Genomic DNA, 57,671 nt, shown 5'->3' with positions numbered 1-57,671 from the left:
CTGGGGAAGCGAATTACGCTGCTCCCCCGAAGGGCGCCGACGGCGGGGGCGACTGATGCCGGCGACACCCTTCATTTCGTAGGTCCTGAGGCTTACCCCTTGGCGATGGGGACCGCGACGAAGCGCGACTGGCCGCCGCTCTTCACGCGCATCAGGACGCTGTTCTTGTTGTCGGTCCGCGCCGCGTTGATGGCGTCACGGACTTCGCCGGCGGTGGCCACGCTCTTGCCGCCGACCTCGAGAATCACGTCGCCTTCCTTGAAGCCGCGTTCGGCCGCGGCGCTCTTCGGATCGACTTCGGTGACCACGACGCCTTCCTTGCCGGCGCCGGCCACGGAGTTCGCGGGGGCAACGGTCATGCCGAGCTTGGGCACGTCGGTGCCCTTGCTGGCACCCTTGCCGCTGTCATTGTCGGTGTCGGCCTTGGCCTCGACCGTGTTCGGCAGCTGGCCGAGGGTGAGGTTCACGACCTTGTCCTGGCCCTTGTGCAGCACGTTGAGCTTCACGGTCGCGCCGGGCGCCATGCCGCCGATGGTGCGGGCGAGCTCGCGGGCGTCCTTGACGGATTCACCGTTGACCGCGGTGATCACGTCGCCGGATTCGATGCCGGCCTTCGCCGCTGGGCCGTTCGCCTGCGGTTCCGCCACCAGCGCGCCTTCGGCCTTCTTCATGCCGAGGCTGTCGGCGATATCGGACGTGACGGGCTGGATCTGCACGCCGATCCAGCCGCGGCTGACCGAGCCCTTGTCCTTGAGCTGGGCCACCACGCTCTTGACGGTGTTGGCCGGAATCGAGAACGCGATACCGACGCTGCCGCCCGAGGGCGAGTAGATCGCGGTGTTGACGCCCATCACCTCGCCATTGGTGTCGAAGGCCGGGCCGCCGGAATTGCCCTTGTTCACGGGCGCGTCGATCTGGATGAAGTCGTCATAGGGACCGTTGCCGATGTCGCGGCCGCTGGCCGAGACAATGCCGGCGGTCACGGTGCCGCCGAGGCCGAAGGGATTGCCGACCGCGAGCACCCAGTCGCCGATCCGCGGCTTGGCGTCGGCGAGCTTCGCGAACGGGAAGTTCGAGCCGCCCTCGACCTTGATCAAAGCGAGGTCGGTGCGCTGGTCGGTGCCGATCACCTTGGCGGTGTAGGTCTTGCCGTCGTCGGTGGTGACCTCGACCTTGTCGGCGCCGTCGACCACGTGGTTGTTGGTTACGGCAAAACCGTCAGCCGAGATGAAGAAGCCGGAGCCCTGCCCCTGCACGACGCGGCCACGGCCGCCACCCTTCAGGCCGGGGATGCCATCCGGACCGCCGAAGCGACGGAAGAAGCGCTCCATCGGCGAGCCCGGCTGGAACGGCGAGGAGGAATCATCGCCGTCATCGTTGCTCGCGGTCTTCTCCTTGATGTTGACCTTCACCGAGATCACCGACGGCTTCACGCGCTCGACGATGTCGGCGAAACCGACCGGCCTTTCGACCTTGCGGACCTCGTTGTTGACCTGCGCATGCGCCGGGCTGGAGAACAGGTCGGCCGGCGACATCGACGGGCTGAAGCCGTAGACGGCAGCGCCAAGGCCGGCGACGACCGAGGCCATCAGCGCGAGCTTGCGCGCGGAGAACACCGACCGGCGCGGCTGCCGGTAGGACGGGAGGTTCGAGAGGTCGATACGGTCGTTCATGCAGGGATCTCCAGGGCCTTGAATTCCTTTTGGTGCCGGGTGACGGCACCTTGTGGACCTGAAGATGGGGGCTGCCGCCTTACCGTGCGCTGGCGGCGGGGTTAAACTTTTGTAATGATGGCGCGACGCGGCTGCGGCAGTTTAGCGCACGTAAAAAATCGTGGTCCTACAGTAACTTAGCCGAGTTCCCGCGACCGGCAGCGGAACGACGTTTTGGCCTGCCCTCAGCTAGCCCGGACGCTGGCGATGAACTCGTCGACTTCCCGCTTCAACGACTCTGCCTGCTGCGACAGGTCAACGGCGGAATCCCGCGCCTCGGCCGCCATGCGCCCCGTCTCTGCCGACGTCGAGGTGATCTGGGCGATGTGATTGGAGACGTCCAGCGTTCCCTGCGCGGCGTCCTGCGCACTGCGGGTGATGTCCTGCGTGGCGGTGCGCTGCTGGGCGGTGTCGACCTCGATGCCGGACATGATCGAGGAGATCTCCGACAACGTCTTCGAGATGCCGTCGATCGCGCCGCGGGTCTCCGCGGTGATGCCCTGGATGCTGGCGACATGGGAGGTGATCTCCTCCGTCGCCTTGCTGGTCTGGTGCGCCAGATTCTTCACTTCGGAGGCCACCACGGCAAAGCCCTTGCCAGCTTCGCCAGCCCGCGCCGCCTCGATGGTGGCGTTGAGCGCGAGCAGATTGGTCTGCGAGGCGATGGCCTGCACGAGCTGCACGACCTCGCCGATCTTGTCGGCGGCATCCGACAGCGTGTGGATGGTGTCGCGGCTCTTCTCGGCCTGGCTTGCGGCGCCCTCGGCGCGCTGGGTCGCATCGGTGACACGGCGGCTGATCGTGCCGATCGAATTCGTCATCTCCTCGGCGGAGCCCGCCACCGTCTGCACGCCGGCGCTGGCCTGGCTCGCGCCGCTCGCGACCGCATTGGCCTTGGTGCTGGTGTCGTTGGCGGTCCGCGACAACGTCTCGGCGTTGCGCTTCAGATGCACGGCCGACGAGGCCACGCTGTCGACCACGCTGGCGACGAGATCGTTGAAGCGCCTGATCCGTTCGTCCAGGAATTTCGACCGCTCGGCCTGGTGCTGAGCCTCGCGCAACTGCTGCTCGGTGAGGCGCCGCCGCTCCAGCCCGTTGGTCTTGAACACCTCGAGCGCGCCGGCGAGCAGCCCGATCTCGTTGGTGCCGCCGAGCCCCGGGACAGGTGTCTCGAACTTCTGGTCGGCGACCTCGCGCATGGCATGCACGATCGCCGCCAGGGGATTGAGGATGCCGTTGCGCACGGCGAACCAGGTGGTGAGGCAAATCGCGACAGCGACGACTGCGATCACGCCGCAGGCGATCAGGAAATACGAGAACGCGGTCTGCGCCTGCTGGTAGATCTGCATGGCATGGTCACGCGCCGGGCCGCTCAATGCGGCGAAACTCGCCGACAGGCTGGTGATCTCGTTGTTGAGATAGAGCACCGCGACGAAGCCGGTGCCGCCGCCGATGCCCAGCAGGAACAATAATGCAGCGACCACGGCACCGACCAGGAAGCGGATCGTCAGATTGCTGTTCGCGAACATCTCGGGGACTCAGAGGCTGGAATCGAATCTCGCGACAAGCTTCCAGACAAAGGTCAATAGAGGATGAAGCGCGTGGCTGCGGGTACGCTAAGTATCATTACGTAGGTCAGGACGACTTCGCATCGTCCGACATCAAGGTCGCGAGCCGCGCTTCTTCCTCAGGCGTCAGCGGCGGGGCCGGTACGTCTGCACCGCTTCGCGCGCGCCGGCGGATTTGCAGCCACAGCGCCAGGCCGCCGCCGATCAGCAGCAGCGGCGCGAGCAGCCACAACAGGATGGTTTGCCGCTCGAAACGTGGCTTCAGCAGCACGAACTCGCCGTAGCGCGCGACGAGGAAATCGAGCACCTGCGCGTTGCTGTCGCCCGCCGCAATGCGCTCGCGCACCAGGAGACGCAGGTCACGCGCCAATGGCGCATCGGAATCGTCGATCGACTGGTTCTGGCAGACCATGCAGCGCAGCTCGCGCGACAAGTCGCGCGCACGTGCTTCCTTCGCGGGATCCGACATGATCTCGTCGGGCTGCACGGCGTACGCCGCAGGCGATGCCAGCAGCATCAGCGCGACGAACGCAGCCATCATCCGGCGCATCAAAGTCACTCCGCCGGCTGCAGGCGCTGCTTGGCGCGCGCCGGCTTCGGCGCGCCGACCCGCAGGCGTCGGTCGGACAGCGACAGCACGCCGCCGAGCGCCATCAGCACCGGCCCCCACCAGATCAGGAGCACCAGCGGCTTGTGATAGATGCGCACGGCAATGGCGCCCTCGGCGGTCGCATCGCCGAGCGAGATATAGAGCTGGCTCGCACCGCGCGTCAGCAGCGCAGCCTCGGTGGTCGAGGAGCCGCGCGTCGTAAAACTGCGCTTGGATGGCGTCATGACGCTCAGCGCCTCGCCATCGCGGCTGACGTTGAACTCGGCGATCATCTCGCGGTAGTTCGGGCCCTGACGCTGGAACAGGCCGTCGAGCTTCACGTCGTAGCCGGCGATATGGGCAACCTCGTTCTGCTTCATGGTCGCGATATATTCGCTGTTCCAGGTGGTCTCGCAGACGATGCCGATCAGCGCGACGCCGAGGCCGGCATGCGCGAACGCGGTGCCCCAGGCCGAACGCGGCAGGCCGCGCGCCCGGTGCAGCACCGTTGCGAATGGCAGCCGAACGAAACCGGTCCGTTCGACGAGGTCGGTGACGGCGCCGGCGATGACGAAGACGCCAAGCCCGATCGCGAGCGGCGCCAGCGTAGCTCCGCCGCTCGCCCAGCCCCAGGCAATGGCGACGGCGACGAGGCCAGCGATACCGGCTGCGAGCAGACGCTGGGTGACGCCGAGCAGGTCGCCGCGCTTCCAAGCCAGCATCGGGCCGAACGGCACGGCGAGCAGCAACAGGGCAAACAGCGGCGCGAAGGTGAGGTTGTAGAAGGGCGCACCGACCGACATCTTGAAGTCGGCGAGCATCTCCATCGCCAGCGGATAGAGCGTGCCGAACAGCACCACCGCGCAGGCCACCGTGAGCAGCAAATTGTTCAGCACCAGCGCACCCTCGCGCGAGATCGGCGCGAACAGGCCGCCCTGCTTCAGCGACGTTGCGCGGCCCGCGAAAAGCGACAGGCTGCCGCCGATGAACAGGCAGAGGATCAGCAGGATGAACACGCCGCGGGTCGGATCGGTGGCGAAGGCGTGCACGGAGGTGATGACGCCCGAGCGAACCAGGAAGGTGCCGAGCAGCGACAGCGAGAAGCTCAGGATCGAGAGCAGGATGGTCCATACCTTGAGGGCGTTGCGCTTCTCCATCACCAGCGCCGAGTGTAGCAGCGCGGTGCCGGCGAGCCACGGCATCAGCGAGGCGTTCTCGACCGGATCCCAGAACCACCAGCCGCCCCAGCCGAGCTCGTAATAGGCCCAGTAGGAGCCCATGGCGATGCCGAGCGTCAGGAAGATCCAGGCGACCAGCGTCCAGGGCCGCACCCAGCGCGCCCAGGCCGCGTCGATCCGCCCCTCCATCAGCGCCGCGATGGCGAAGGAGAACGAGATCGAGAAGCCGACATAGCCGAGATAGAGCATCGGCGGATGCACGGCGAGGCCGATGTCCTGAAGCACCGGATTGAGATCGCGCCCCTCGATCGGCGGATTGGCGATGCGCAGGAACGGATTCGAGGTCACCAGGATGAAGAGGTAGAAGGCGCTCGCGATCCAGGCCTGCACGGCGAGCACATGCGCGCGCAGCGACAGCGGCAGGTTATTGCCGAACGCTGCGACCAATCCGCCGAACAGCGCCAGGATCGACACCCACAGCAGCATCGAGCCTTCGTGGTTTCCCCACACGCCGGTGATCTTGTAGAGCAGCGGCTTCATGGAGTGGGAATTCTCGTAAACATTGGCGACGGAGAAGTCCGAATTGACGTGCAGCATCACCAGCGCGACGAACGAGGCGCCGACGAACAGCAGCTGCGCCAGCGCCGTGGACCGCGCCACGTTCATCAGCGCATCGTCGCGCAAGCGCGCGCCGATCAGCGGAACGATGGACTGGATCAGCGCCAGCCCAAGCGCCAGTACCAGCGCGTAGTGTCCTGCTTCTGCGATCACCGCACAGCTCCCTGCGGGTTGCCCTGCGCGGTCGTCGCCGCGGGCTTTGCATCGGAAGGCTTGGCACCACCAGAAGGCTTGTCGTTTTCAGAAGGCTTGGTGCCGTAATCGTCCTTCCAATGTCCCTGCTTCTTCAGGGCATCGGCGACGTCCTTGGGCATGTAGGTCTCGTCGTGCTTGGCGAGCACGGTGTCGGCCTTGAACACGCCATTGGCGTCGAGCGCGCCTTCGGCGACGACGCCCTGCCCTTCGCGGAACAGGTCGGGCAGGATGCCCTTGTAGGCGACGGGAAGCTTGGCGTTGCCGTCGGCGACCTCGAAAGTCACGGCGAGATTGTCGCCGCGCTGGAGCGAGCCGGGCTGCACCAGACCGCCGAGTCGAAACCGCTTGCCGGGCGCGACGTGCTTCTCGGCAACCATGGTCGGGGTCGAGAAGAACACGATGGAATCGCGCAATGCATTGAGCACCAGCGCGGCCGCGAGCGCGAGCACGGCGAGCGAGCCGCCGATGATGGTCATACGTCGCTGCTTGCGCGTCATGGCGTATCCGTTCTCCGCTCGTCTCGCGCTGAAATCATCATCCGTCGAGCCCGAGAGTCTTGAGGCCTTCGTTCAGTAGGCGCAGCCGCTCGGCATCCTTGGCGACCGCCTGACGGGCGTCGGTCGACGCGCCCATCGCCTTGTCGCGGTCGCCCATCACGAGATAGGCGCGCACCAGGCGCAGCCAGCCCTCGACGTCGTCGCCATTCTGCTTCAAGCGCGTCGCAAGACGCTCGACCATACCGCGCACCATGGCGTTGCGATCGCCTTCGGCCATGTCCTTGGACGCCGCGACGGTCTCGTCCGACAGCGCCGGCATCGTGCCGCCGCCGCCGACCCGCGCCAGCGAGGATTGCACCAGGGGCCGCCACGGTGCGTCGGCCGGGGCCTTGGCCAGCAATGCGCGCCAGATATTGGCGGCATCGTCCTTGCGGCCATCCTGCTCGGCCGCGAGCCCGAGGAAGTAGTTCGCCTTGGGATCGTCGGCGTCGAGCGCATGCGCACGCTCGAACTCGATCTTGGCTTCTGCGGTCACCACACCGCCGGCGGCCGCCGAGATCGCCTCGCCGAGATCGGACCGGCGCTCTGCGTTCTCGCCGTTATAGGTGAGCGAATTGCGATAGGCCCGCACCGCATCGTCGAAGCGGCCGAGCCGCTGCAGCACCGGCGCGAGCACGTTCCAACCGCGTCCGTCGGTCGGGTTCTTTTCCAGATGCTGCTCGACCTGCACGACGAGATTCTCGAGCGACCGCGCCATGCCGGACCCGGCGCCGCGCTCGCGCTGCGCCAGCGGAAAGTCCTGGAGCTGGGGCGAGCCGAGCGGCATGTAGACGCCGATCGCGACGATCGGCAGGCCGACGAGCGCCAGCACCGCGGCCGCGCGGCGCCATTTGAGGTTCGGCCTGAGATCCGACTCGAGCTCCGACGAAGATTCGCTCGCGGCGAGCAGCCTGCGGCTGATCTCGACACGGGCCGCCTCGGCTTCGGGGGCCGCGATCAGCCCCGTGGCAAGATCGCGCTCGATCTCCGCCAGCTGGTCCTTGTAGACCGCGACCTCACTGCCCTGGTCGCGCGTGCGTCCGCTGCGGCCGAGCGGCAAGAGCACGGCGAAGATCGCCGCGACCGTCATCAGCGCGAACACGAACCATAACGTCATCTGGCAAGCTTCCGGCAGCGCGCCACCCGCGCCCATAGGTGGCTTTACACCACGGCCGGACGGTGCGGCAATTGACAATTGTCAATTCGGCGCGACCGCGCGCTGTCCTGAAACGATCAAGATCCCAACGGCTTAGCCGATCTCGAAGTCGGCGCTCCGAGCGGCGTCCTCGCCGTGACCGTTGAAGGCCTTCAGGAAGTACGTTCCCGGCGGAATCGCATCCGGCAGCCTGATGCGCACCGCTCCGACCGGAACCGGAGAAGCAACCCGGGTCGCCGTCTCAGGCAGTTGCCGGCCGCTCGCCTTCTCGACGAGCACGACCTTCGCCCCGACCATCAGCCTTTGATATTTGGCGACAATGACGCGGTTCTCGATCTCGATGGAGCTGATAACGGATTTCATGCGCCACAAATAGAAATTCCCCGGACCTGCATTGAGACCGTACGGGCCGCCATCGCCAGCGTCAACTATAAATTGTGATTGCGAAGATATGCGCTTGGATCAGCTTGCGCGCGACGATTTGCGCTCGCCGGTCGCCGCGTTCTCCGCGGCGCGACTCATCAGCGACGCATAATCATCGCCGAACAGCACTTGGCAGAAGCGGATCGCGGCCTGCACCTGCTGCTGGCGATAGGTGCGGACTTTGTGATCGGCAGCGCGCAGCGATTGCACCAGCTGCTCGGTCGAGCGTTCGACATATTGCTGCAGGTCGGAATAGGTGCGCAGCGTCACCTCGTTGATCGCGAGCTCGCTGGCGTAGTTGCGGCAGGTCGCGACGAAATCGATCAGCGCCGCGGTTTCCTCCACCTCGGTGCTGTCGATGCGCGCCCCCGGCGGAATGTCCTTCTCGGGCCGCTGGCGCAGGATGCGGCGCACGCGGCCGGGAACGCTGTCGATCTCCGATTGCAGCGCATTGGAGATGTCGGCGCGGATCGAGGTCAGCTGCTTGCCCCACGCCGAATCGTTGCGCAGATCGAGTTCCGTGCGCAAGCCGCGCACGCCATCATGCAGCGCTTTGAGATTGTCGGCGACGTTGTCGAAATGGCCACGCTTGATATCCGTGCGCAGGATCGCAGCCACGCAGGACAAATCGTGCAGAGCGATGGTGACCGCGACGCCATAGGGCGTTGCCGCAACACGGATCTCATCGTCGGAGGCTGCGATCTTGATGGCGAGGCGGATGATCTGCCACGGCGCGGTCATGCGCTGCACGACGACCGACAGCGCGAAGGGCAGCATCTGCGGCGTCTGCAGAGCCGGAATGTTGAGCGCCGAGGTCACCGAGGCGATCTGGGACTCGCCGAAGGCGCGCAAGGTGCGCGGCAGCTTCTCGTTCAGCGTGGCGATGGCTTCCCGGACCTGGAGCACAGCCCCGACCGAATAGAGATCCTCGATCACGCTCGGCGGGCCGACCCGGGCGAGCGCGCGCGACTTGTCGCCGCCACCCGGACCGGTCAGGGCGAAGATCGCCTCCGCGGCGACCGCCTGCAACTTCTGGGCGAGAGCTTCGACCTGCCCCGCACCGTCAGCCGGCATGCGCGCCAGCGCCGCCTCGAATTCGTTCATCTTGTCCGGGGCACCGTCCCGGCCGAGCCATTGCCAGATCGGTTGAAGCGAGGAACGCCGGATCTGGCCCACCCGAATCGGGGCGCCTGCCTCGACCAGGAATGGTTCCAGCACCTGGAACAGAAGCCGCGACAGGTCGTCGGTCCGCGGCGGCGGGGCTTCATCGGCCTCGGTCTTGCGCACGATCATGCGCAGCTGCTCGAGCACGAGGGTTGCCACGGCCGTGTCCTGGCCGCGCTCAAGCGCGCGCTCGAACTCCCGCATCAGCAGCGCCTGCGACTGCGGCGGGAGCTGCGCGAGATATTCCCTCAGCCGCTCGATCGATGTCTGGCTCATACGCCCGGGTAATGCACGGTAAAATGGCGGACATGGGATGCGTCCGGGCGCGATCATAGGTGGTTGCGCCTTAAGAAGCCGTTGAGGACGTTGCCTCGAATGCCCCCGTTTGCGTTCGGATCGGCCGTCCCCGAGCCGAAAAGCCTTTCTGGAACAAAGGATTATATTCCGGGGAGGACCAGCTCGGCTCGCAAGCCCCCGATTGGCGCCCCGCTGAGCGAGAGGCTGCCGCCATAGAGGGCGGCAAGATCGGTCACGATCGACAGCCCCAGCCCCGAGCCGGGCTTGGATTCGTCGAGCCGCTGGCCACGCCGGGACACCTGGGCACGTTCCGCCTCCGACAGGCCGCGGCCGTCGTCGTCGACGATGATCCGCAGCCGCGGCCCCGCGCCCGCCTGGTGCGGGGCCTCGACCAGGACCTCGATGAAGACGCGGGAGGCAGCCCATTTGCAGGCATTGTCGACGAGATTGCCGACCATCTCTTCCAGATCCTGCCGCTCGCCGCGGAATTTGGCCGACGGATCGGCCTTGGCCTCGACCAGGATGCCGCGGTCACGGTGGATCTTCTCCATGGTCCGCCGCAACGCCTCGATGGCAGGGGCAACCTCCGTCACGGTCGCGACGACCGAGACGCGCGCCGCGATGCGCGCACGCTCCAGATGATGGGCGACCTGGTCGCGCATCACGTCCGCCTGCTCCATCACCTTCTCCGCGAACGGATCGGCCGCATGCGCGCTGGCCTCGTTCACGATCACCGAGAGCGGCGTCTTGATCGCGTGGGCGAGATTGCCGACATGGGTGCGGGCGCGCTCGACGATCTCGCGATTGGCGTCGATCAGCGCGTTGGTCTCGCGCGCCAAGGGCGCGATCTCGACCGGGAATTCGCCCTCGAGCCGTTCCGCTCGCCCCGAGCGGATGTCGGCGATCGATTCCGAGATGCGCTTGAGCGGCGCAAGGCCAAAGCGTACCTGGAATACGGTGGTCAGCAGCAGCACGATGCCGAGCGCGGTGAAAGTGCCGCCGAGATAGTAGTCGAAGCTCCGCGTCTCGTCGAAGATCTCGGTGTCGTCGCCTGCGACGCTGACGAGGTATTTGCCGTCGGCGCCGAGATCGACCGGCCGCTCCACCATCCTCAAATTCTGCCCTTCGGGCCCGTCGACATAGCCGAGCCGGATGCCTGCGGCGGTGAGCTCGGCGCCCTGCTCCTCCAGCTTCGGCAGCTTCTTGTCCCAGAGCGAGCGCGAGGAGCGCACCTCCGGCTTCTCGGTGTCGGTGCGCGTGATCTGCCAGTACCAGCCGGACAGCGGCAGCTCGAACAGCGGTTCGCCGAGCGACTGGAACTGGCGGTCCGGTGGCTCGTCCGGGGTTGCGACTTCGGCGATCAGGGTGCGCAGATAAAGATTGAGCCGGCGGTCGAAGGCGCGCTCGGTGGCGTTCTTGTAGACCGACGACAGCACCACGCCGGTGATGGCCAGGATCACCACCAGCCAGGCGGTCGCCGACAGGAACAGGCGATTGGCAAGTGAGCTAGCAGCCATCGGAAGGGTCCCGGCGGGCGCAGGAGATCAGGGCGTCGGAGGTCATGACCGGACCAAGGGCCCTGTTCAGCCTCCCGTCAAGCCGCTTCAGGCGCCGGGCGCGGGCGGCGGGGTCAGGAGATAGCCGAGGCCGCGGACGGTCTGGATGATGTCGACGTCGAGCTTCTTGCGGATGCGGCCGACGAACACCTCGATCGTATTCGAGTCGCGGTCGAAATCCTGGTCGTAGAGATGCTCGACCAGCTCGGTACGCGAGACGACGCGCCCGGAATGGTGCATCAGGTAGGCCAGAAGCCGATATTCGTGCGACGTCATCTTGACGGGATTGCCCGACACGCTGACCCGGCCGGTCCTGGTATCGAGGGTAACAGGGCCGCAGCTCAGCTCACTCTGGGCATGGCCGGTGGAGCGACGCAGCAGCGCGCGAATGCGGGCCAGCACCTCCTCCAGATGGAACGGCTTTGCGACATAGTCGTCGGCACCGGCGTCGAAGCCCTGGACCTTGTCGCTCCAGCGGTCGCGCGCGGTCAGGATCAGGACCGGCATGGTGCGGCCGTTGCGGCGCCAGGCCTCCAGCACCGAGATGCCGTCCTTCTTGGGCAGGCCGATGTCGAGCACGACGGCGTCGTAAGGCTCGTTGTCGCCGAGATAGTGTCCCTCCTCCCCGTCGAAGGCGCGGTCGACGACATAGCCGGCGTCCGTCAGCGCTTTGGTGAGCTGGCGATTGAGATCGGGGTCGTCCTCAACAACGAGCAGGCGCACGCTTCTCTCCAGACATAGGCAGCAAGAACATGCCCCGAGATGAGCAATTCCGGCGTGAACTGAATATGAACGCGGGGAACCGCCGACGTTACTTTTTGGTCATATACGACCTGTCATCCACCAACGCGACTGCGCCCGCCGGGCAGCCGGACGAACCGGCGGCCTGGTGGGCGCAATGTGCCGCGTTACGCGGCGATTAGGAAGGCTCGAACGTTCCGATCGGGCCGTCAGGTCCGGAAGAACACGAACCAGATGACGGCGAGGATCAGTATCGCCAGCCCGGTCGAGATGGCGAGCAGCGCCGCCACCGAGGGTCCTGGTTCGCCCTGGCGTGCCTCGGTCGGGGTTTCGACGATCTGATGCTGCTCTCGCGTGGTTGCCATGATAACCTCGATCTCTGGATGTCGCCGCCGATGACCGCGACCTCCTCGCAGCCTTGCCTCTCCCAGCCAACGCCCGATCTGATACGATGTTCCGGCTTTTGCCCTCTCATCGGGTAGCAACCACGCGCCCGGCGACCGGTTAACGCAGTTGCAAGATTCCGCGCCGAGCCGTGTATGATTCGGTGTTCCCCGATGGTATTCTCATAAGTCTGTCCGCTGTTGCGTTTGGAGTAGCCCATGGCCCCCCGCGCCAATTGGAAGGGTTTTCTGCGTCTCTCGCTCGTGACCTGCCCGGTCGCGCTCTATCCGGCCACTTCGGATACCGAGAAGGTCTCCTTCAACCAGATCAACCGCAAGACCGGTCACCGGATCAAGTACCTCAAGGTCGACGCCGAGACCGGCGACGAGGTCACGTCCGAGGACATCGTCAAGGGCTACAAGGTCGACACCGACACCTATATCGAGGTCACCAAGGACGAGCTCGACGATATCGCGCTCGATTCCACGCACACGATCGAGATCGACGAGTTCGTGCCCAAGGCCGACATCGACAACCGCTATCTAATCCGCCCCTACTACCTCGTCCCGGACGGCAAGGTCGGCCACGACGCCTATGCCGTGATCCGCGAGACCATCCGCAGCATGGACAAGGTCGCGATCGGTCGCGTGGTGCTGACCAACCGCGAGCACATCATCGCGCTGGAGCCGCTCGAGAGCGGCCTGATGGGCACCCTGCTGCGCTACCCCTACGAGGTGCGCAGCGAGAGGGAATATTTCGACGACATCCAGGACGTGAAGCTGACCAAGGACATGCTCGACCTCGCCAAGCACATCGTGGAGAAGAAGTCCGGCGCGTTCGAGCCCGAGCTGTTCGAGGATCACTACGAGACCGCGCTGATCGATCTCATAAACAAGAAGCGCAGCGGCATGCCCATTACCGCGAAGGCCGCGCCGAAGACCGGCGGCAACGTCATCAACCTGATGGACGCGCTGAAGAAGAGCATCGCGAACGAGAAGGATGCGCCCTCGGCGAAGGTCGCCAAGGAGGCCGCCAAGGGCAAGAAGCCGAAGAAGCGCGTCGAAGGCCAGCGCGAGATGCTGCTGCCGATCGCCGGCAAGGGCGGCAAGGACGCTGCGGCCAAGGCGGCGCCCAAGGAAGCCCCGAAGAAGGCCGACAAGCCGGTGCGCGCGCCGGCACGGGCGAAGAAGGCCAGCTAGCGGCACCCAACTTTCGATCCCGCCGTGATGTCACTCCCCTCCGGCCGGCCGGCCTGACATGCCCTGGTCGGCGGCGTTCGAGGATCCGATTCCGCTCTCCAATGGGCGCAGGCTGCGGACGCTGCAGGAAGCCGCCGATCACATCATGCAGTTGCCCGAGGATGCGCAGCACGCCAGCCACTGGCAGAGCGCGATCGAGACGCTGATTAACGCCGCCGAAACCGGCGGCGGCTGGATGATGTTCGCCCGCATCGCGATGTTGCGGGCGCTGAACGCAGACGCACCCCGTAAATAGCGTCAACAATCCGTCAACGGCGCCGTCGTTTTCGGCCCGGTTGCGGGCCGCCCTTTAGTCGTACGGAAGACAAAATTAACCGTCGATTCCCGTTGCGCAGGACAAGGTCGCGCCGTCGATTGAAGCAGGATGTGCACGCGGCGCAGCGGCAGAGCGCCAGCAAGAACTATATCGGCCTCGACCCGCATTGGGTGACGAAACCTTAAATCAAGGAAGGCAGTATATGGGCCCCGAGGTCGGGACCATCCGACCTTGCGCTTTGGCGTGCGCGCCGCGAAAAACTTAGTGAATCAATTTACCATTCCGAAAACGGCACCTGCCTACGTTAGACGGATGAACAGGAGTTGACGATGGCTTTGCTCAGGTCCTTTCTCGCCGATGAAAGTGCAGCCACCGCTATCGAGTACTGCCTGATCGCCGCCGGCATCGCGCTCGCGATCGTCGCTGTCGTGAACAACACGGGCAGCGCGCTGCTGAACAACAAGTTCAACTCGATCGACGCAGCCACCAAATAGGCGGCATAGCCCGGCCCGGTGCGGCCCTGCCGACGCCGCAGACCATGATCTGGGTCAACAACCAATAGGCGGCGACGGCTAAGCATGGCAGCCGAACGTCCTGCCGCCGGCCCTCCATGTCCCCAGACTTTCCGCGCTCCCAACTGAAGATCCGCCGCGTCCGTCTCGACACCGGCCGCGAAAACGTCGTCGTCATCTCCCGGCGATCACAGGCGCTGCGCGCGGAGATCTTTCGCGGCTTCAGCCGCGTCGAGCTCCGTCTCAATGGCAAGGTGCTGCTGGCGACACTGCTGATCACCGACGACGACACGCTTGCTGCCGAGGACGAGATCGGCCTCTCCGAGCCCGCGTTCCGCCGTTTCGCCGAACCGGTCGGCACGCCGGTCACGGTGACGCCGGCTTCGCCTCCTGAAAGCCTGGAAGCGGTGCGCGCCAAGATCCACGGGCGGACGTTGAGCCAGGCCGAGATCGGCGCGATCATCAACGACCTCGCGCATTATCGCTATTCCGACATGGAGATCGCGGCCTTCCTGATCGGCTCGGCGAGCTTCATCACCAGCGACGAGCTTCTGGCCCTCACCGGGGCGATGGCGAAGGCCGGCACGCAACTGGTCTGGCCCGCCCCTACCGTCGTCGACAAGCACTGCATCGGCGGCATTCCCGGCAACCGCACCTCAATGGTCGTGGTGCCGATCGTCGCCGCGCACGGCCTGCCGATCCCCAAGACCTCCTCGCGCGCCATCACCTCGCCCGCCGGCACCGCCGACACGATGGAGGTGCTGGCGCAGGTGAATGTAGGCGTCGAGGAGATGAAGGCGATCGTCTCGGCCTGCAATGGCTGCCTGATCTGGGGCGGGCACGTGAACCTGTCACCGGCCGACGACGTTCTGATCTCGGTCGAGCGGCCGCTAAGCCTCGACACCCGCGAGCAGATGGTCGCCTCCATCATGTCCAAGAAGATCGCGGCAGGCTCGACACATCTGTTGATCGACATTCCGGTCGGGCCCACCGCGAAGGTGACGAGCGCGGCCGAGGCGATGCGGCTGCGCAAGCTGTTCGAATTCGTCGGCGACCGCTTCGGGCGCACGGTCGAAGTGATCACGACTGACGGACGCCAGCCGATCGGCAACGGCATCGGGCCGGTGCTCGAGGCCAATGACGTCATGGCGGTGCTCGGCAACGAGAAGGATGCTCCGCGCGATCTGCGCGAGAAATCGCTGCGGCTCGCCGCCCATCTCCTGGAATACGATCCGAATCTGCGCGGCGGCGCCGGCTATGCGCGGGCGCGCGAATTGCTCGACAGCGGCGCGGCGCTGAAGCAGATGCAGAAGATCATCGACGCCCAGGGTCCCTCGACATGCAGCACCGAGCTCGGATCGCTCAGCTTCGACGTCAAGGCGGCGCGTGATGGTGTGGTGTCCGCGATCGACTGCCTGCGCCTCAACCGCCTCGCCCGCACCGCCGGCGCGCCGCTCGACAAGGGCGCGGGCATCCGCCTGTTCAAGAAGATCGGAGACCGTGTCGAGCAGGGCGAGCCGCTCTATCGCGTCTACGTCTTCGACCGGCCCGAGCACGATCTTGCCGCCTCCGCCGCCGCTGGGGACAACGGCTACGCGATCGACGGCAGCTCCGCGGGAGAGTGAAGAATGAGCGTAACCGTTCGATTTTGCGGAGCCGCGCGCACCGTAACGGGCTCTAGCTATCTGTTCCAGACCGCCACCGGACGTTTCCTGGTCGATTGCGGGCTGTTCCAGGGACAGAAGACGCTGAAGGCGCTCAACTACGGTGCCTTTCCCTTCCGCCCAGCCGACATCCAGGCGGTGCTGCTCACGCACGCCCATATTGATCACAGCGGCTTGCTGCCGAAACTCGTGCGCGAGGGCTTTGACGGCCCAATCCTGGCGACACGCGGCACGATCGACCTCTGCTCCTGGATGCTGCCGGACGCCGGCAGCATCCAGGAATCCGAGGTCGCGCAGCTCAACCGGCGCAACGCGGCGCGCCGATGGAAGGAGGTCGCGCCGATCTACACGCAGGCGGACGCGACGGCATCGCTGCAGTCCTTCCGTGCGGTCGACTATGAGCGTTGGACCGACGTGATCCCCGGCGTGCGCGCCCGCTACTGGAATGCCGGCCATTTGCTCGGCTCCGCCTCGATCGAGCTGGAATTCGACCAGGCCGGCCGCGAGCGGCCTTTGCGCGTCCTGCTCTCCGGCGACGTCGGGCCGGAAGCCAAGCTTCTGCAGCCCGATCCCGCGGCCCCGGTAGACCTCGACTACGTGATCTGCGAATCCACCTATGGCGACCGCGTGCGCACGGTCACCACGCCCGAGCAGCGGCGGCAACACCTCGCAGGCGAGATCCGCGAGGCCGCGGCCGCCAAGGGCGCGCTGCTGATCCCGGCCTTCGCGGTGGAGCGCACGCAGGAGCTGATCGTCGACATCGTCCACCTGATGGAGCGCGGCGAAGTTCCGGCGGCGCCGATCTTCCTGGATTCCCCGCTCGCGATCCATGCCACCGAAGTGTTCCGCCAGCACGCCGCGAGCCTCGATCCCGGCGTCGACGTCGATCGCCTGCTCAACTCGCCGCATCTCAAGTTCACCGAGACGGTTGCCGAGAGCAAGGCGATCATGCGCCTGACCGGCTTCCACATCATCATCTCCGCCAGCGGCATGTGCGACGCGGGCCGCATCCGCCATCACCTCAAGCGCTGGCTGTGGAACGAGCGCGCGTCCGTGCTGCTGACCGGATTCCAGGCGCACGGCACGCTCGGCCGCTTCCTCCAGGACGGCGCCAAGGCAGTGCGGATCCAGGGCGAGGAAATCAGGGTCGCCGCGCGCATCCGGATGATCGACGAATATTCCGGACATGCCGACGCCGCGGGGATCGCCGGCTGGATCGCGGCGCGCCGCCCGATCGCGCGCGGCCTGTTCCTCACCCATGGCGAGCAGGACGCGATCGCCGGCCTTGCCGAACGGCTGGGCGAACGCATTCTTCCCGCCGCCAAGATCTATCAGCCCGTGCTGGATGACATCTATGAACTCGCGGCCGCCGAGCCGCGCGTGCTCGACGTCGACCATCGCCGCCGCCTCACGCCCGAGGCCGTCACACACCTCGACTGGCACAACGAGATGTCGGAACTGATGCTCGACATCAGCGACAAGGTCGCAGCCGCCGCCGACGACCGCGCTCGCGGCGTCATCATCCGCAGGCTGCGGCGGGCGTTGACGGAGAACGCGTAGAGCGGCGTCGAAATAGCGTTGGACGACACGGCGCCTTCACAGACTCGTTATTGAAGACGCTGATGCGTGGGCCCTCGGCTCAGCAGCTGCACGGTCCCGTTTCGCTGGCGATCCCGCCGCGCTCGCGAAAATCAAGCTGCTCTCAAGGAAAACAGGAGCCGGCCGGAAGACTTCCGCCAAGCCGGAACCCGCATCTCGGCCTACAGACGAGCTCATTTGCCGCTCACCCCGGCCATCGCGGAAAACGCCGCGATAGCGCCGTGGTCCGTTTCGATGATCACGCAAGCGAGAAGCGCACATGGCTGTCACAGCAAATTTTTCCGCCGGAATTCTCTCCGTCTTTGGTAATGGCCTGAGCAATACGATCGCGCTCGGCCGCAATGCGGCCGGAACGATCGTCGTCAATGGCGGCGCGGTCGCGGTCAAAGGCGGCCCCGCAACGGTCGCCAACACCAAATTGATCCAGGCCTTCGGCCAGGACGGCAACGACATCATCACGATCGACGAGAGCAACGGCGCGATGCCCGCGGCGAACCTGTTCGGTGGCGCCGGCAACGATACGCTGACGGGCGGATCCGGCGGCGACATGCTGTTCGGCCAGTCCGGCAACGACAGACTGTTCGGCAAGGGCGGCAACGACCTGCTGTTCGGCGGCTCCGGCAATGACGTGCTCGTCGGCGGCGACGGCAACGACCAGATGTTCGGTGAAGCCGGCAACGACCGCATGATCTGGAACCCCGGTGACGACAGCGACCTAATGGAAGGCGGCGAAGGCGTCGACACCGCCGAGGTGAACGGCGGCAACGGCAGCGAGACCTTCGCCATCACGGCCAACGGCACACGCGTCCGCTTCGACCGCTTCGATCCGGCGCCGTTCTCGCTGGACATCGGCACCACCGAGAACCTCGTGGTCCATGCAGGTGGCGGCGACGACGTCATCACCGCCTCCGGCAATCTCGCCGCGCTCATCACGCTGACGCTCGACGGCGGCGCCGGCAATGACACAATCCTCGGCGGCAACGGCGCGGACCTCCTGCTGGGCGGCGACGGCAACGATTTCATCGACGGCAACCAGGGCAACGACACCGCCTTGCTGGGCGCGGGCAACGATACCTTCCAGTGGGACCCCGGCGACGGCAGCGACAAGGTGGACGGTCAGGCTGGAGCCGACACCCTGCTGTTCAACGGCTCGAATATCGGCGAGCACATCACCGCGTCCGCCGCCGATGGCGGACGCGTGCTGCTGAGCCGCGATGTCGGCAACGTCACGATGGACCTCGACGGCATCGAGACCATCACCATCAATGCGCGCGGCGGCAGCGACAATATCGTCGTCAACAATCTCGCCGGGACCGACGTCAAGCAGGTCAATGTCGACCTCGGGTCGGCCGGGGCCGGCGACGGTGCGGCCGATACAGTGACGCTCGAAGGTACACGCAGCCCCGACACGATCGAGGTGTCCGGCTCGGGCACGTCGGTTTCGGTCACGGGACTGCCCGCCGCGCTCGCCATCACCAACGCGGAAGGCGCGAGCGATGCGCTCGTCATCGAGGGCCTCGGCGGCAATGACACGATCTCGGCGGCGATGCTGGCCGCAGGGGTCGTGCACCTGACGATCGACGGCGGCGCAGGCAACGATACGATCGTCGGCAGCGCCGGCAACGACACGCTGATCGGCGGCGACGGCAATGATTCCGTCGTCGGCGGCCGCGGCGACGACCTCGTGCAACTCGGCGCCGGCCGCGACGTCTTCCAGTGGAACCCGGGCGATGGCAGCGACACCATCGATGGCGGAGCCGGCAGCGACACGCTGCAGTTCTTCGCTGCCAACATTGCCGAGAATATCGTCCTGGCGGCGAACGGCGATCACGCCCGGCTCACGCGCGACGTCGGCAATGTCATCATGGATCTACACGGGGTCGAGCACGTCGATATCCACGCGCTCGGCGGCGCCGACCATATCGCTGTGGGGGATCTCGCCGGCACCGACGTGACGCGGGTGAATATCGACCTCGGCGGTTCGGCCGGTTCGCCCGACGGCGCCGTCGATTCAGTTACAGTCGATGGGACCCAGGGCGCCGACACGTTCGGCGTCAGCGGCAATGCCGACGGCGTGACGGTGTTCGGCCTGCACGCGGCCACAAACCTCGCCTTTATGGACGCAACCGACCAGCTGACGCTCAACGGTCTCGGCGGCGATGATGTGATCGACGCGAGCGGGCTCGCTGCCGGCGTGCTGCAGCTGACGATCAATGGCGGCCTCGGCAACGACACCATCCGCGGCAGCCAGGGCGATGACGTGATCAACGGCGGCGACGGCAACGACGTCGCGCTGATGGGTGCGGGCAACGATACGTTCGTCTGGAATCCGGGCGACGACAACGACACGGTTGAGGGCCAGGCCGGCACGGACACACTGCTGTTCAATGGCGCCAACATCGCCGAGACCATCAACATCTTCGCAAACGGCGATCGTGCCGAGCTGACGCGGGACGTTGCCTCGATCACGATGGATACGCACGGCGTCGAGACGATTACGTTCAACGCCCGCGGCGGCGCCGACACGATCAATGTCGGCGACATGAGCGGGACGGACGTGACGGAGATCAAGATCGACCTCGGCGGCGCTCCCGGCACCCCCGGCGGCGACGGCGCGGCCGACAAGATCGTGATCAACGGCACCGCCGGCGACGACGTCATCACGCTTTCGCTCAACAGCAACGGCGCGCTGGTGATCGACGGCCTGGCAAGCCAGGCCGTGATCGAGAACTTCGACTTCAACGACACCATCACCATCAACGGCCTCGGTGGCGACGACGTGATCGAGGCATCAGGCGTCGGTCCCGGCGGGCCGCACCTCGTTTTCGACGGCGGCGCCGGCGATGACGTGCTCATCGGCAGCGCAGGCAACGATACGCTGCTCGGCGGGCTCGGCGACGATGTCCTGATCGGCGGCGGTGGAACCGACGTGCTGGACGGCGGTCCCGGCGACAACGTCGTGATCCAGTCGCTGCTGGCCCATGCGAGCTTCCACGCGGGCACGCTGATCTGAGCCGACGAAGCGCGCTTCGCCCGGCCATGCAGCCGATTAGGGCCCGGATGGCGCAGAGCGCTATCCGGGCCTGACGCTTTGACGGCCATGCGAGTCCTGATACTCTGCTCCACGTCGTGGTTCGGCGGGCCATGCCATCGATCGTTGAACCGAAGCTGCCGAGAGGATGCGGATGAGAAGCGTGATGCTCCTGGCTCTCGGCCTCATGCTTGTCGTTGCGTGGCCGCATGACAGCGCGAGAAGCCAGACCTCTGTCGCCCCGCCGGTTTCGCTCGCTCCGCCCGATGCATCGCCGCCGCGCCCGAGTGCCACCAAGCCCGCGCGGGTGACGACAAGCAGAACTCCGCCGGTGGCGCCCGGCAGAGAGCCTTCCGCGATTGGCTTGCCTCAATCGATGCCGAATCCGGCCGCCGACTATGACGGCTTCAGCGCCGTCGACGCCAATGACGCCTCGGGTCAGGTGACGCCGCCTGTGAGGTCACGCGCCGCAAAGGACAACGGGTCCAATCCGGATGCAGGTGTGCTTGAACAGGAAGACAGCGCGCTAAAGCGGAAGCTGATGATCTGCCAGAACTGCAAGTAGGACATTTGCCCACTGGCGGCGGGTGTGGCCGTTCGCAAGTTCGTGGCCCGGCTGGAGCGCAGCGAAATCCGGGACGCAGGTCCCGTGGATGCAGCGACTTCGAAGGTTTGCTGGCGCCCTTCACCTGGCCCCAACCTCAACCGCTTCCAGGACCACTGCCGTCCGATCCGCCAGTTCGGGAATCTTGGACAGGTAGGACTGGTAATGCGGCGTGGCACGGTGAGCTTCGACGGCCGCAACGTCCCGGTACAGCTCGTCGAGAACGTAGCGATCTTCGTTCGACATGTCGCGCCAGACGTCCCAGTGCAGGTTGCCAGGTTCGGCCCTGGAATGCGGTGCCATGCCGACAAGCAGTGCTCTGAGTTCAGCGGACTTGCCCGGCCGAGCAACCAGGATGGCGGTGATCTTGGATGGCGATTGCGTCATTCGATAGCTCCCGATGCGAGGGCAAGCGCGACTTGGCAGATGCCAAGCCCGTCCCTCGCGAATTGCGTGCACGCCGAGATTTCAAATTTTCGCGTCACCGGTCCTTTAGGGCGGACAGCAACTCTTTTCCCAGCGGTCCGGCCGAATTGGGATTCTGCCCCGTGATAAGCCGGCCATCGACGACGACATGAGGTTGCCAGTTGGCTACCGACGAGTACTCGGCACCCTCTGCCCTTAACGCGTCCTCAAGCTCGTAAGGCACATCATCGCGGGCGTAGTCGTATTCTTCCTTCTTCGAGAAGGACGTGAGCTTCTTCCCGCGCACGAAAGGGGTGCCATCACCGAGATTGACGCCAAGCAGCGCGCACGGCCCGTGACAAACAGCGGCAACGAGCTTGCCGGTGGTCCAGGCGCGCGCGATCGCATTCTGGACCGTTGCATTGCGCTGGATGTCCACCATCGGCCCAAGACCGCCGGGCACCAGGATGGCGTCGTAGTCGGCGGCGTCCACCTCGGACAATTTGCGACTGTGATTTAGACGACGAAAGGCTTTACTCGCGAGAAAATCCTTCTGAGCGGGGTCTTTCTCGTCGTACGCATCGTAAGGCGTCCATCCCCCGGCCGGGGACGCGAACTCGACCGCGACCCCAGCCTTGTCGAGCACCTCGAAAGGATGGGCAACCTCGGCGAAAAAGAAGCCGGTCTTCCGATTATGCGGACCGATCACGGCTGCGTTGGTGACGATGAAGAGGACATGTTGGGTCACAGTTTGCTCCTTTCGATGACGCTATGCGGGATCGCGTTGGCGGGACGTGCAGAACGGTCAATTCGGACAGGGCTGCCCGGCCGCGCCCCACATCGCCATGTCCTTGACGTGATCCTCGAAGGTCCCCGGCGGCGTCGAGCGGCCTGCTCCGGGGGCCCAGCCCCGCGGAATGAAGCCGTTCAAGGATGCATCGTGCCGCAAATGGTCGACAAGGCCTGCGGCGTCTCGGCCGCCATTGCGCTTCGGATCCTTCAGCTGCGCGCAGATCTCGGCGCCGCTCTTGCCGAACCAGATGAAAGCCACTGGGGCAAGCTGCCAGTCGATGCCTGCGCGCGGCGGCGAGGGTGCTGGTTCGTTCGCCTGGGTCGAGGTCATGTGACAGGTCGAGCACGGAATCGCCTCCGCGCCGATGCGGCTCGCGCCACCGTGGATGTTCATGCCGTGCACGCGCGGCTTGGCCTCGCCTGCCGGCGTCCATATCGGGATGGCCTTGGCATCGACGTGGCAGTTGGCACAGCGCGGGTGCGTCACCACGGCTTCGATCCGCTTCCAGGCCTCCAGCCCCTCGGCCCGGCTGACGCTGCCGGGCGGCAGCACATCCTTGGCGGTCTCGTCCCTGGCTGCGACGATGCCGGTGAGGGCCGCGATGGCTGTTGCTGCGAAAACGACCGCAATCAGATATCTCGTCATGGCTCGTCTCACACGAAATCGATGAACTTGTTGAAAGGCATCTCGCGGATGCGCTTTCCGGTCGCTGCGAAGATCGCGTTCGCAAGCGCGGGCGCGGCCGGCGGTACCGGCGGCTCGCCGACGCCTCTCACCTTCGGATCGTTCTCGAGCCCGCGAACCTCGATGACCGGGCATTGATAGATCCGCATCGCCTCGTGGTGATTGTAGTTGGTCTGCTGCACCGCGCCCTTGGCGTAGGTGAGCTCGCAGTTCATGGCGTGGCCGAGGCCCCAGACGACTCCGCCCTGCACCTGGTTCTCGAAATTGACGGGATCGACGACCTTGCCGACGTCGGCCGCGACCCAGACCTTGTCGATCCTGATGCCCCGGTCCGTCATCGAGACTTCAACGACTTCGGCCGTCGGTGTCCCGAACGACTCCACAAACGCGACGCCGCGCCCGCGGCCGTTGCCGAGCGGTCCCTTCCAGTCCGACATCTCCGCGACGGTCTCCAGCACCTTGCGATAGTGCGGTACGGTGCACATCGCGATGCGCGCCCGCATCGGATCGAGGCCAGCCGCGTGGACCAGTTCGTCGATGAAGCTTTCAGTGAAGAAGCCTGATGTCGAGGCGCCGACCGAACGCCATGTGGTGCTCGGCGAAAGACCTTGCGCCTCGTAGCTCGTGGCACGGAAATTGGGGATGTCGTAGTAGACGTTCCACAGGCCGGCGGCCAATTGCCCGTCGGGATCCTTCGAGGGGGTGCCCGAACGCTCGAGCAGCCCCTTGAGCGGAGTGGTCGATGCCAACTGCAGATCGGCCGCGAGGATCTTGCCCTTGTCGATGCTGCCGCGATGCCGGGCGATCGCGATCTGGCGCGGAATGTCCTGGAGGAAGTCCTCCTCGCGCGAGAACACCAGCTTGATCGGCGTCCCCTTCATCTGATTGGCGATCTCGGCGAGAACGCGGACGTTCTCGTATTCGAGACGGTGGCCAAAGCTTCCACCGGTCCACTGATTGTGGAATGTGACCTGCTCCGGCTTGAGGCCGATCGCGGTCGCCGCGACATATTGCACGAAGCGCGGGCTCTGATGGCCGACCCAGATCTCCATGCCCTTGTCGGTGACGAGGCCGATCCCGTTGAGCGGCTCGAGCGGCTGGTGCCCTACATAGGGCGCGCGATATTCGGCCTCGACGAGCTGGCCTGTCTTGAGCCCGCCTTCGATGTCGCCGATCTTTTTCCACTCCTTGCCAAGGAACTCGGGCTTGAACGAGGATTCCAGCACCTTCCAATGGTCGGCCTGCTCGGCGGGATAGGCCGAGGGCGCCCATTCGCAAGCGATGGCGTCCACCGCCTTCATCGCGTACCAGCTGTTCGTCGCGATCACCGCGACGCCGTTCTTGATCTCGAGGATCGTCTTGACCCCCGGCATCGCCCGCGCTTTGCTCGCATCGTATGATTTGAGCGGCTGCCCCTTGCTCGGATTCAGTTTGACGGAGGCATAGAGCATGCCGTCCATTTTCATGTCGATGCCGAATTTCAGCTCGCCCATCACTTTCGAGCGGACGTCGAGCCGCATCATGGGCTTGCCGAGCATGCGCCATTTGGACGGGTCGCGCGGCTGCGCATCGAGCACCGGTGGAATCTTGGTGGCATCCGCGGACAGATCGACGTAGGCGATCTTGGTGCCGTTGGGCAGGATCACATGGCCCGATTGGGTACGCAGGTCAGCCACGGCGACGCCCGACCGTTTGGCGGCCGCGGCCTTCAGGGTCTCGCGGGCGACAGCGCCAGCAACGCGCAGCTTTTCGTAGGTGTCCGGGATCGTGCTCGAACCACCCGTCATTTGCAGACCAGATTGCCGCAACCATTCGAGCGTCTTGGCACGCGCCTCCTCTGCGGCCGGACTTTGGTCCGCAGCCACAAACGGCGCGAACTCGTCGGCGAAGCCTGTGTTGAAGTATGCCGGACTGGGACCAGCGAAGCGGACTTCGAACTGGCCGGGGTCGAGGTCCATCTCCTCGGCGATCATGATCGGCTGCACCGAGCCGACGCCCTGGCCGATGTCGGCGTGCTGCGCGATCAGCGTGATTTTGTCCGGGCTGATCTCGACCCAGGGATTGAAGCTGACGGAATTCGGGCCGAGGCCGGCGGCCAATGGGTTATCGCTGGCGGCCGCTTCAGCACGGCCGTAGGTGCCGAACGCGATGCCGCCGGCGACGGCAGCAGAGCCGAAAACAAAAGCCCGACGGGAAAGAGTCTGCATATGGCCCATCTCACTTCTCCGCGATCTTGTTTGCGGCAGCCGCATGAATCGCCGCGCGGATGCGCGGATAGGTGCCGCAGCGGCAGAGATTGCCGGACATCACCTGATCGATCTGCTCGTCGGTCGGCTTGGGTATCGATGCGAGAAGCGAGATGGCCTGCATCATCTGTCCCGTCTGGCAGTAGCCGCATTGCGGGACCTGATGCTCGATCCAGGCCTGCAGGACCGGGTGCTGGTCCTTGTTGTCGAGCCCTTCGAGCGTGACGACCGATTTGCCGGCGACCTCGCCGATATGCGTCTGACAGGATCGCACTGCCTTGCCGTTGATGTGAACGGTGCAGGCGCCGCATTGCGCGACACCGCAGCCGTATTTGGCACTGGTGATGCCGAGCTCGTCGCGCAACACCCAGAGCAAGGGCATCTCGGCGACGACGTCGACCTGGCGCTTGATCCCGTTCACCGTGAGCTCGATCATGTCGGTACATCCTCTTGCGGATCTGGTCGGCACCACAGCACTGCCCGATGGGCGCTGAGCCGTATTTGCGATTCCTGCGGGATCATGCGCAATCCCTGCGCAATGCCGGATCGGCACGATCGACGTACACCTCGGCCTCACCGCAGCACAATTCGCGATACTGCCCCGGCGTGAGACTTGCGGCCTTGCGGAACACCCGCGTGAAATTCGCTTGCGAGCCGAAACCGAACTCCAGGGCAATCTCGACCAGGGACAAGCGGTCGCGCGCAAGTTCCTGCCGCGCAGCCTGGACGCGGCGATCGGTCACGTAACGGTGCGGTGACAATCCCGTCGCCTCGCGAAACAGCCGGGAAAAATGATAGGGGCTGAGGCAGGCCTGGGCCGCAAGGTCCTCGAGCCTGATGTCGCTGGCAAGAGAAGCCTCGATATAGTCCACCACGCGTTGCAGGCGCCGCGGATCGAGCGACGGCGACCTGTCGGGCGCGCGCCAGCGGTCGATCGTATAATTCCCCAGAAGATGCGCCGCGAGCGCAACCTGGATTCCCTCCACGAATAGCGCATCAGTCGGCTGACGTGGACGATGAAGCAGATCGCGAAGCGGCGAGCAGATGTGGAAGAGCACCTGGTCCGCCAGACCATGGGCGTAGGCGATCTCCACCCTTGCCGGATCGATATCGAGGTCCGCAAGCGCGCTCTGGTCCAGCAGCGCCGGCGGAAGATAGAGATGAAGACATTCCATCCGGTCCGACAGTTCGAGAAGGCTCTCCTGCGTCCCTACGGGAACGAGGTAGCTCATGCCCGGCCGGGCGAAGCTCTTCTGGACTTCGCCATTGCCGATCCGGCACACCATGCCGCCGCCGGACAGCACCATGACGATTTCGGTGCAGATGGGAATGGGCGTTGCCTGCCGCCCCGCCTCGAACTTGCGATGCTCGATGCTCAGCCCCGGCCAGTCGCTGGTCGCCGCGAGCTTCTCGCTGTTCTTGTATTTCTGATCTCCATGCGTCACGAGCGCCATCACGACCTCCGCAAGTTGCGGCGAATTCCGGCCCCGTATCGCGAGCGAGCGATCATTCCATCCGGTGGTGAGTTGCAGCCCCGGCCGCTGCCACGCCGATCTCCGAAGTTCTCACAAGCGGCGACGGCGAAGTCCAGAGGCGGCGCGGTTAAAAGAGGTAAAACGCAAGCAAAGCAAAGGCTTGGATCGCGGCGCGCTCGGCTTCGCAAGCCGGGATGAGCAAGATGCGTCCGTCATCGCGCAGGAATCGGAAATACCGCAATGCTCGCCCGCGTTAGTGAAAGGCTCATCAACGGCAATGCTGCCGTATCGAGGATCGGAGCCTGATATGAAGACGCTAATCTCCACACTTGCCGCAATGACGATCGCAACGGCCGCCCCCGCAATCGCGGCCGAGAGGGCCGTTTCGATCGTTCTAGTCCACGGCGCCTTCGTCGATGGCTCGGGCTGGAAGGACACCTACGACATTCTCTCGAAGGCGGGCTATGAGGTGCTCGTCGTGCAGCAGCCGACGATCTCGCTTCGAGACGACGTCGCGGAGACCGAGCGCGTGATCGCCAAGGCGCGGCATCCGGTCATTCTCGTCGGTCACTCCTATGGTGGAATGGTCATCACCGAAGCCGGCGACAATCCGAAGGTTCGCAGCCTGGTCTATCTCGCGGCATATGCTCCCGATGTCGGGGAATCGGTCAGCACGCTGTCGGAAGCACCCGTGCCGCCCGGCGAGCACAAGGGTCCCTTGGTCACTGAAGGCAATTATCTCTTCGTCGAGCGCGACAAATTCCCGACCTCCTTCGCCGCCGGTGTCGACCCGGCCACGACCCGCTTCATGGCTGCGGCGCAATTGCCGTTTGGATTGCAGGCGGTGCAGACCAAGGTCGACCGCGTGGCCTGGAAGACGAAGCCGACCTATTACATGGTGACGATGGAGGATCACATTATCCCTCCGAGCTTACTGCGCACCATGGCCAAGCGCTCGGGCGCGAAGGTGACGGAGATCAAAAGCAGCCACGCGGTGATGCTGTCGCATCCGCGCGAGGTCGCGGCGTTCATCAGAAGCGCAGACACCTCGGCAACCGACTGAGATCGGCCGCGCCACGCGCGGATGAGCTCGCCTGTCACGGACAAGGACTCGCGACATGCCCCTCAAGGATATTCTGCCGGGAAGACTTGGCTTCGGCGCCGCGCCGCTCGGCAACATGTTCCGCGACATCCCCGAGCAGGAAGCGCTCGCAACGGTGAATGCGGCCTGGAACGATGGCATCCGTTACTTCGACACCGCGCCGTTCTACGGCGCGGGCCTTGCCGAGATCCGCATGGGGGCTGCCTTGGCCGGCCGGCCGCGAAGCGACTATGTCGTCAGCACCAAGGTCGGAAGGTTGATCCTGGACGAGATCGAGGATGTCGGTAGCCGCGACCTCGGCGAGAAGGGCGGCGTGTTCCAATACGGACGCCCGAACCGGATCGTGAACGACTATTCCGGCGACGCGACGCTGCGCTCGATCGAGGACAGTCTGAAGCGGCTCGCGACCTCCCACATCGACATCGCCTTCGTGCATGACGTGGCGCAGGACTTTTACGGCGACGAATGGCTTTCGGTGTTCGAGAGCGCACGCAAGGGCGCGTTCAAGGCGCTCGACCGTCTGCGCGACGAGGGCGTGATCAAAGCGTGGGGCCTCGGCGTCAACCGGGTCGAGCCGATCGAGCTGCTGCTCGCGCTCGAGGAGCCCCGCCCCGACGGCTTTCTGCTCGCGGGCCGCTACACGCTGCTCGACCATGCAAGGGCGCTCCAGCGGGTGATGCCGATGGTGGCGGAACACGAGCTCGCGATCGTCGTCGGCGGCCCCTACAGTTCGGGCGCGCTCGTCGGCGGCCCGAATTTCGAATATGCGCCGGCCCCACAGCAAATTCTCCACAAGGTGGCGCGGATCAAGGCGATCGCCGACCGCTACGGCATCGGCATGAAGGCGGCGGGCTTGCAGTTCGCGCTCGCCAATCCGGTGGTGGCAGCCGTCATTCCCGGTGCGAGCCGCCCGAGCCGCATCGCCGAGGATCGCGCTGCGCTCGAGGAAGCCATTCCCGCTGATTTCTGGCGCGAGCTCCGTTCGGAAGGGCTCGTCAACCCCGCAGCGCCGCTTCCTGCAGCCGCTTGAGCCGCCCGACCGCAGCAAGTTCAGCCCGGCCGATCACTGCGACGGCCGGCGCGATAACGCCCGCAAAATCCACCGAACGACTGAGGAGAGCGACATGACAGATGAAGCAGACACCGACATCGGCCGCCGCACCCTGCTCCAGACAGCCGGCGCTGCCGTCGCCACCAGCCTCGTCGTTGGCACGGCGACCGATGCGCGGGCCGCGACACAGGACGCCGGCACCATGTCGCCAGCCCAGCGCGACGAGGCGTCGCTCGGCGCACGGCTTCAGGGCGTCCAGCATTTCGGGCTGACGGTCCAGAATATGGAGCGGGCCTATCAGTTCTACACGGAGGTGCTCGGCGGCACCGAGGTGTTCCGGCACGGCGACTTCCAGGGCGACGGGGTGCAGAACACGCTGCTGGCCGACCAGGAGATCGAGGCGAATGCGCGCGGCGTCAATCCGAGGACCATCGGCGTTCCCGACCTCAGAAGCGGAGCGCAGCGGCTCGACGTCCGCTTCATCCAGTTCGACAACATGGTGCTGGAGTTGCTGCAATATCGCGAGGCCGACCAGCCCATGGGCAGCGCGAAGAGTTTTGCTGAGCCGGTGGAGCACATGAGCCCGGCTTTTCCGCGCATGATGCACATCTGCTTCTATGTTCGAGACGATGTCGACTTCAATAAATTCATCGCCGACCTCGAAACCGAATCCGCGCGCCGCGGCATGACGCAGGTGCGGGCGAACCGCACCGTCCGCGTCATGACGGAGGCAGATCGCAAGGCCGCGCCCCGCAGTGCCAACACGAATCGGGTGACCGCGGAACCCTCGAACGGCTGGGAGCTGATCTATTGCAAGGGGCCGGAGGGCGAGCAGCTGGAATTCGTCAAAGCGCTCGGCCCGGTCAAGCAGCGCTTCAGCGAGGCCCTGGCAAAGAGGCAGCAGACGATCGTGCGCTGACCCCTCCGAATGCAGGGCGACCGGGTGCCGATTGCCTGGTCACCCGGCGCTCACGATCACAATGTGAAGGACTTCATCATGCGAACTCTCATCCGCAATTCGCTTTGCTCCCTGCTGTGCGTCGCCGCGATGACCATGACAGCGCCGTCGGCCGTCTCCCAGGAAGCCGCGCGCGTGCGCTATCAGGAGATTCCGGAGGAGGCCTATTCGGTCGTGGCGCAGGTGCGCGCCAAGGCGGGAAAGGAAGACGCGTTGCGTGCCGCCACGCTGCCGCTGATCGACCTGGTTCGCGGCGATCCCAAGAACCTGGTCTATTTTCTGCAGGAAGACCGTACCGAACCCGGTCATTTCATCTTCTACGAGGTCTTCTCCAGCCAGGCCGATTTCGATGCGCATAACGCGATGCCTTATGTGAAGGACTGGTTCGCCAAGCTGCCAGAACTCGCCGACGGCGGCGTCGAGGTCATGCGCATGGCCGTTCTTGGCAAGCCCAAGAAATAGCCGGCGCCGCGCGCGAGCGATTTTGTCGCAGCCATGCTGCAGGCGATTGCTCGCAGCAATCGTGCGAATTCAGAAGGGCTCTATTCTACAAGCGTGCAACGCATGATAATTGCAAGTGATCGTTTCGATCGATTGGCAATGAGCAATGCGGGCCGCCACGGAGACACGGCAACGGGGCACACGCCGACCGGAACTCACCTACTGTTTCGGTCCGTTTCGACTGGTTCCGAGCCGCCAGCTCCTGCTGCTTGACGGGCGCCCGGTCAAACTGGGCGGACGCGCATTCGAGCTCCTGCAACTGCTGGTCCAGCGCCATGGCGAGCTGGTCAGCAAGAAGGAACTGATGGCCGCGGCCTGGCCGGGCACCTTCCTTCACGACAGCAATCTCAAGGTCAACATGTGGAGCCTGCGGCGCTCGCTGGGAGATACCCAGATCGAGCCCGTCTACATCGCGACCGTGGCGCGCCGCGGGTACAAGTTCATCGCGGAGGTGCAGATCAGCATCGGCGAGGTCGAGGCGGATCTTGCGCTGGCCGGCCCTCCCCCCTTGTCCAATCCGCCATTGTTGCGCGGCATCGTCGGTCGCGAAGCGGAGATCGTCGACATCACGGATCTGCTCACAGACAACAGGCACGTGACGCTGGCTGGCGCAGGAGGCATCGGCAAGACAACAGTTGCTGTGGCCGTCGCCCAGGCCCTCGCGCCACACTGCCGCGACGGCATTTGCTTCGTCGACCTTGCGACGATCTCCGATCCGACGCTGTTCGGAGCGGCGCTGGTGACGGCACTGGGCATCAGAGGCAATACGGATAACGGTCTGGCTGCCGCCCTCGACTATCTGAGGCCGCGACAGATGCTGCTCATCCTGGACAATTGCGAGCATGTGCTGCCTGCCGCGACGATCTTCGCCGGCAAGTTCCTGAGTGACACATCGCCGTCCAGGCTGCTGGCGACGAGCCGGGAACCGCTCGGCACCGCCACCGAGCATATCGTGCGGCTTGGCTCGCTTGCCTCGCCGAGATCTGGCCTCGCCCTGTCGGTCGATCAGGCCGTCAGGTTTCCAGCGGTGCAGCTGTTCGTCCGCCGCGCCGCCGAATGGTCGGACTATCGGTTCATCGATGATGATTGCGAGGCCGTCGCCTCGATCTGCAACGCGCTCGACGGCCTTCCGCTGGCCATCGAGCTGGCCGCAGCCCAGATCGGCAGGTTCAATCCTCACGAATTGGTCGCGGTGCTCGACCAGACGCTGGGTTTTCGCGCCGCGAGCGCCGAGGGTACGCCGCCGCGCCATGAAACCCTGATGACGACGATCGACTGGAGCTTCAGGCTGCTGTCGCAGAAGGAAGCCACATTGTTCGGCCTGCTGTCGGTGTTCAGCGACGCCTTCGACGCCGAGGATGCCGTTTTCGTCGCGGCAGCGGCGGAGCTAACGCCGATCGATGTCGTCACCGGGCTCGGCAGCCTCGTCACCAAATCGCTTGTGAGCGCGCAGGCCCGTGGCGCGAGCCTTCGCTACCGTCTGCTCGACAGCACCCGCCGCTACGCGGCCGAGCGACGCCAGGCCGATCCCGTCTGCGGCCAGGCACTGCGCCGTCACGCGGAGCGCGTCCTCGCGCTGTTCGAACGGTCCGAGGCGGAATGGAACTGGCGCGAGCCCGCCGACTGGACACAGCGCTACCTCGGCCGGATCGCCGATTTGCGCGCTGCGCTTTCATGGGCAGTTGGCGAGGAAGGCGATCCTGCCCTCGGAATCAGGCTCACCGTTGCGGCGATCACCTTGTGGTCGGAAACTTCCATCCTGTCGGAAGCGCAGGCGCGGCTGCAGGACGCACTGGCCTTGGCCAAGACCGTCGCGTGCGACGATCTGTCGAAGACAAAGCTCGCCTGCGCCCTCGGATGGAGCCTGTTCTACGCCCGCAAGATGTCGAATGAGAACGAGGTTGCCTGGCTGGACGCGATCGCCTTCGCACGGCGCGCCGACAGCATCGAGTATCAGCAACGCGCGCTGGTGGGCTTTGCCTTTTACCTGCTGCAGATTGGCGAGGTCGCGCGCGCCATAACCTATCTCGAGGAGGCCACCGCGCTCGCCGACCGCGACCGCGACCTGACGGCAACATCCGAAGCCGACCGGGCACTGGCCTGGGCCCGCGCCTTTGCCGGCGAATTGAGCAAGAGCCGCCCGGTCCTGGATCGTCTCGCGGCAACCTATTCGCTTGCCGAGGGCCGTTCGCGCAAGGATGCGAATGAGGTCTACCGCTTCATCACCGTCCGCTTCAACCTGCCCTTCGTGGCGTGGATGCAGGGGCAGGCCGACTACGCGGCAAGGCTGGCCCGCGATGCCGTCGAGGCCGCGGACCGCAGTGGCCATTGGGTGTCGCAGTCGAACGCACTCGGGCTCGCCGCACTTCCTGTCGCGCTCGAAACCGGCAACCTGGATGCGCTCGAGAGCTTCACGATGCGGCTGCGTCGCAACCTGGAACGGGAGCGCATCTCGCGCTGGGTTCCTGTCGAGCGCTATTTCTCCGCCTGTCTTCGCGACCAGCGTGGCGATCCGCGCGCGGTGGACGATATTCGCGCCGCGATCGACGAACTGGTCGAATGCCGGTTCTTGATGCGGATCGGCAGCTATCTCGCCGTCCTCGCCCGCGCCTATCTGCGGCAGGGGCGGATCGCGGAAGCGCGTGACACCATCACGCGGGCGATCGGCCATCAGGAGCGTCAGGGCGAGCGCTGGTGCCGCTCGGAACTTCAGCGCGTCGACGCGGCGGTCCTTTTCCACGCCGGCGAGCCGCTCCGCGCCGAACAGCAGCTACTGCGGGCGCTCACCGAGGCACGCGCCATCGGCGCGATGACATTCCAGTTGCGGATCGCCAACGACCTCGCCGCGCGCTGGATCGCGACCGATCGCAGGCCCAAGGCCATCCGACTGCTCGCCTCGATTTACGACGAATTCACCGAGGGCTTCGAAACGCCGGATCTCGTTGCCGCCTCGCGCCTGCTGCAGCGTGCGGCCGACGGCGAACGGCTGCAGCCATTATCGCCAGCCGGAGCCGGTGCACGCTCGCGGCGCATAGCTGGCCTACCGCCGCACTCACCGAGCGCGCTTTACGCTTCCCGGAATTCCTGATCCTCTCTCCCCAACCAGCCGGATCAACCGGCCTTGCCAGGGAGAGAGACGCCATGAAGCTCGGCACCGCCATTGCGGAAATCATGCGGCGCGAGGGGATCGAGATCCTCTGCGGCTATCCGGTCAACCACCTGATCGAGCACGCGGCCAAGGCCGAGATCCGCCCCGTCATGGTGCGGCAGGAGCGCGTCGGCATCCACATGGCGGATGCGATCTCGCGGGTGACCTCAGGGCGAAGCATCGGCGCGTTCTGCATGCAGCACGGGCCCGGCGCCGAGAATGCGATGGGCGGCGTCGCCCAGTGCTTTGGCGAATCCGTTCCCGTGCTGGTGCTGCCGATGGGCTATCAGCGCCGGCTTGCCCATATCGAGCCGAACTTCAATTCCAGCGAGGCGATGAAGCCATTCGCAAAATCATCCGAGCCGATCATCCTGGCCGCGGAAGTCGCCAACATCTTCCGCCGCGCCTTCACCAAGCTGAAGAACGGTCGCGGCGGTCCCGTGATCGTCGAGATCCCCTCCGACATGTGGAACGAGGAGGTGCCGGAGCCGCTGAACTACATGCCGGTGCTGCGCACCCGTTACGGCGCCGATCCTGTCCATGTGAAGGAGGCAGCCAGCCTGCTCGTCAACGCCAAGCGGCCGGTGATCTACGCCGGCCAGGGTGTGCACTATGCACGAGCCTGGCCGCAGCTCAAACGCCTCGCCGAGCGGCTCGCGATCCCCGTCGCCACCAGCCTCGGCGGCAAATCGGCGTTTCCGGAGACGCATCCGCTCTCGCTCGGCTCCGGCGGCCTCGCGGTGCCGCGCGCAGTCCCGAAATTCCTCGCCGAGGCCGACGTCATCTTCGGCATCGGCTGCTCGTTCACTGAGACCAGTTTCGGCATCGCGATGCCCAAGGGAAAAACCATCATCCATTCCACGCTCGATCCGAACCATCTCAACAAGGATGTCGAGGCCAGGATCGGCCTCGTCGGAGATGCTGGCCTCGTGCTCGACGCGCTGCTGGAGGAGATCGGCAAGACCGTCACGAGCGATCGCGACGCCGCGGCGGTCACGGCCGAGATCGCAGCCTCGCACAAGGAGTGGCTGGCGAAATGGATGCCTAAGCTCACCAGCAATGACGCGCCGCTCAGTCCCTACCGCGTGCTGTGGGACCTCCAGCACACCGTCGACATCGAAAACACCATCATCACGCATGATGCCGGCAGCCCGCGCGACCAGCTCTCGCCGTTCTGGAAGGCGATCAAGCCCCTCACCTATCTCGGCTGGGGCAAGACGACGCAGCTCGGCTATGGCCTCGGGCTCGCGATGGGCGCAAAGCTGGCAAAGCCCGACAAGCTCTGTATCAACGTCTGGGGCGACGCCGCGATCGGCTTCACGGGCATGGATTTCGAAACCGCCGTGCGCGAGCGCATCCCGATCATGTCGATCCTGCTCAACAATTTCTCGATGGCGATCGAGTTGAAGGTGATGCCGGTCTCGACCGAAAAATATCGCTCGACCGACATTTCCGGCGACTATGCCGCGATGGCGAGGGCCTTCGGCGGCTATGGCGAGCGGGTGACGAAGCCCGAGGACATCATCCCCGCAATCAGGCGCGGCATTCAGAAGACGCAGGAAGGCATCCCCGTGCTGCTGGAGTTCATCACCAGCAAGGAGACCGAGGTATCACGGCCGGGCACGTGAAAGGGCAGCCCCCAAGGCTTGTTGTCGCTGGCGCTGGCTCCCGCCGCAGAAGGTGTGATAATCCGGCCCGGTGCCGCGCCCGTCGCGGCATCGAGCCGGATAGCGAATGACCAACCCTCCCAACGACAATGCCGACGAACTCGCAGCCGAGAACCGGCAGCTGCGCAGCGAGCTCGCGATTGCCCGCGACCGCCAAACCGCCAGCGCGGAAATCCTGCGCACCATCGCGGCCTCCCCCTCCGATGCGCGGCCGGTGTTCGCTGCGATCGCGTCCAGCTCGAAGCGGCTGCTCGGCGGCTTCTCCGCGACCGTGCTTCAGTTCATTGGCGACGAGCTGCACCTCGTGGCATTCACCCCGACCAGTCCCGAAGCGGATGAAGGGCTGAAGGCGTCGTTCCCGCGCAAGATCGGCGACTTTCCGACCTTCGCCCTGGTGCGCGACGGCGAGACGATCCAGTTTCCCGACAGCGAGGCCGACGATGTTCCGGAGCTGAACCGCCAGCTCGCGCGGCTGCGCGGCTTCCGGAGCGTCCTGTTCATGCCGCTGATGAACCGCGGCGCGCCGGTCGGCATGATCAGCGTCACGCGCGCCGAGCCCGGCGCATTTGCGACCGACCTCGTGCAGCTGCTGCAGACCTTCGCCGACCAGGCCGTGATCGCGATCGAGAATGCGCGGCTTTTCAATGCGACGCGCGAGGCGTTGGAGCGCCAGACCGCCACAGCCGACATCCTGAAGGTGATGGCCGCCTCGCCGTCGGACGTGCAGCCGGTGTTCGACGCCATCGCCGCCAATGCCAACCGGCTGATCGGCGGTTTTTCCACCGCGGTGCTGCGCTACAATGACGGCGCCGCTCATCTTGCGGCCTTCACACCGACCGACCCGGCGGGCGATCGCGTGCTCCAGGCCTCGTTCCCCGTGCCCTTCGCGCAGTTCCCGCCCTATCAGCTCGTGGCCAATGGGGCCGCGGCGCAATTGCCCGACACCGAACTCGAGCCGGCCGCGCGCGACATCGCGCGCGCCCGCGGCTATCGCAGCATGCTGTTCGCGCCGCTGATGAGCGAGGGCGAAGCCATCGGCGTCATCATCACGACGCGGCGCGCGACCGGCAGCTTCGCCGAACATCACGTGCGGCTGTTGCAGACCTTCGCCGACCAGGCGGTCATCGCAATCAAGAATGTCAGCCTGTTCAACGCCACAAGGGAAGCGCTGGAGCGCCAGACCGCGACCGCCGACATCCTCAAGGTGATCGCGGCCTCGCCTGCCGATGTCACGCCGGTGTTCCAGGCCATTTCCGACAGCGCCAAGGCGCTGATCGGCGGACATTCCTCCGCCGTCACCCGCGTCATCGACGGCATGCTGCATCTGGTTGCCTTCACCACCGACGTTGAGGCCGGCAACGCCGATCTGCTCGGCTCCTTCCCGGCGTCGCTGTCCTCATCGGGCATTCACAGCCGGGTGGCGACAAGCGGGCAGTATGCGTTCCGAAGCGACATGCAGAACGAGCCTGATCTCACCGACGCGATGAAGGAGCTGGCGCGGACTCGCGGCTATCGCAGCATTCTCGTGGTGCCGATGCTGCGCGACGGTGTTGCGATCGGTACCATCGCGGTGACCCGGCGGGAGGCCGGTCAGTTCCCGGACAAGGCGATCAATTTGCTCAAGACCTTTGCCGACCAGGCCGTGATTGCCATCGAGAACACGCGCCTGTTCAACGAGGTGCAGGACCGCACCAGGGAGCTCGCCAGATCGCTCGATGATTTGCGCGCAGCGCAGGACCGGCTGATCCAGACCGAGAAGCTGGCCTCCCTCGGCCAGCTCACCGCCGGCATCGCGCACGAGATCAAGAACCCGCTCAACTTCGTCAACAATTTCGCCTCGCTCTCCGCCGAGCTGACGAGCGAGTTGAACGAGGTGCTGGCGCCGGTCCCGCTCGCGGGCGACGTTCGCAGCGAGGTCGACGAGCTGACCGGACTCCTGAAGGACAATCTGGACAAGATCGTGCAGCACGGGCGGCGCGCCGATTCCATCGTCAAGAACATGCTGCTGCATTCGCGCGAGGGCGGCGGCGAACATCGGCTGAGCGACATCAATGCGCTGGTCGAGGAGAGCCTCAACCTCGCCTACCACGGCGCCCGCGCCGAAACGCCGCGGTTCGACGTGACGCTGAAGCGCGAACTCGATCCTGCGGCCGGACAAGCCGAAGTGTTTCCGCAGGAAATCACACGGGTGCTGCTGAACCTGATCTCGAACGGATTTTACGCGGTGAGCAAGCGCAAGGCGGAGAGCGGCGCCGGCGCCTACGAGCCGATCGTGACCGCGACGACGCGAGATCGCGGCGAGCACATCGAGATCCGGATCCGCGACAACGGCACCGGCATTCCGGACGAGGTGAAGGAGAAGATGTTCAATCCGTTCTTTACCACCAAGCCGGCCGGCGAAGGCACCGGCCTCGGGCTGTCGATGAGCCACGATATCGTGGTCAAGCAGCACGGCGGCACGATCGACGTCGCCACCGAACCGGGCAAGTTCACCGAATTCACGATTCTGCTGCCGCGGAAGAGCGGCTTCCCGGACAAGGACGGACGGTAGCTTCGCTCGCAAGGTGCTTTCATGAATCTGGCGCGGCTCATTCGGCGACAATTGCTTTCGCTGTCCGGCGTCGGCCTCATGCTGGGCGCCCTGTTCTTCGCAGCCGCGCTGACGCCGACGCTGGTGCCGCGCAGCTACCTCACCCAGGGCGCCCTCGCCGGCGGCTGCTTTGCGATCGGCTACCTCGCCGGCAATCTTTGGCGCTGGCTATGGCACTATCTCGAATTGCCCGAGCCCTCGACGCGCCTGCGTTCGCAGGTCAATGCGCTGGTCGCGGCCGGCTGCCTGATCGTCGTCGTCATCTATCTCTGGCGCGCCGCCGAATGGCAGAACTCGATCCGCACCGTGATGAAGATGGCGCCGGTCGAAACCGCGCATCCATTCAAGGTCTGCGCCATCGCCCTCGCGACGTTCGCCGCAATGCTGCTGCTGGGGCGGCTGTTCGCGCTGGTGTCGCGCTTCCTCGCCGGGCACGCGAAGCGGATCATTCCACGCAAGGTCGCGAACGTCATTGGCGTGGTGGTCGCGGGCCTGCTGTTCTGGTCGATTGCCAGCAATGTCCTGATCAGCACGGCATTTCGCGCGCTCGATTCGTCCTTCCGTGAACTCGACGCCTTGCACGAGCCCGAACGGCCGCAGCCGACCGCGCCGGAACGCACGGGAAGTCCGGGGTCGCTGGTGAAGTGGACGGAGCTCGGGCGCACGGGCCGCCGGTTCATTGCCTCGGGTCCGACCGCAGCGGACATCAGCGCCATCACGGGCCAGCCAGCACATGATCCTGTACGCGTCTATGTGGGCCTCGCCGGCGGCGGCACGGCGCAGGCGCGCGCCAGGCTTGCGCTCGAGGAGCTCAAGCGCCAGCACGGCTTTGAACGCAAGATCCTGATCGTGATCACGCCGACCGGCACCGGCTGGATCGATCCGTCCGCGATGGACACGGTCGAATATCTCCACCACGGCGACGTCGCGAGCGTGGCGATGCAATATTCATATCTCAACAGCCCGCTGTCGCTGCTGTTTCAGCCTGAATACGGCGCAGAAGCAGCGCGTACGCTGTTTGCGGAAATCTACGCGTACTGGACGAGCCTGCCGAGGGACAGGCGGCCGAAGCTGTACCTCCACGGCCTCAGCCTCGGCGCCATGAACTCGGAAAAATCCGCGGAGCTGTTCGAGACGATCGGCGATCCCATTGCCGGCGCGCTATGGAGCGGGCCTCCCTTCGAAAGCCGCATCTGGCGTTCGGTCACCGCAAGCCGCAATCCTGGATCGCCGGCGTGGCTGCCGGAATTCCGCGACAGCCGCTTCGTGCGCTTCATGAACCAGAACGGGCCGACGGTGCCGCCGGATACGCCCTGGGGAGCGATGCGCGTCGTCTACCTGCAATATGCCAGCGACGCGATCACGTTCTTTGCCTATCGCGATGCCTTTCAGGCTCCGGCCTGGATGAGCGCACCGCGCGGACCGGACGTCTCACCGGAGCTGCGCTGGTATCCGATCGTGACGATGCTGCAGCTTGCCCTCGACATGGCGGTCGCGACCAATACCCCGATGGGCTTTGGCCATGTCTACGCGCCCGAGCATTACGTCGATGCCTGGGTCGCGGTGACCGATGTCCGCGATTGGTCCGCCGAGGCGCTGGCGCGGCTCAAGGAACAGCTCGCGGCAAAGGCGCGGAAGGCGGGCCCGGGCGATGCCGACGACGATCCCGATCGCGGAGGTTAAGCCTACTCCGCCATCTCGACGTGCTTGGTGACGGAGGGACCGGCCAGCGGCCGCTCCTCCATCATGATCAGGCAGAGCGCCGCGCCGGTCATCAGCGCCGTAGCGGCGCCGAAGACGTAGCGGAACGCATGCCGCATGTCCTCGACGGGAATCGCAGGGATGCTGCCCGCGACACGATGCTCGCCGGCAAGCGGCACGTCGGCGCCGAGCGCGATCAGGAGGATCGCCGCGAACGCCGCAACCGTGAACGAGGACATCAGCGAGCGGAAGAAGTTCAGCGCGCCGGTGATGGTACCGACTTGCGGGCGCGCGACCGAATTCTGCACCGAGACCACGCAGACCGGAAAGGTGGTACCGAGGCCGAGCGCAAACGCGGCCATCAGCGTCAGCAGGCCCCATAGCGGCAGCGTCGTCAGCGTGAGGCCAAGGCCACACAGCGCGGCCCAGGACGTGCCGATGATGGCGACGCGCTTGTAGTGCTTGGCCCGCGCCATCGTACGTCCGGCGATGGCCGCACCACAGGTCGAGACCGCGGCGAGCGGGATGAGAGCAAGCCCTGCCTCGCTGGCGCTGAGGTGATAGACGGACTCATAATAGAGCGGGAGCTGCACGGTGAGGCCCGTGATCGCGCCGAGCGCACAACCGCCGGCCATCAGCCCGAACGGCACAACGCTTCCGCCCAGCAGCGGCAACGGCAGGAANAACGGCTCATCCGCCCGCCGCGCATGCCAGACGAAACTGACGACGAGCGCGACGGCGCCGCCGAGCATCGCGAGAACGGTCGGCGACAGCCACGGATAGCGCGTGCCGCCCCAGGTCAGCACCAGCATGAAGACGACGGCGGAGGCCATCAGCAGCACGCCGCCGAGCCAGTCGACCTTGCGCTTGCGGTGGAACACCGGAATCTTCTTCATCCTCGGCAGCAGCAGCGCGATCGCAGCGGCCGCGAGCGGCAGATTGATCCAGAAGATCATCGACCAGTGCAGATGCTCGGCGAACACGCCGCCGATGACGGGTCCCAAAATGCCGCCGACCATCCAGACGCTGGAGAAATAGGCCTGGTACTGGCCGCGCTCGCGCGGGCTCACGACGTCGGAGATCACGGTCTGCACAACGGGCATGATACCGCCGCCGCCGAGGCCCTGGAGGCCCCGAGCCAGGATCAGCATCGGCATGTTGGGCGCGATCGCGCACAGGATCGAGCCAGCCACGAACAGGCTGAGCGAGGTGATGATCATGGCCTTGCGGCCGTAGATGTCGCTGAGCGTGCCGAACACCGGCGCAACCGCGGTCGAGGCGAGCAGATAGGCCGTGATGACCCAGGACAGGCTCGAGACGTCCTGGAACTGGCGTCCGATGGTCGGCAGCGCGGTCGCCACGATGGTCTGGTCGAGAGCAGCCAGGAACATTGTCAGCATCAGGCTGACGACGATGGTGCGGACCTCATCGGAGGTCAGCGGCACCTGCGGCGCGATGGACGGCGCGTCATCGACGCTGATGACCTCGCCCGGAAGGCGGGACAGCTGTTCGGCAATGTCGTCGGGCAATGCCTGGATGTCGGCAGAACTGCTCTGCCGGTCGAACTTGTTCATCTCGATCGGACGCATGGGGCGGCGCAACGCCGCGAAGGATTCGTTCTATGCAGACCAATGTAGAGAGGAAGGTTCTTCTCAGGCAGCCACCGCGGCGCATGGGTGCATCCCATCGCCGGGCCATCCCGAACACGTGATGAGGCCTGCGGCGGATCAGTCCTTCGGACGTCGCTTCAGGCGTGCCCGTTTCGGCAGCACGGCCGGCCATCGCACGATGTGATCCTCGAGCTCCTCGTCCGGGATCTCCTCCTCGCTGCCCTCGACCCGGCCGCGCACGGAGACGCCGGCTTCATGCACGGTGTTGGGATCGCCTGACACCAGTGGATGCCACCAATAGAGGTCGCGCCCCTCGGCGACGAGCTTGTAGCCGCAGCTCGGCGGCAGCCAGTTCAGGGTGCGGACATTGGCCGGGGTCAGGCGGACGCAGTCCGGAACCTTGTCGGAGCGATTCGGGTAGTCCTTGCAGGCGCAGCTTGTCCCATCGAGCAGCTTGCAGCCGATATGGGTGAAATAGATCTGGCCGGTGTCCTCGTCCTCGAGCTTGTTCAGGCAGCAGCGGCCGCAGCCGTCGCACAGGCTCTCCCATTCCGGCCCCGACATCTCTTCCAACGTCTTGGTTTTCCAGAAGAATCCTTCCTGTCCTGAAGGTCGTTTGGGAGCTGCGGTCATGCGCCTCAACAAAGGTTCGAAAGAGCTACGGCGACGCCATCTAGGGCGGGCGGACGTGGGCGTGCAAGCAGAGGCCCTTTGAGGCCCGTAATGAGCCGGGGTCAATTAGGCCTGTTGTTCAAAATCGCGAGCCTGACCATTGGTTTATGGGCCCTGCTCGGCTAGAAGGAACACAGAGTCCCCAGAGGACGCGAACCGGGCGCCTTGGGTTTGCCGCAACATTCCCTCAAGACGTCTCGATGCCGCCCCCGGCCGGGTGCTTGAACGCTTTCGAACCAAGCCTCAAGGGTTCTAGGTGCGCCAGATCATACCACCGCATTGGATGCAGAAGGTCCGGAATTTCTTCCTGGACCTCGATGCGCGCATCGACTCCTCGCTGTTCTCCTCGGCCAAGGGCATCCGCGAGCTCTACGAGCGCTACTCCACCTTCATGGACCGCTTCTATGTCGGGCGGTGGAAGCGCTGGGTGTTCATCGAGCCGCTGTCGGAGGCCGCAACGCTCGGGCTCGGCGGCCTGGTGCTGATGCTGACGCTCGCCATCCCCGCCTTCCGCGAGACCGCGGACGAGGACTGGCTGAAGAAGTCCGACCTCGCGGTGAGCTTCCTCGACCGCTACGGCAATCCGATCGGGAGCCGCGGCATCAAGCACAACGACTCGATCCCGCTGGAAGACTTTCCGGATGTCCTGATCAAGGCGACACTGGCGACCGAAGACCGCCGCTTCTACGAGCATTTCGGCATCGACATCGCCGGCACGGCCCGCGCGCTCGTCACCAACGCGCAGGCCGGCGGCGTGCGCCAGGGCGGCTCCTCGATCACGCAGCAGCTCGCGAAAAACCTGTTCCTGAGCAACGAGCGTACCATCGAGCGCAAGGTCAACGAGGCCTTCCTTGCGGTCTGGCTGGAATGGCGCCTGACCAAGAACGAGATCCTCAAGCTCTATCTCGACCGCGCCTATATGGGCGGCGGCACTTTTGGCGTCGACGGCGCGGCCCACTTCTACTTCAACAAGTCGGCACGCGACGTGACGCTGTCGGAAGCGGCGATGCTCGCCGGCCTGTTCAAGGCGCCGACGAAATACGCCCCGCACATCAACCTGCCCGCCGCCCGCGCCCGCGCCAACGTCGTGCTCGACAATCTCGTCGATGCCGGCTTCATGACCGAGGGCCAGGTGTTCGGCGCCCGCCGCAACCCGGCCTTCGCCGTCGACCGCCGCGACGAGGCTTCGCCCAATTACTATCTCGACTACGCCTTCGACGAGATGCGCAAGCTGGTCGACACCTTCCCGAAGTCCTACACCGAGCGCGTGTTCGTCGTTCGCCTCGCCATCGACACCAACGTGCAGAAGGCGGCGGAAGACGCGATCGAGAACCAGCTGCGCCAGTTCGGCCGCGATTATCACGCGACGCAGGCGGCGACCGTCGTCTCCGATCTCGACGGCGGCATCCGCGCCATGGTCGGCGGCCGCGACTATGGCGCCAGCCAGTTCAACCGCGCCACCGACGCCTATCGCCAGCCCGGCTCCTCGTTCAAGCCTTACGTCTACACCACGGCGCTCCTGAACGGCTTCACGCCGAACTCGGTCGTGGTCGACGGCCCGGTCTGCATCGGCAATTGGTGCCCGCAGAACTATGGCCATTCCTATTCCGGCTCGGTGACGCTGACCCAGGCGATCACGCGCTCGATCAACGTCGTGCCGGTGAAGCTGTCGATCGCGATCGGCCAGAAGGAACAGCCAAAGGCGCCGAACCCGGCCAAGATCGGCCGCGCCAAGATCGTCGAGGTCGCGCGCCGCTTCGGCCTCAAGGCGCCGCTGCCCGACACGCCGTCGCTGCCGATCGGCTCGGACGAAGTCACCGTGCTCGAGCACGCCGTCGCCTACGCGACCTTCCCCAACAAGGGCCGCGCCGTGACGCCGCATTCGGTGCTGGAGGTGCGCACCGGCGCCGGGGATCTGGTCTGGCGCTGGGATCGCGACGGCCCGAAGCCGCGCCAGGCGATTCCGCCGAACATCGCCGCCGACATGGCGGGCATGATGAGCCACGTGGTCAGTGAAGGCACCGCGCGCCGCGCGGCCCTCGACGGCATTCCGACCGCGGGCAAGACCGGCACGACCAATGCGTATCGCGACGCCTGGTTCGTGGGCTACACCGGCAATTTCACCTGCGCGGTCTGGTACGGCAATGACGACTATTCGCCGACCAACCGCATGACCGGCGGCTCGCTGCCGGCGCAGACCTGGCACGACATCATGGTCGCCGCGCATCAGGGCGTCGAGGTCCGGGAGATTCCCGGCATCGGCATGGGCCAGAAGCTGCCGCCGCAGCCGAAGGACGCCAACGCGCAGGCGAGCGCGGCGCCGAAGGTGCTGGAGACCAAGCCCGGTCCGCCGCCCGTGCTGACCAAGCGCGGCGCCGATATCCTGGTGCGTGTCGAGAAGCTGCTCGATGACGCCGCCAAGACCACGACCAAATCAACCAGCAACGACGCCAAGGCGGCCAAGCCCGCGTCGTCGACGAGCGCGCTCGCCTTCCCGCAGAATTATGCGGAAGAGAATGCGAACGCATCCGCCCCGCGCAAGAACTGATCGAAACCCGTGCGGCTGATCCTGATCACATTGACGGCCCTTCTGCTCGCGACCGTCGTCGGCGTCGGTGCCACCTGGATGACGACGACCCGCGGCACCGAGATCGGCGCGCTGACTATCGGCGCCTGGACCGCGCGGCCGCGCACCGGCACCGCCGACGTCGATCCCTATTCACGCGCCACCATCGTGCGCAACGGCGAGTTGCCGATCGGCACCGGCGACGGCGTCGCCTTCACCGCAACCACAGATGACAAGAAGAAGGCGCTCGACGGCCGCTGCGACGTCATCGTCTCCGGCGTAACGCCGCCGGCACGGTTCTGGACGCTGACGCTGTACGACCGCAAGGGCCACCTCGTCGCCAACTCGCTTGCCCGCTACGGCTTCACCAGCCAGGAGATCGTGCGGCAGTCGGACGGCTCGTTCGAGATCCGCATCGCCTCGCGCTCGCGCGCCGGCAACTGGCTGCCGACCGGCGGCATCGAGCGATACGCCCTGATGCTGCGCCTCTACGACACCCCTGTCGGCGTCGCCACGCGCACCCAGCGCGACGCGCCGATGCCCACCATCTCGACGGTGGGCTGCTCATGATCCGGCTCGTCTTCACCATCGTCGCCGGCGTGGTGCTGGGGCTCGTGGTCCATCTCGTCAGCGTGCTGGCGCTGCCGCGGATCGCGACGCAGGACGCCTATTCGCGGCTGACGCCGATGACCAAGCTCAACGGCGTGACGCAGCTTCCCCTCGCCGATCCGCAGACCTCGCCGATGCCGTTCATGGACCCGGCCTTTGCGCTCGCGATCTGCCGCTACGACCTCTCGGGCGGCCCGATCAAGCTCACCGTGCCGGTGAGCCAGGCCTACACCTCGGTGTCGTTCTACACCCGCAACGAGATCGCCTATTACGCCATCAACGACCGCTCGGCCGGCAAGAAGGTGATCGAGCTCGATCTGATGACGGAAGCCCAGCACGAGGAGCTGCCGGAGGACGAAGAGGTCACCGCGGCCGACCGCCTGATCATCGATTCCCCGAGCACCACCGGCCTGATCGTGATGAAGGCCCTCGCCCCCGAGCCCGGCCTGATGCCGCAGGCGCAAAGCTCGCTTCAGGCCGCAACCTGCGGCCCGCAGACCGAGCCGCCTGCCAAGGCCGAGGCGCCGCGCGGCCGGCGCTGAGCGGGCGTTTCGACGGCGCCAAACAAAAAGTGCGAAAACAACCCCATGCACAGTAGCGGGGGCATTGAAATCATTGCTCTCTTCGGGTGGGTGATGACGAAGCAACTGGCGGCACCTGCGCGGCTTTGACTCGTCGGGCAAACACTGGCAGAATGGCATCATCGAGAATTCGTCACACCCGCCCGGAGCCATCCGTCGCGGGTGTTTTCATTTGGGGACTTCTCGGCGGCCGCTCTCACGAGGTCCCGCAGTTGGCCCGGAGCGGTCATCGTCGGTTCGGACTACAGCGCTGAAACGTGCTGAGCTGCGCAACTGGTTTCATATTGATTTCCGTCGACGACCCAAGTCACCCGAGCGAAATGGAGGCTTGAGGTAGATCAAGAAATCGACATCCAGTCCGGGCCAGGAAAAGTTGCCTGAGCTACGGAGGTATGAAAATGGCAAAGCGCCTTCTGCTTGTCTTGCTCATGCTCGCGTTTCAGCCGGTCATGCGCTCGGCATTGGCGGATCAGGCCGCCGCATCTCCAAAAGTTCAGGAAGAAATTTGGGCTCTTCCGTTTCCATTGCCGTTGCTTGCCTTTGTGGTCCGACCGGTCGGCGACGGTCCTTTTCCCCTGGTGATTATGAACCATGGTATTTCGCTCGGTGCTCAAGAGCGGACGATGTTTCCAATGATCGAGTACCGGGACGCCGCACTCTGGTTCGCGCGCCAGGGCTATGTAGTCGTCTCGCCGATGAGGTACGGAGCAACTGCCCTTGATGATAAGGACCACGGTCTTTATGGCACGGTGTTTGCGCACGTCGGAAGCTGCGACAATCCTAATTTCCGTGGTCCCGGACTGGCAATTGCGACCCTGAATGAATGGGTCATCGACTATATGAGCAAGAATAAGATGATCCAGCCCGGTAACGTGGTCGTCGTCGGTCAATCGGGGGGCGGCTGGGGATCCCTCGCCCTTGGCAGCCTCAATCCCCCGTCAGTCAAAGCTATAATCACCTTTGCGGCCGGGCGCGGAGGCAGGGTAGACGGCAAGCCCAACAACAACTGCGCTCCCGACAAGCTGGTCGCCGCTACAGGCGAATTTGGCCGTACGGCGCGAGTACCGATGCTGTTGATGTATACCGAAAATGATACCTATTTCGGGCCGGAGCTTACGAAGAGGATGCACGAAGCGTTCGTCGCGGCCGGAGGAAACGCCGAATATAAGTTGCTGCCCGCGTTCGGAGACGACGGACACTTTTTCATCGATTCTCCTGATGCCGTGCCGATCTGGTCGCCGCTTGTGACGCAATTTCTTGAAGCACATTCGGCAACCGGCAGCCCGCCGCAACAGCAGGCCCCTGGGCGCGGTGATCAGGAAGGCGAGCCTGCACTAAAGCCGCCGCGAGTAAGCCTGCCTCAGAATATTCACTACTCGAACTGGCAAAAGCTTTGTTTCAAGTCATCCGACGGGACTACGGTATGCCGGACGACATCGTCCGGCACGGACGATCTGGGTCAGGTGATTGTACGGGCAGACCTCATCGAGCGCGCCGACGGTCGGGCTCGCCTGCAGCTTTTCGTTCCGCAAGGAGCAAATTTGCAGCAGGGAGTTAAGGTGAGGATAGACCAGGGCAGGTCAACCCAAATTCCCTTCAATTGGTGCCTCGCGAACATCTGCATTGCGGCAGCTGGCGTCGATCCGGCGCTGGTTGCTGAGTTAAAAAACGGGCACGAACTCAAGCTGGAAGTCGCCAATTTCATCTCGTCCTCGGCTTCGACGACTCTGCCGCTCAATCGGTTCGCTGCAGCGCGTAAGGGTGCGCCAGCGCAAACCTATGATTTTGGGCTGGATGAGGACTAAGCGACTGAGGCGCTGAGCAACCACGATCTCCCCTATTGGTCCGCGTCGAACGCCAGCGCTCGCGCCGACGACGTCCGCTCATGTGATTAAATAGAGCTCCAGGTATGGTCGATGGTGCTCCGTAGCCTCGAAGAATGGCAGCAGGCTTGATCTATGGACGCTGGTGACAGCCGCTCCCGGTGGCATTTACGGGCTTTCGCCGCTGTTCATACCGATGGCCTCAACCACCCGTTCGCGACCAACGCGCGCGCTTATTTCACCACCGTGCCGATATTGCCTGAGGTAAAGGGCCGTGTGATCGAGGTGCCGGTCGCGGACCGTACCAACCGGCACCTTGAAGCGGAGAAGTTTTCTTCAAGATCGATCCCAAGAAGATCGTTCCAAGCCTTACGAATACATCGTCGCGGAAAAGCGGGCCGGGCTGCCGGGCGCGGAGTTGTCGCTCAACTCAAGACGTCAGTTGATCAGGCCTCGGCGGCACGGCGAAGGCGAAGGCCCAACTGCAGCTCGCCCAGGAAAACTTCGACCGGCGGTCTTATTTGTTCGCCATCAGCAGGAAGACGGCGGATCGACGGGAAAGACGGGATGTTAGCATGCTGCGTTCCTTGGTTTGCGGATGGGACGAGCGATCAGGTCGCTCGCCGGTCTCGCAAATGTCTCTGGATTTCGGGAACGGCATTCGCAGCGGCAGAAAGCGCCAGCGGACTTGCGCGGCGCGCCAATCGATGCCGGTAGCCGGCATCGTCGCGTCGGCGCGATTGGTCAGGAAACAGTCCCGCGCGCCATGCGCGCCCACAGCAGCGCCAGCGGACCCAGCGCGATCCCGGCAGCGAGGACGATGAACGCCAGCAGCCAGCCGGTCGCGCTCTGCGGGCCGCCGGCGATGTCGAGTGCGGCACCGGTGCTCCAGGCTCCAAGTGCGGACAGGCCGAAGCCGACCGTCGAGTGCAGGGCGAGGGTCGCGCCGCGATGCTCGGACGCGGCCGCGGCCGACATGCCGGCCGTCAGCGCGCCCGAATCGGCCGGCACGGTCAGGCCGTAGGCGAGCAGCAATAGCGCGAGCACCCAGGCCGGCGCGCTTGCGTTGAGGCCGATCACCAAGGCCACGCAGGCCGATGCGATCATCACGATGGTGATCGCGCGGTGGCGACCGAATTTCAGCGCGGCCTCGTTGCCGAGGATGCTGGCGGGCATCGAGATCACCGCGAAGCAGAAGCTCAGCACGACGGGGCCCAGCCACGACGGCGCGCCCTGATGGGCGACCACGAACGTCCAGAACCCCACCAGCCAGGTGCGGATGCCATAGAGCTCGAAGCAGTGGGCGCCGTAGCCGAGGATGTAGCCGAGCGCCTCGCGGTTGGCGAAGACGGGCGCGAAGTTGAGCAGGCGCCCGGCCTTCGGCGCGGGCTTCCGCGCATCGATCAGGAGACACGCGACCACCATTGCGATCGGGCCGAAGCCGGTGACGAGGAAGGCGGCCCGCCAACCCCAGCGGTCAGCGATCAGTTGCGCGACGAGGAACGAGAGGCCGACACCAACGGAGAAGCTCGACGTGTACAGCGTGACCGCCCGCGATGTATCGCCGGGGGGAAGCCGGTCGGTCAGCGCCTTCAGGCCGGGCATGTAGGCGCCGGCAAATCCAAGTCCCGCGAGCGACCAGATCGCGGTGCCCGACCAGAAGCCCTGCGCGAAGAGCCCGAACGCTGCGGTTGCAAGCCCGCTGACGATGGAGCCCCAGAGCAGGACGAGGCGCGCATCGATGCGGTCGGTCAAGGTCGTCAGCACGGGCACGGCGAGCATGTAGCCGAACGCATAACCGCTCGCCATCAAGCCGCCTTCGGCGGCGGAGAGCCCCCACGCCGGCATCAGATGCTGCGCGAGGTTTGCGGACAGCGTGACATGCGGCAGCAGATTGCCGACCTGGCCGATGCACATCACCGCAATCAGGGACCGACCGCTCAGCTTATGAATGGGATCCTCCATCGCGAGGAAACCAGTGCGATCGCCGGCAGGAGCGCCTCATGAACAACCGCACCCTGCGCTAGCGGCCTTCTTCGCCGTTTCGTCGGCGGCGCAGCAGGCCGATGCATCCTGCTTTGCCGGCCCGCCGCAGCATCCGGGCGCGGCAGCAGTCTCAAGGCCGCCGCGGGTGCAGACGCCGGTCTCGGGCAGCACAAGCTCGACTCTCGCCGCCGCCACCTTGTCACCGGCGAGTTCGGCCGCAATCGAGCGGACCTGCTCATAGCCGGTCATCATCAGGAAAGTCGGCGCGCGGCCGTAAGATTTCATGCCGGCGAGATAGAAGCCCGGCTCGTCATGCGCGAGCTCGCGCGCGCCGTGAGGACGAACCGTCCCGCAGCTGTGCTCGTTGGGATCGATCAGCGGCGCCAGCGCGACCGGCGCCTCGATCGCCGGATCGAGCCGCAAACGCAATTCGGACAGGAACGAGAAGTCGGGACGAAAGCCGGTGGATACGATCAGTTCATCCGCGATCACGCTTCGCGCGCCGCTGCGGGCTTCGGCCGCGATCTTGAGCCGACCTTCGAAGTCCGAGAGATGGGTGACGCCGAATTCGGTCTCCACCCTGATCTTCCCGGCGGCGACGAGCGCGGCGAAGGCACTGCCGAGCTCGCCGCGCGCGGCAAGCTTGTCATTGCGGCCACCGCCAAAGGCTTTTGCGGGATCGGTGCCGCGCAACAGCCAGATGGCTTGCGTGCCCGGCACCTGTTCGGCGAGACGCACGAGATCGATCAGCGTGCCAATCGCGGAATGGCCGGCGCCGAGCACGGCAACGGCCTTGCCCTCATATCTGGAACGCGCGGCACCTCGCACATCCGGCATGCCGTAGGCGATGCGCTTGGTGCATTCGGGCTCACCGATCGCCGGCAAGCCGTTGCTGCCGGCCGGATTGGGCGAGAACCACGTCCCCGACGTATCGATCACCGCGTCCGCGCGCAGCACCTCCGGACCCTTGCCGTTCCGGTAGCGGATCTCGAACGGCGCCTGCTCCCGCCCCTTCGTCTTTGCCTTGTCGAAACCGACGCGGCTGATGGCGGTGACGCGGCTGAAGGTCCGGATCGCCTCGCGCAGCGGTGTCCGTGTCGCGAGCGGCGAAAGGTATCGATCGAGCAACTCGCCGCCGGTCGGATAGGACTGCGGGTCGGGCGAATTCCACCCCGTCGGCGCCAGCAGGCGCGCCGCAGCCTTGTCGACGTTGTATTCCCACGGCGAGAACAGCTGGACGTGCTGCCACTGGCGGACCGCGTGTGCCGCCTCGGGCCCGGCCTCGAGCACGATGGGCGACATGCCGCGTTCGAGCACATGCGCGGCGGCAGCGAGGCCGACCGGCCCTCCCCCTATGACGGCAACCGTCCTAGCGTTCATTCGAGTTCTCCCATCCTTCTAGAATCATCGAACAATATCGGCCAAAAAATCACGCCGCCGTCTGCGCAGCCTTGCATCCGATTTCGTCCGCGCAGCACTCCGCCGCCAGGAAATCGACCAGCCCCCGCATCGCATCGAAATTGGCGTGACAGACCAGGGTGGTGGATTCGCGGACCTGACTGACCAGCCCGACCGAGACCAGGGTCTTGATGTGGTGCGACAGCGTCGACGCCGGAATCTTCAGCTTGTCCTGCAAGCGACCAACGGGCATGCCCGAATGCCCGGCCCGCACCAAGGCGCGGTAGATCTGAAGCCGTGTCCGGTTGCCCAGGGCTTCCAAGCGTACTGCGGCGTCGTCGATCTTCATGGCTCTACAATACGCCCGATCATCGGCACCGTCAACCATATTTCTAGAATATTCGAAATAGAGCCCGACTAAACCGTTCCCAGCCAGCGCTGACAAGCTTGACCCACATTTAGCACCATAAAACTAGTTTTATAGTTGTAAATTCCCGTGGTTCGCTTTATCTGCAAAGTCATGAACCGCAAGATCGCTGCGCGCTGCCTGGCGGAATTGGGCAATTTGACCCGCCTGGACATTTATCGACTGCTTGTGCGGGCCGGACCGTGCGGCCTCAGCATCACCGATATCCAGACCCGTCTTGACGTCCCAGCATCCACCCTCGCCTTTCATTTGCGCGGGCTGGTCGGCTCCGGCCTGGTTACCCAGGAAAAAATTGGACGCACGGTCATCTGCCGAGCCCAGTATGAGCGAATGGACGGTGTCGTCGCCTTCTTACGCGAGCATTGCTGCGAGGGATTCGAGACTGATCTGGCAGCATCGACAACGCGCAGAGCGAGTTGATCCCGTGCGAATGGTGAGCCCCCAAACATCGGCTCTCCATTATGGCTGGATCATATTGGGCGCGGGCAGCTTCGGCTCCTTCATGACTCTGCCCGGCCAAACGGCAGGCGTTTCGGTTTTCTTCGATCCCATCACGGCCGATCTTGGCATCTCACGCACGACGGCCTCGATAGCTTACGCAGTCGGGACGCTCGCAGGAATTCTGCCAGCCCCCATGATCGGTCGCTGGATCGACCGGCGCGGACCTCGCCTGACGGCAACCATCATCGCCGCCGGTCTCGCGATGGCCTGCGCTCTCATGGCGACAATTCAATCAGCATTGATGCTGCTCATCGGGTTTGCGCTGTTGCGTGGCGCTGCGATCGGCGGCCTCAGCCTCGTCAGTCAGCAGGTGGTCAATCTCTGGTTTGTGCGTCGGCGCGGGATCGCAGCCGCAGCGGCCAGCCTCGGGCTCGCCGCCGGTTCCATGATCTTTCCGAAATTCATCGATGAGCTCATCTCGCTCTACGGCTGGCGAGGCGCCTATCTCGCGCTTGCCGGACTTGTCGCCCTCACCATTCTGCCGGTTGCTGCTGCGCTGTTTCGCGATCGGCCGGAAAACTTCGGCCTCAGCACGGACGCCGGGCTACCGACGGGCGCGGAAGGTTCACGGGAGGAGCCATCGTTTACGCGCCGGCAAGCACTCCGTACGGGCGTGTTCTGGCTGCTGTGCGCTGCCGGCTTTTTGACCAATGCCGTCGGCACCGCGCTCTTGCTCAATCACTTCTCTATCATGCAGACGGCCGGCATCGCACACAACGACGCATTGCTGCTGTTGTCGTTTCTTGCCGGGGTTCAGGCTGCTGCGACACTCGGCACCGGATTTCTGGTGGATCGCTATGAACCCCGGCATCTGGTTCCATTTGCGATGTTGATGCTTGCGCTGGCGGCGGCTCTTCCGGCGTTTGGCAACGGCGTCGCCATAAGTGTGCTGTACGCTCTAAATGTGGGTGCGGCGTACGGCTCGCAGCAAGCGATAAACGCCGCCGGCTACGCGCACTATTTCGGCCGCGACCATCTGGGCGCAATTAGAGGAGCCTCGTTCGTCTTCGGAATTGCCGGCGCAGCGTTCGGCCCGCTACCTTTTGCGGCAAGCGTCGATTGGACGGGAGGCTATACGGCTGTCCTGATCGGTTGCTGCATGCTTTGCATTGTCTGCGCCGCCGCAGCATTCGCGGTCAAACGACCGTCCGCGTCGGCCGAATCGATGATGAATGGCAAGATGGGAGTAACACCATGACGGGCGGAGAAACGACCATCGTGGCAGGCATCGAAATTCCTTCGACCGATCCCTTCTTTCTGGCGGTGGTGCTGGGGATGCATATTCCCCTGGGCCTTGCGTGCGTTGCGATCGGCGCAATCGCGATGTTGAGTCAGAAACGTCGCGGGCGTCATTCGAGGCTTGGAACGACCTATTTCTGGTGCCTGCTGGCGCTCTTCGCGTCCGCGACACTACTGTCGCTCATGCGCTGGGCCGAAAACTATCACCTGTTCGTTCTCGGTGCGTTGTCGTTTGCCTGTGCATGGACCGGACGTGCTGCCCTTCGGCACCGCTGGTGGTCCTGGGTCAGGCTCCACATCGCGGGGATGGGGTTGTCGTACGTCCTGATGCTGGTTGCTTTCTACGTCGACAATGGAAAGCAGCTTCCGCTTTGGAAGGACCTGCCCGATTTCACGTACTGGCTGATACCTTTTGCGGTTGGTATTCCGCTCATCGTTCGCGCGCTCCTGTGGCCGCCATTGGCGTCAGCCCGCCATGATTTTCATCCGATGCGGTAGTTTACGGTGCGGGCCAATCGATATCCTCAAGCCAATGCTGCCGAACAAACTCCTTCCGATGCGAGACGGGCTCTCCGGATTTCAGATTGACAGCCACCCAATATTTCCATAAGTCTGGATATATGGAAACGGAAGAAGCCGTCCTCGCGCTCGCGGCGCTGTCGCAGCCCACCCGCCTGGAGGCCTTCCGGGCGCTGGTCCGGCACGAGCCCGAGGGGCTTGCGGCCGGCGACCTCGCCCGCCTGCTGGAAGTGCCTCAAAACACTCTTTCCGCGCACCTCTCGATCCTGAGCCGCGCCCGCCTCGTCTCCTCCGAGCGGCACAGCCGCTCGATCATCTACCGCGCCAATCTCAGCGAATTCCGGGACGTTGCCGTTTTCCTGTTGCGCGATTGCTGCGGCGGGCGGCCGGAGGTTTGTGAGCCGGTCGCCAAAACCCTGCAGGCCTGCTGCGCGCCGACACGGAAGGAGCGCGCACGCTGATGGAGAGGTTCGACCTTTCGCGGCGCCTCGCAGCCGAAGCGCTCGGCACGGGCATCCTCGTCGCCACCGTCGTCGGCTCCGGCATCATGGCGGAGACGCTGACGAGGGACGTCGCGCTGGCGCTGCTCTGCAATACCTTGCCGACCGGGGCCATCCTGGTCGTGATGATCACCGTACTCGGTCCGATCTCCGGCGCGCATTTCAATCCGGCGGTCACGCTGGTCTTCACCGGCAGGCGCGAGCTTCCGGTAAATGAGGCCGCGCTTTACATCGTCGCGCAGATCGCCGGCGGCATCGCCGGGACGATCGCGGCGCATCTGATGTTCGGCCTGCCCCTGCTCGATCCGTCAACCAAGGTCAGGACCGGCGGGCCGCAATGGTTTGCGGAAGCTGTCGCCGCTTTCGGTCTGGTCGCCACCATCCTCGCCGGCCTCCGCTTCCAGCGACCGGCCGTGCCCTGGCTGGTCGGCCTCTACATCACGGCCGCGTACTGGTTCACCGCATCGACGTCGTTTGCCAATCCGGCGGTGGCGATTGCGCGTTCGCTGACGAACACTTTTTCCGGCATTCGGCCGGCTGATCTTCCCGGCTTCATCCTCGCGGAGCTCTGCGGGGCCATCGCCGGCATGGTATTGATGAACTGGCTGCTCGGGCACGCGAAGACGCGCGGCCCTGTTACCGTTGCGGAGACCCGATCATGAGCGTCACGATCTACCACAACCCCGATTGCGGCACCTCGCGCAACACCCTTGCGATGATCCGGCAGAGCGGCACCGAGCCTGTCGTCATCGAATATCTGAAGACGCCGCCATCGCGCGACAGGCTCAAGGAGCTGATCGCGGCGATGGGAATTCCGGTCCGCGCGCTGCTGCGTGAGAAGGGAACGCCCTACGAGGAGCTCGGCCTCGCCGACCCCAAATGGACGGACGACGAGCTGCTCGACTTCATGATCGCGCATCCCATTCTGATCAACCGTCCGATCGTCGTGACGGCAAAGGGCACGCGGCTGTGCCGCCCCTCGGAAGCCGTCATCGATCTCCTGGACAATCCGGTCGGCCGCTTCGTAAAGGAGGATGGCGAGGTGGTCGAGGCCAAATAGGCTCGAACCCCGCGAGCGCATTTCGCTCCGGTCGGAAACAGACGCAGATTGGACATCCCTTCAGCTCTTCGTACTCGCCGTCTTGTCGAGCGCGGCGCGCAAACCATTGGCGAGCTTGACGGCGTCGTCATTGGCCCAGAAGTGCATGAAGAACAGGCGCGGCTGCTCATCAAGCATGTGGCTGTGCAGCGCCGTCACGGCGATGTCGTGCGACCGCAACGCCCTAATGACGGGGTTCACCTCGTCGCCGGTCAGCACGAAGTCGCCGGTGATGGCCGCCTTTCCCGCACCGGTCGGTTGGAAGTTGATGGCCGTGGCGACGCCCATTGGGCCGACGGGGCTCAGCTGCATTCCCTGCTCGGTGACCGGATCACGACGGGGCACGTTGAACTGGTAGACACCGCCATTGGCCTGTCCCTTGACGCCGATGATCTGATCGAGCTGCGCGGTGTCGAGATCGACGGCGGGCGGCGGAGCGGCGGGAGCCGGCACTGAGAGCGGCGTCTTGCTTTCGGCGAGCGCCTCCTTGATGGCGGCCGCGATCCTGACGGGATCGCCGTGGCCGGCGACATGCATGTAGAACGTCGCGGGGCTCGCACCGAGCAGATGATTGTGCACGGCCGTGATCTCGAGCCCATTGGCGATCATCTTCAGCATGACCGGATTGATCTCGGACTCCAGCAGCACCAGATCGCCCATCGCCATGGCGCCGCCATGGACGGGCTTGAACGCGACCCAGCCGCCGAGCGCGAGCGCCGGCTTGATGGTCACGCCATCGAGCGTCACCGTGAGGTCGGTGCGCGGAAAACCGTAGCGATGCACGTCGCCGGTGACGGCCGGCTTGCGGCCCAGCGCGTCATCGACCTTCTGCCAGTCGACATCCTGCGCACGGGCGGTCGCGATGAAGCAGGCACCGACGGCCATCAGCGCCGAGATTGTCTTGCGCATTGATTTGCTCCCTCATGAATTCGGTTTCCGGAACGGGTCCGGATCTCAGTTCCGTTCCTTGATCTGGCCGCTGCTGTCGACAACGAGCTGCACCGGCTTGCCGTTCTTGACCGCTCTGGCGGTCGTCCCTTCTGCGGTCGACTTGATGTCGCTGACCTCGGTGTAGCCAGCCGCCTTGATCCTGGCGACGAGCTCTTCCTCAGTCAGTGCGCGTGCGGCCGACGCGCCGCCCGCGAGCGCCAGAATGAGGAACGCCTGAAGGATTGTCCGTGTGCGCATGGCCGTTCTCCTGGTCGTCTCCCCGCCCCAGGTGAAGTCCGTTTCGCAATGGTGACGCATCGACAGGACCGGCGTGCCGCGCCGGTACCCGGGGAGCCGAAATGATGTGCGGGATGATGTCTTGGACGATATCGGGGTGGCTAATGACATGCGGCGTCCCTGGTGAAAATCAGGACGCGATTCTTGGGCATGTCGCCTCACGGGGAGATCGCACATCCCCGACAGCCCGAGTAGAAGCCGGGGTGGCCGGGCTGTCAACTCACCCCGAGCCAAGGGTCCTCACAAAGAATTTTGCGCGCCGTTTGGAACCTCGCCAACACTCTTGAAACCTGAAGACCATCTCACGTAAGCTGGTCCGCACGGGGACAATGCAGACTCCCCTTGAGACCCCGGTCCAAGATCTGCGCAGCACGCAACTACGTGGAGCTTGCGCATGGACACCGAACGTCACTCCTCTCCCCGCCAGACCGTAGCCATCCTCTCACGCGGCGACGCTGCCGTGCGCCGCGACGCCACGGCGCAGAACAGCCGCTTCGTCCGCGTCTTCGAAGCGCTCGCCACTGTGGGCATTGAAGCCTCGCCGGCGATCTACGACGAAAGCTTCGCGGGCGCTGTCCGCGATCAATTGCTCGCCGCTGACGGCGTGCTGGTCTGGGTCGATCCGATCCACCAGGGCAAGACGCGCGCCGGGCTCGACGCCCTCCTGCGCGACGTCGCAGCGCAAGGGCCATGGGTGAGCGCGCATCCCGATGTGATCCTGAAGATGGGCGTCAAGGACGTGCTCTACCGCACACGTCATCTGGGCTGGGGCGCCGACACGTATCGCTATGACACCGCCGCAAGTTTCCGCAGCGAGTTTCCAGCGCGCCTTCGGACCGACGGTCCGCGCGTGCTGAAGCAGAACCGCGGTAATGGCGGTCAGGGCGTCTGGAAGGTGGAGGCGCTGCCCGGCACCGACGGCGTGGTGCGCGTGCTCCATGCGCAGCGCGGCAGTATCCCTGAGGACATGCCGTTCGACGCCCTCTTCGCGCGATGCGAACCGTATTTCGGCTGGGGCGGCTGTATCATCGACCAGGCGTTCCAACCGCGCCTGGCCGACGGCATGATCCGCTGCTACATGAGCAGCGCCAAGGTCGCGGGCTTTGGACACCAGAAGATCAAGGCCCTGGTCCCGCCGCCGCCGCAGGGGCCGGATTCCCCCGAAGCTCAACCCGGCCCGCGCATCATGTACGGCCCTGACGCACCGCAATTCCAGGCGCTGCGGCGTTCGATGGAGGACGAATGGACGCCGCAGATGATGGCGACGCTCGGCATCGATGAGCCGTCACTGCCGGTCATCTGGGACGCGGACTTCCTGTACGGGCCGAAAGATGCGGCCGGCGCCGACACCTACGTGCTATGCGAGATCAATGCGAGCTCGTGCTTTGCAATCCCCGACGAGGCACCGGCCGCGATCGCGCGGACGGTGAAGCAACGCATGCTGCGGACGACAGGCGTGCATTCGGATGCATAGCTTGCGGCGGCGGCCTCAAGGCCACCGAGATCTCCATGCATGACTGGCAGCGGTGATGCGCCGCGCGCTCAATGCCC

50 protein-coding genes and 2 pseudogenes are annotated in these 57,671 nt (G+C 65.1%); 27 read left to right on the top strand and 25 right to left on the bottom strand.

Features of this window, described 5'->3' with window-relative positions; translation table 11 throughout:
• Window positions 1-92 precede the first annotated feature (92 nt).
• The 11 genes from A5906_RS18675 to A5906_RS43085 all read right to left on the bottom strand — a co-directional run bounded on the left by A5906_RS18675 (window position 93) and on the right by A5906_RS43085 (window position 12,098).
• Window positions 93-1,673 (bottom strand): Do family serine endopeptidase, encoded by a 1,581-nt coding sequence (locus tag A5906_RS18675; RefSeq protein ID WP_080136838.1) that lies wholly within the window; start codon window positions 1,671-1,673, stop codon window positions 93-95.
• A gap of 224 nt (window positions 1,674-1,897) precedes the next feature.
• Window positions 1,898-3,241, bottom strand: a complete 1,344-nt coding sequence (locus tag A5906_RS18670; RefSeq protein WP_080136837.1) for a methyl-accepting chemotaxis protein — start codon at window positions 3,239-3,241, stop codon at window positions 1,898-1,900.
• A gap of 106 nt (window positions 3,242-3,347) precedes the next feature.
• Window positions 3,348-3,830, bottom strand: coding sequence for a cytochrome c-type biogenesis protein (locus tag A5906_RS18665; RefSeq protein WP_080136836.1), 483 nt, complete (start codon window positions 3,828-3,830; stop codon window positions 3,348-3,350).
• Between the two features lie 5 nt (window positions 3,831-3,835).
• Window positions 3,836-5,818 carry a heme lyase CcmF/NrfE family subunit gene (locus tag A5906_RS18660; RefSeq protein WP_080136835.1) on the bottom strand — a complete coding sequence of 661 codons (1,983 nt, stop codon included), beginning with the start codon at window positions 5,816-5,818 and terminating at the stop codon, window positions 3,836-3,838.
• Window positions 5,815-6,357, bottom strand: coding sequence for a cytochrome c maturation protein CcmE (gene ccmE, locus A5906_RS18655; protein WP_080136834.1), 543 nt, complete (start codon window positions 6,355-6,357; stop codon window positions 5,815-5,817). The genes A5906_RS18660 and ccmE overlap by 4 nt, the downstream gene beginning before the upstream one ends.
• A gap of 37 nt (window positions 6,358-6,394) precedes the next feature.
• Window positions 6,395-7,513, bottom strand: a complete 1,119-nt coding sequence (gene ccmI, locus A5906_RS18650; protein WP_080136884.1) for a c-type cytochrome biogenesis protein CcmI — start codon at window positions 7,511-7,513, stop codon at window positions 6,395-6,397.
• 132 nt (window positions 7,514-7,645) lie between these two features.
• The gene (locus tag A5906_RS18645) at window positions 7,646-7,915 is read right to left on the bottom strand and encodes a hypothetical protein (RefSeq protein WP_080136833.1); all 270 of its coding nucleotides are present in this window, start codon (window positions 7,913-7,915) and stop codon (window positions 7,646-7,648) included.
• A gap of 99 nt (window positions 7,916-8,014) precedes the next feature.
• Complete coding sequence (locus A5906_RS18640; protein ID WP_080136832.1) at window positions 8,015-9,415, bottom strand: hypothetical protein; 1,401 nt, start codon at window positions 9,413-9,415, stop codon at window positions 8,015-8,017.
• A gap of 161 nt (window positions 9,416-9,576) precedes the next feature.
• A complete protein-coding gene (locus A5906_RS18635; RefSeq protein ID WP_080136831.1) occupies window positions 9,577-10,953 on the bottom strand; it encodes a sensor histidine kinase in 1,377 nt (458 codons plus the stop codon).
• Between the two features lie 87 nt (window positions 10,954-11,040).
• Entirely contained in the window at window positions 11,041-11,715 is a 675-nt protein-coding gene (locus A5906_RS18630; protein WP_011085905.1) for a response regulator transcription factor, read from the bottom strand.
• 227 nt (window positions 11,716-11,942) lie between these two features.
• Window positions 11,943-12,098 (bottom strand): hypothetical protein, encoded by a 156-nt coding sequence (locus A5906_RS43085; protein WP_164936196.1) that lies wholly within the window; start codon window positions 12,096-12,098, stop codon window positions 11,943-11,945.
• Window positions 12,099-12,335: 237 nt separating this feature from the next.
• Between A5906_RS43085 and ku the strand changes: the two genes are divergently transcribed.
• From ku to A5906_RS46170, 7 genes are all read left to right on the top strand, one after another.
• A complete protein-coding gene (ku, locus tag A5906_RS18625; protein WP_080136830.1) occupies window positions 12,336-13,316 on the top strand; it encodes a non-homologous end joining protein Ku in 981 nt (326 codons plus the stop codon).
• A 58-nt stretch (window positions 13,317-13,374) separates the two neighbouring features.
• Entirely contained in the window at window positions 13,375-13,611 is a 237-nt protein-coding gene (locus A5906_RS18620; protein ID WP_080136829.1) for a hypothetical protein, read from the top strand.
• A gap of 350 nt (window positions 13,612-13,961) precedes the next feature.
• On the top strand, window positions 13,962-14,126 hold the full coding sequence (locus A5906_RS18615) for a Flp family type IVb pilin (RefSeq protein WP_018647793.1): 165 nt from the start codon (window positions 13,962-13,964) through the stop codon (window positions 14,124-14,126).
• Between the two features lie 116 nt (window positions 14,127-14,242).
• Window positions 14,243-15,769 carry a thymidine phosphorylase family protein gene (locus A5906_RS18610; protein WP_080136828.1) on the top strand — a complete coding sequence of 509 codons (1,527 nt, stop codon included), beginning with the start codon at window positions 14,243-14,245 and terminating at the stop codon, window positions 15,767-15,769.
• Window positions 15,770-15,772: 3 nt separating this feature from the next.
• A complete protein-coding gene (locus tag A5906_RS18605) occupies window positions 15,773-17,368 on the top strand; it encodes an MBL fold metallo-hydrolase (RefSeq protein WP_080136827.1) in 1,596 nt (531 codons plus the stop codon).
• 298 nt (window positions 17,369-17,666) lie between these two features.
• Window positions 17,667-20,420 (top strand): beta strand repeat-containing protein, encoded by a 2,754-nt coding sequence (locus A5906_RS45980; protein ID WP_080136826.1) that lies wholly within the window; start codon window positions 17,667-17,669, stop codon window positions 20,418-20,420.
• A 394-nt stretch (window positions 20,421-20,814) separates the two neighbouring features.
• Window positions 20,815-21,003, top strand: coding sequence for a hypothetical protein (locus A5906_RS46170; RefSeq protein ID WP_347337605.1), 189 nt, complete (start codon window positions 20,815-20,817; stop codon window positions 21,001-21,003).
• Between the two features lie 120 nt (window positions 21,004-21,123).
• Here the strand turns inward: A5906_RS46170 and A5906_RS18590 are convergent, their stop codons facing one another.
• The 6 genes from A5906_RS18590 to A5906_RS18565 all read right to left on the bottom strand — a co-directional run bounded on the left by A5906_RS18590 (window position 21,124) and on the right by A5906_RS18565 (window position 26,624).
• On the bottom strand, window positions 21,124-21,429 hold the full coding sequence (locus A5906_RS18590) for a putative quinol monooxygenase (protein ID WP_080136824.1): 306 nt from the start codon (window positions 21,427-21,429) through the stop codon (window positions 21,124-21,126).
• Window positions 21,430-21,523: 94 nt separating this feature from the next.
• Window positions 21,524-22,195, bottom strand: a complete 672-nt coding sequence (locus tag A5906_RS18585; protein WP_080136823.1) for a type 1 glutamine amidotransferase domain-containing protein — start codon at window positions 22,193-22,195, stop codon at window positions 21,524-21,526.
• A gap of 57 nt (window positions 22,196-22,252) precedes the next feature.
• Window positions 22,253-22,885: a hypothetical protein gene (locus A5906_RS18580; RefSeq protein ID WP_080136822.1), complete on the bottom strand. Its 633-nt coding sequence runs from the start codon at window positions 22,883-22,885 to the stop codon at window positions 22,253-22,255.
• An 8-nt stretch (window positions 22,886-22,893) separates the two neighbouring features.
• Window positions 22,894-25,140 (bottom strand): xanthine dehydrogenase family protein molybdopterin-binding subunit, encoded by a 2,247-nt coding sequence (locus tag A5906_RS18575; protein WP_080136821.1) that lies wholly within the window; start codon window positions 25,138-25,140, stop codon window positions 22,894-22,896.
• A 1-nt stretch (window position 25,141) separates the two neighbouring features.
• Window positions 25,142-25,606 (bottom strand): (2Fe-2S)-binding protein, encoded by a 465-nt coding sequence (locus A5906_RS18570; RefSeq protein ID WP_080136820.1) that lies wholly within the window; start codon window positions 25,604-25,606, stop codon window positions 25,142-25,144.
• A gap of 82 nt (window positions 25,607-25,688) precedes the next feature.
• Window positions 25,689-26,624: a helix-turn-helix domain-containing protein gene (locus tag A5906_RS18565; RefSeq protein WP_080136819.1), complete on the bottom strand. Its 936-nt coding sequence runs from the start codon at window positions 26,622-26,624 to the stop codon at window positions 25,689-25,691.
• Between the two features lie 328 nt (window positions 26,625-26,952).
• Here A5906_RS18565 and A5906_RS18560 point away from each other — a divergent pair, with 328 nt between their 5' ends.
• From A5906_RS18560 to A5906_RS18525, 9 genes and pseudogenes are all read left to right on the top strand, one after another.
• A complete protein-coding gene (locus A5906_RS18560) occupies window positions 26,953-27,708 on the top strand; it encodes an alpha/beta fold hydrolase (RefSeq protein ID WP_167523655.1) in 756 nt (251 codons plus the stop codon).
• A gap of 55 nt (window positions 27,709-27,763) precedes the next feature.
• Window positions 27,764-28,777 carry an aldo/keto reductase gene (locus tag A5906_RS18555; protein WP_080136817.1) on the top strand — a complete coding sequence of 338 codons (1,014 nt, stop codon included), beginning with the start codon at window positions 27,764-27,766 and terminating at the stop codon, window positions 28,775-28,777.
• 94 nt (window positions 28,778-28,871) lie between these two features.
• The gene (locus A5906_RS18550; protein ID WP_080136816.1) at window positions 28,872-29,717 is read left to right on the top strand and encodes a VOC family protein; all 846 of its coding nucleotides are present in this window, start codon (window positions 28,872-28,874) and stop codon (window positions 29,715-29,717) included.
• Between the two features lie 78 nt (window positions 29,718-29,795).
• The gene (locus A5906_RS18545; RefSeq protein ID WP_080136883.1) at window positions 29,796-30,218 is read left to right on the top strand and encodes a putative quinol monooxygenase; all 423 of its coding nucleotides are present in this window, start codon (window positions 29,796-29,798) and stop codon (window positions 30,216-30,218) included.
• 145 nt (window positions 30,219-30,363) lie between these two features.
• A pseudogene (locus tag A5906_RS44630) lies at window positions 30,364-30,639 on the top strand (winged helix-turn-helix domain-containing protein); the annotation flags it as partial.
• An 801-nt stretch (window positions 30,640-31,440) separates the two neighbouring features.
• Window positions 31,441-33,345, top strand: a complete 1,905-nt coding sequence (locus tag A5906_RS44625; RefSeq protein ID WP_245326784.1) for an ATP-binding protein — start codon at window positions 31,441-31,443, stop codon at window positions 33,343-33,345.
• Window positions 33,345-35,033 (top strand): thiamine pyrophosphate-requiring protein, encoded by a 1,689-nt coding sequence (locus A5906_RS18535; protein WP_283807707.1) that lies wholly within the window; start codon window positions 33,345-33,347, stop codon window positions 35,031-35,033. The genes A5906_RS44625 and A5906_RS18535 overlap by 1 nt, the downstream gene beginning before the upstream one ends.
• A 106-nt stretch (window positions 35,034-35,139) precedes the next feature.
• Window positions 35,140-37,623 (top strand): GAF domain-containing sensor histidine kinase, encoded by a 2,484-nt coding sequence (locus A5906_RS18530; protein ID WP_080136813.1) that lies wholly within the window; start codon window positions 35,140-35,142, stop codon window positions 37,621-37,623.
• 21 nt (window positions 37,624-37,644) lie between these two features.
• Entirely contained in the window at window positions 37,645-39,345 is a 1,701-nt protein-coding gene (locus A5906_RS18525) for an alpha/beta hydrolase (protein ID WP_080136812.1), read from the top strand.
• Window positions 39,346-39,347: 2 nt separating this feature from the next.
• On the opposite strand, the pseudogene A5906_RS44620 reads toward A5906_RS18525, so the two are convergent.
• From A5906_RS44620 to A5906_RS18515, 3 genes and pseudogenes are all read right to left on the bottom strand, one after another.
• A pseudogene (locus tag A5906_RS44620) lies at window positions 39,348-40,046 on the bottom strand (MFS transporter); the annotation flags it as partial.
• 1 nt (window position 40,047) lies between these two features.
• Window positions 40,048-40,937 (bottom strand): MFS transporter (locus A5906_RS44615; RefSeq protein ID WP_245326782.1); only part of this gene is annotated, 890 nt, incomplete at its 3' end.
• Between the two features lie 153 nt (window positions 40,938-41,090).
• Window positions 41,091-41,606 (bottom strand): YcgN family cysteine cluster protein, encoded by a 516-nt coding sequence (locus tag A5906_RS18515; protein WP_080136811.1) that lies wholly within the window; start codon window positions 41,604-41,606, stop codon window positions 41,091-41,093.
• A gap of 295 nt (window positions 41,607-41,901) precedes the next feature.
• Here A5906_RS18515 and A5906_RS18510 point away from each other — a divergent pair, with 295 nt between their 5' ends.
• The 4 genes from A5906_RS18510 (at window position 41,902) to A5906_RS46165 (ending at window position 47,206) form a co-directional block, all read left to right on the top strand.
• Entirely contained in the window at window positions 41,902-44,193 is a 2,292-nt protein-coding gene (locus A5906_RS18510) for a transglycosylase domain-containing protein (RefSeq protein ID WP_080136810.1), read from the top strand.
• 9 nt (window positions 44,194-44,202) lie between these two features.
• Window positions 44,203-44,781, top strand: coding sequence for a DUF1214 domain-containing protein (locus tag A5906_RS18505; protein WP_080136809.1), 579 nt, complete (start codon window positions 44,203-44,205; stop codon window positions 44,779-44,781).
• Window positions 44,778-45,362 (top strand): DUF1254 domain-containing protein, encoded by a 585-nt coding sequence (locus tag A5906_RS18500; RefSeq protein ID WP_080136808.1) that lies wholly within the window; start codon window positions 44,778-44,780, stop codon window positions 45,360-45,362. Before A5906_RS18505 ends, A5906_RS18500 begins: the two co-directional genes overlap by 4 nt.
• A gap of 437 nt (window positions 45,363-45,799) precedes the next feature.
• Complete coding sequence (locus tag A5906_RS46165; protein WP_080136881.1) at window positions 45,800-47,206, top strand: invasion associated locus B family protein; 1,407 nt, start codon at window positions 45,800-45,802, stop codon at window positions 47,204-47,206.
• 762 nt (window positions 47,207-47,968) lie between these two features.
• On the opposite strand, the gene A5906_RS18485 is transcribed toward A5906_RS46165, so the two are convergent.
• The 3 genes from A5906_RS18485 to A5906_RS18475 all read right to left on the bottom strand — a co-directional run bounded on the left by A5906_RS18485 (window position 47,969) and on the right by A5906_RS18475 (window position 50,957).
• Window positions 47,969-49,141, bottom strand: coding sequence for an MFS transporter (locus A5906_RS18485; RefSeq protein ID WP_080136880.1), 1,173 nt, complete (start codon window positions 49,139-49,141; stop codon window positions 47,969-47,971).
• A gap of 84 nt (window positions 49,142-49,225) precedes the next feature.
• Window positions 49,226-50,590, bottom strand: a complete 1,365-nt coding sequence (locus tag A5906_RS18480; RefSeq protein WP_080136806.1) for an NAD(P)-binding domain-containing protein — start codon at window positions 50,588-50,590, stop codon at window positions 49,226-49,228.
• Between the two features lie 49 nt (window positions 50,591-50,639).
• Entirely contained in the window at window positions 50,640-50,957 is a 318-nt protein-coding gene (locus tag A5906_RS18475; RefSeq protein ID WP_080136805.1) for an ArsR/SmtB family transcription factor, read from the bottom strand.
• Window positions 50,958-51,128: 171 nt separating this feature from the next.
• Here A5906_RS18475 and A5906_RS18470 point away from each other — a divergent pair, with 171 nt between their 5' ends.
• The 6 genes from A5906_RS18470 to arsC all read left to right on the top strand — a co-directional run bounded on the left by A5906_RS18470 (window position 51,129) and on the right by arsC (window position 54,854).
• On the top strand, window positions 51,129-51,455 hold the full coding sequence (locus A5906_RS18470; RefSeq protein WP_080136879.1) for an ArsR/SmtB family transcription factor: 327 nt from the start codon (window positions 51,129-51,131) through the stop codon (window positions 51,453-51,455).
• A 10-nt stretch (window positions 51,456-51,465) separates the two neighbouring features.
• Window positions 51,466-52,734 carry an MFS transporter gene (locus A5906_RS18465; protein WP_167523657.1) on the top strand — a complete coding sequence of 423 codons (1,269 nt, stop codon included), beginning with the start codon at window positions 51,466-51,468 and terminating at the stop codon, window positions 52,732-52,734.
• Entirely contained in the window at window positions 52,731-53,273 is a 543-nt protein-coding gene (locus A5906_RS18460; protein WP_080136803.1) for a hypothetical protein, read from the top strand. The genes A5906_RS18465 and A5906_RS18460 overlap by 4 nt, the downstream gene beginning before the upstream one ends.
• A gap of 122 nt (window positions 53,274-53,395) precedes the next feature.
• Window positions 53,396-53,755 carry an ArsR/SmtB family transcription factor gene (locus A5906_RS18455; protein ID WP_080136802.1) on the top strand — a complete coding sequence of 120 codons (360 nt, stop codon included), beginning with the start codon at window positions 53,396-53,398 and terminating at the stop codon, window positions 53,753-53,755.
• On the top strand, window positions 53,755-54,456 hold the full coding sequence (locus tag A5906_RS18450; RefSeq protein ID WP_080136801.1) for an aquaporin: 702 nt from the start codon (window positions 53,755-53,757) through the stop codon (window positions 54,454-54,456). Before A5906_RS18455 ends, A5906_RS18450 begins: the two co-directional genes overlap by 1 nt.
• On the top strand, window positions 54,453-54,854 hold the full coding sequence (gene arsC / locus A5906_RS18445; protein WP_080136800.1) for an arsenate reductase (glutaredoxin): 402 nt from the start codon (window positions 54,453-54,455) through the stop codon (window positions 54,852-54,854). Before A5906_RS18450 ends, arsC begins: the two co-directional genes overlap by 4 nt.
• A 60-nt stretch (window positions 54,855-54,914) precedes the next feature.
• On the opposite strand, the gene A5906_RS18440 is transcribed toward arsC, so the two are convergent.
• Together A5906_RS18440 and A5906_RS18435 are read right to left on the bottom strand one after the other, a co-directional pair.
• A complete protein-coding gene (locus A5906_RS18440; RefSeq protein WP_080136799.1) occupies window positions 54,915-55,802 on the bottom strand; it encodes a DUF1259 domain-containing protein in 888 nt (295 codons plus the stop codon).
• A gap of 45 nt (window positions 55,803-55,847) precedes the next feature.
• Window positions 55,848-56,081 carry a hypothetical protein gene (locus A5906_RS18435; RefSeq protein WP_080136798.1) on the bottom strand — a complete coding sequence of 78 codons (234 nt, stop codon included), beginning with the start codon at window positions 56,079-56,081 and terminating at the stop codon, window positions 55,848-55,850.
• Window positions 56,082-56,514: 433 nt separating this feature from the next.
• Between A5906_RS18435 and A5906_RS18430 the strand changes: the two genes are divergently transcribed.
• Window positions 56,515-57,594, top strand: coding sequence for a Cj0069 family protein (locus A5906_RS18430; protein ID WP_080136797.1), 1,080 nt, complete (start codon window positions 56,515-56,517; stop codon window positions 57,592-57,594).
• Window positions 57,595-57,671: the final 77 nt, after the last annotated feature.

It is taken from the genome of Bradyrhizobium sacchari (genome assembly GCF_002068095.1).
In the GTDB taxonomy this organism is placed as follows: Bacteria; Pseudomonadota; Alphaproteobacteria; order Rhizobiales; family Xanthobacteraceae; genus Bradyrhizobium; species Bradyrhizobium sacchari.
The sequence above is the reverse complement of the archived record's forward strand: the minus strand, read 5'-3'. Positions and strand labels throughout refer to the sequence as shown.

Excerpts from the sequence above, each read along its gene's own strand:
- A5906_RS18465 (WP_167523657.1), top strand. The coding sequence starts at position 51,466 with ATGGTGAGCCCCCAAACATCGGCTCTCCATTATGGCTGGATCATATTG.
- A5906_RS18590 (WP_080136824.1), bottom strand. The coding sequence starts at position 21,429 with ATGACGCAATCGCCATCCAAGATCACCGCCATCCTGGTTGCTCGGCCG.
- A5906_RS18635 (WP_080136831.1), bottom strand. The coding sequence starts at position 10,953 with ATGGCTGCTAGCTCACTTGCCAATCGCCTGTTCCTGTCGGCGACCGCC.
- A5906_RS18555 (WP_080136817.1), top strand. The coding sequence starts at position 27,764 with ATGCCCCTCAAGGATATTCTGCCGGGAAGACTTGGCTTCGGCGCCGCG.
- A5906_RS18525 (WP_080136812.1), top strand. The coding sequence starts at position 37,645 with ATGAATCTGGCGCGGCTCATTCGGCGACAATTGCTTTCGCTGTCCGGC.
- A5906_RS18665 (WP_080136836.1), bottom strand. The coding sequence starts at position 3,830 with ATGCGCCGGATGATGGCTGCGTTCGTCGCGCTGATGCTGCTGGCATCG.
- A5906_RS18470 (WP_080136879.1), top strand. The coding sequence starts at position 51,129 with ATGAACCGCAAGATCGCTGCGCGCTGCCTGGCGGAATTGGGCAATTTG.
- A5906_RS18560 (WP_167523655.1), top strand. The coding sequence starts at position 26,953 with ATGAAGACGCTAATCTCCACACTTGCCGCAATGACGATCGCAACGGCC.
- A5906_RS46165 (WP_080136881.1), top strand. The coding sequence starts at position 45,800 with ATGGCAAAGCGCCTTCTGCTTGTCTTGCTCATGCTCGCGTTTCAGCCG.
- A5906_RS18475 (WP_080136805.1), bottom strand. The coding sequence starts at position 50,957 with ATGAAGATCGACGACGCCGCAGTACGCTTGGAAGCCCTGGGCAACCGG.
- A5906_RS18480 (WP_080136806.1), bottom strand. The coding sequence starts at position 50,590 with ATGAACGCTAGGACGGTTGCCGTCATAGGGGGAGGGCCGGTCGGCCTC.
- A5906_RS18515 (WP_080136811.1), bottom strand. The coding sequence starts at position 41,606 with ATGACCGCAGCTCCCAAACGACCTTCAGGACAGGAAGGATTCTTCTGG.
- A5906_RS46170 (WP_347337605.1), top strand. The coding sequence starts at position 20,815 with ATGCCGAATCCGGCCGCCGACTATGACGGCTTCAGCGCCGTCGACGCC.
- A5906_RS18545 (WP_080136883.1), top strand. The coding sequence starts at position 29,796 with ATGCGAACTCTCATCCGCAATTCGCTTTGCTCCCTGCTGTGCGTCGCC.
- A5906_RS18615 (WP_018647793.1), top strand. The coding sequence starts at position 13,962 with ATGGCTTTGCTCAGGTCCTTTCTCGCCGATGAAAGTGCAGCCACCGCT.
- A5906_RS18605 (WP_080136827.1), top strand. The coding sequence starts at position 15,773 with ATGAGCGTAACCGTTCGATTTTGCGGAGCCGCGCGCACCGTAACGGGC.
- ccmI (WP_080136884.1), bottom strand. The coding sequence starts at position 7,513 with ATGACGTTATGGTTCGTGTTCGCGCTGATGACGGTCGCGGCGATCTTC.
- A5906_RS45980 (WP_080136826.1), top strand. The coding sequence starts at position 17,667 with ATGGCTGTCACAGCAAATTTTTCCGCCGGAATTCTCTCCGTCTTTGGT.
- A5906_RS18580 (WP_080136822.1), bottom strand. The coding sequence starts at position 22,885 with ATGACGAGATATCTGATTGCGGTCGTTTTCGCAGCAACAGCCATCGCG.
- A5906_RS43085 (WP_164936196.1), bottom strand. The coding sequence starts at position 12,098 with ATGGCAACCACGCGAGAGCAGCATCAGATCGTCGAAACCCCGACCGAG.
- A5906_RS18565 (WP_080136819.1), bottom strand. The coding sequence starts at position 26,624 with ATGGCGCTCGTGACGCATGGAGATCAGAAATACAAGAACAGCGAGAAG.
- A5906_RS18450 (WP_080136801.1), top strand. The coding sequence starts at position 53,755 with ATGGAGAGGTTCGACCTTTCGCGGCGCCTCGCAGCCGAAGCGCTCGGC.
- A5906_RS18610 (WP_080136828.1), top strand. The coding sequence starts at position 14,243 with ATGTCCCCAGACTTTCCGCGCTCCCAACTGAAGATCCGCCGCGTCCGT.
- A5906_RS18640 (WP_080136832.1), bottom strand. The coding sequence starts at position 9,415 with ATGAGCCAGACATCGATCGAGCGGCTGAGGGAATATCTCGCGCAGCTC.
- A5906_RS18455 (WP_080136802.1), top strand. The coding sequence starts at position 53,396 with ATGGAAACGGAAGAAGCCGTCCTCGCGCTCGCGGCGCTGTCGCAGCCC.
- ccmE (WP_080136834.1), bottom strand. The coding sequence starts at position 6,357 with ATGACGCGCAAGCAGCGACGTATGACCATCATCGGCGGCTCGCTCGCC.
- A5906_RS18620 (WP_080136829.1), top strand. The coding sequence starts at position 13,375 with ATGCCCTGGTCGGCGGCGTTCGAGGATCCGATTCCGCTCTCCAATGGG.
- A5906_RS18460 (WP_080136803.1), top strand. The coding sequence starts at position 52,731 with ATGACGGGCGGAGAAACGACCATCGTGGCAGGCATCGAAATTCCTTCG.
- A5906_RS18575 (WP_080136821.1), bottom strand. The coding sequence starts at position 25,140 with ATGGGCCATATGCAGACTCTTTCCCGTCGGGCTTTTGTTTTCGGCTCT.
- A5906_RS18435 (WP_080136798.1), bottom strand. The coding sequence starts at position 56,081 with ATGCGCACACGGACAATCCTTCAGGCGTTCCTCATTCTGGCGCTCGCG.
- A5906_RS18670 (WP_080136837.1), bottom strand. The coding sequence starts at position 3,241 with ATGTTCGCGAACAGCAATCTGACGATCCGCTTCCTGGTCGGTGCCGTG.
- arsC (WP_080136800.1), top strand. The coding sequence starts at position 54,453 with ATGAGCGTCACGATCTACCACAACCCCGATTGCGGCACCTCGCGCAAC.
- ku (WP_080136830.1), top strand. The coding sequence starts at position 12,336 with ATGGCCCCCCGCGCCAATTGGAAGGGTTTTCTGCGTCTCTCGCTCGTG.
- A5906_RS18570 (WP_080136820.1), bottom strand. The coding sequence starts at position 25,606 with ATGATCGAGCTCACGGTGAACGGGATCAAGCGCCAGGTCGACGTCGTC.
- A5906_RS18485 (WP_080136880.1), bottom strand. The coding sequence starts at position 49,141 with ATGTGCATCGGCCAGGTCGGCAATCTGCTGCCGCATGTCACGCTGTCC.
- A5906_RS18645 (WP_080136833.1), bottom strand. The coding sequence starts at position 7,915 with ATGAAATCCGTTATCAGCTCCATCGAGATCGAGAACCGCGTCATTGTC.
- A5906_RS18550 (WP_080136816.1), top strand. The coding sequence starts at position 28,872 with ATGACAGATGAAGCAGACACCGACATCGGCCGCCGCACCCTGCTCCAG.
- A5906_RS18675 (WP_080136838.1), bottom strand. The coding sequence starts at position 1,673 with ATGAACGACCGTATCGACCTCTCGAACCTCCCGTCCTACCGGCAGCCG.
- A5906_RS18440 (WP_080136799.1), bottom strand. The coding sequence starts at position 55,802 with ATGCGCAAGACAATCTCGGCGCTGATGGCCGTCGGTGCCTGCTTCATC.
- A5906_RS18530 (WP_080136813.1), top strand. The coding sequence starts at position 35,140 with ATGACCAACCCTCCCAACGACAATGCCGACGAACTCGCAGCCGAGAAC.
- A5906_RS18500 (WP_080136808.1), top strand. The coding sequence starts at position 44,778 with ATGATCCGGCTCGTCTTCACCATCGTCGCCGGCGTGGTGCTGGGGCTC.
- A5906_RS18430 (WP_080136797.1), top strand. The coding sequence starts at position 56,515 with ATGGACACCGAACGTCACTCCTCTCCCCGCCAGACCGTAGCCATCCTC.